Source organism: Nocardioides kribbensis (assembly GCF_015070375.1).
Classification (GTDB): domain Bacteria; phylum Actinomycetota; class Actinomycetes; order Propionibacteriales; family Nocardioidaceae; genus Nocardioides; species Nocardioides kribbensis.
The window spans coordinates 112,720-170,390 of record NZ_JADCLL010000006.1 but is presented as its reverse complement, the minus strand read 5'-3'; the positions used below and the strand labels follow the sequence as shown (position 1 = coordinate 170,390).

Annotated in this window: 51 protein-coding genes (2 of these 51 only partly in view); 36 read left to right on the top strand and 15 right to left on the bottom strand. The window is 73.6% G+C overall.

The window, feature by feature from the left end; translation table 11 throughout:
- Positions 1–666 carry the 5' portion of a YqjF family protein gene (locus tag IR170_RS14010; protein ID WP_319805088.1) on the bottom strand. It extends 114 nt beyond the left edge of the window, so 666 of the gene's 780 nt are visible here — the first part of the coding sequence; the start codon lies at positions 664–666; the stop codon falls past the left edge of the window.
- A gap of 74 nt (positions 667–740) precedes the next feature.
- Here IR170_RS14010 and IR170_RS14005 point away from each other — a divergent pair, with 74 nt between their 5' ends.
- The 9 genes from IR170_RS14005 to IR170_RS13965 all read left to right on the top strand — a co-directional run bounded on the left by IR170_RS14005 (position 741) and on the right by IR170_RS13965 (position 10,276).
- Positions 741–1,049 (top strand): DUF2469 domain-containing protein, encoded by a 309-nt coding sequence (locus IR170_RS14005; protein ID WP_056862375.1) that lies wholly within the window; start codon positions 741–743, stop codon positions 1,047–1,049.
- 100 nt (positions 1,050–1,149) lie between these two features.
- Entirely contained in the window at positions 1,150–1,584 is a 435-nt protein-coding gene (locus IR170_RS14000) for a TadE/TadG family type IV pilus assembly protein (protein WP_193664992.1), read from the top strand.
- Positions 1,584–3,317: a pilus assembly protein TadG-related protein gene (locus IR170_RS13995; protein ID WP_193664990.1), complete on the top strand. Its 1,734-nt coding sequence runs from the start codon at positions 1,584–1,586 to the stop codon at positions 3,315–3,317. The genes IR170_RS14000 and IR170_RS13995 overlap by 1 nt, the downstream gene beginning before the upstream one ends.
- Positions 3,318–3,493: 176 nt before the next feature.
- Positions 3,494–3,946, top strand: coding sequence for a TadE/TadG family type IV pilus assembly protein (locus IR170_RS13990; protein WP_251531378.1), 453 nt, complete (start codon positions 3,494–3,496; stop codon positions 3,944–3,946).
- Between the two features lie 74 nt (positions 3,947–4,020).
- Entirely contained in the window at positions 4,021–5,961 is a 1,941-nt protein-coding gene (locus IR170_RS13985; RefSeq protein ID WP_193664985.1) for a hypothetical protein, read from the top strand.
- Between the two features lie 134 nt (positions 5,962–6,095).
- Positions 6,096–6,464 (top strand): YraN family protein, encoded by a 369-nt coding sequence (locus tag IR170_RS13980; RefSeq protein ID WP_193664983.1) that lies wholly within the window; start codon positions 6,096–6,098, stop codon positions 6,462–6,464.
- The gene (locus IR170_RS13975; protein ID WP_193664982.1) at positions 6,464–8,056 is read left to right on the top strand and encodes a YifB family Mg chelatase-like AAA ATPase; all 1,593 of its coding nucleotides are present in this window, start codon (positions 6,464–6,466) and stop codon (positions 8,054–8,056) included. The genes IR170_RS13980 and IR170_RS13975 overlap by 1 nt, the downstream gene beginning before the upstream one ends.
- Complete coding sequence (dprA, locus tag IR170_RS13970) at positions 8,053–9,216, top strand: DNA-processing protein DprA (protein WP_193664980.1); 1,164 nt, start codon at positions 8,053–8,055, stop codon at positions 9,214–9,216. The genes IR170_RS13975 and dprA overlap by 4 nt, the downstream gene beginning before the upstream one ends.
- 160 nt (positions 9,217–9,376) lie before the next feature.
- Positions 9,377–10,276, top strand: coding sequence for a tyrosine recombinase XerC (locus IR170_RS13965; RefSeq protein WP_193665230.1), 900 nt, complete (start codon positions 9,377–9,379; stop codon positions 10,274–10,276).
- A 107-nt stretch (positions 10,277–10,383) separates the two neighbouring features.
- Here IR170_RS13965 and IR170_RS13960 read toward each other — a convergent pair whose 3' ends face one another.
- Positions 10,384–10,953 (bottom strand): M23 family metallopeptidase, encoded by a 570-nt coding sequence (locus IR170_RS13960; protein WP_319805086.1) that lies wholly within the window; start codon positions 10,951–10,953, stop codon positions 10,384–10,386.
- Between the two features lie 599 nt (positions 10,954–11,552).
- On the opposite strand from IR170_RS13960, the gene rpsB reads away from it, so the two are divergent.
- The 6 genes from rpsB to IR170_RS13930 all read left to right on the top strand — a co-directional run bounded on the left by rpsB (position 11,553) and on the right by IR170_RS13930 (position 16,459).
- Complete coding sequence (gene rpsB / locus IR170_RS13955) at positions 11,553–12,509, top strand: 30S ribosomal protein S2 (RefSeq protein WP_193664978.1); 957 nt, start codon at positions 11,553–11,555, stop codon at positions 12,507–12,509.
- 96 nt (positions 12,510–12,605) lie between these two features.
- Positions 12,606–13,418, top strand: coding sequence for a translation elongation factor Ts (gene tsf / locus IR170_RS13950; protein WP_193664976.1), 813 nt, complete (start codon positions 12,606–12,608; stop codon positions 13,416–13,418).
- Between the two features lie 143 nt (positions 13,419–13,561).
- The gene (gene pyrH, locus IR170_RS13945; RefSeq protein WP_056862385.1) at positions 13,562–14,275 is read left to right on the top strand and encodes a UMP kinase; all 714 of its coding nucleotides are present in this window, start codon (positions 13,562–13,564) and stop codon (positions 14,273–14,275) included.
- A 52-nt stretch (positions 14,276–14,327) separates the two neighbouring features.
- On the top strand, positions 14,328–14,882 hold the full coding sequence (gene frr / locus IR170_RS13940) for a ribosome recycling factor (RefSeq protein WP_200918953.1): 555 nt from the start codon (positions 14,328–14,330) through the stop codon (positions 14,880–14,882).
- A 20-nt stretch (positions 14,883–14,902) separates the two neighbouring features.
- Entirely contained in the window at positions 14,903–15,790 is an 888-nt protein-coding gene (locus tag IR170_RS13935; RefSeq protein ID WP_193664974.1) for a phosphatidate cytidylyltransferase, read from the top strand.
- A 225-nt stretch (positions 15,791–16,015) separates the two neighbouring features.
- A complete protein-coding gene (locus IR170_RS13930) occupies positions 16,016–16,459 on the top strand; it encodes a hypothetical protein (RefSeq protein ID WP_193664972.1) in 444 nt (147 codons plus the stop codon).
- 31 nt (positions 16,460–16,490) lie between these two features.
- Here the strand turns inward: IR170_RS13930 and glpK (IR170_RS13925) are convergent, their stop codons facing one another.
- Both glpK (IR170_RS13925) and IR170_RS20400 read right to left on the bottom strand, forming a co-directional pair.
- Entirely contained in the window at positions 16,491–18,020 is a 1,530-nt protein-coding gene (glpK, locus tag IR170_RS13925; protein ID WP_193664970.1) for a glycerol kinase GlpK, read from the bottom strand.
- Positions 18,017–18,769 carry an IclR family transcriptional regulator gene (locus IR170_RS20400; protein ID WP_056904597.1) on the bottom strand — a complete coding sequence of 251 codons (753 nt, stop codon included), beginning with the start codon at positions 18,767–18,769 and terminating at the stop codon, positions 18,017–18,019. Before IR170_RS20400 ends, glpK (IR170_RS13925) begins: the two co-directional genes overlap by 4 nt.
- A 148-nt stretch (positions 18,770–18,917) precedes the next feature.
- Here IR170_RS20400 and IR170_RS13915 point away from each other — a divergent pair, with 148 nt between their 5' ends.
- The 6 genes from IR170_RS13915 to IR170_RS13890 all read left to right on the top strand — a co-directional run bounded on the left by IR170_RS13915 (position 18,918) and on the right by IR170_RS13890 (position 26,761).
- The gene (locus tag IR170_RS13915; RefSeq protein ID WP_227489291.1) at positions 18,918–19,748 is read left to right on the top strand and encodes an MIP/aquaporin family protein; all 831 of its coding nucleotides are present in this window, start codon (positions 18,918–18,920) and stop codon (positions 19,746–19,748) included.
- 86 nt (positions 19,749–19,834) lie between these two features.
- Entirely contained in the window at positions 19,835–21,352 is a 1,518-nt protein-coding gene (gene glpK, locus IR170_RS13910; protein WP_193664968.1) for a glycerol kinase GlpK, read from the top strand.
- A gap of 134 nt (positions 21,353–21,486) precedes the next feature.
- The gene (locus IR170_RS13905; RefSeq protein ID WP_056904596.1) at positions 21,487–23,205 is read left to right on the top strand and encodes a glycerol-3-phosphate dehydrogenase/oxidase; all 1,719 of its coding nucleotides are present in this window, start codon (positions 21,487–21,489) and stop codon (positions 23,203–23,205) included.
- A gap of 68 nt (positions 23,206–23,273) precedes the next feature.
- Positions 23,274–24,500, top strand: a complete 1,227-nt coding sequence (rlmN, locus tag IR170_RS13900) for a 23S rRNA (adenine(2503)-C(2))-methyltransferase RlmN (protein ID WP_227489290.1) — start codon at positions 23,274–23,276, stop codon at positions 24,498–24,500.
- A gap of 22 nt (positions 24,501–24,522) precedes the next feature.
- On the top strand, positions 24,523–25,368 hold the full coding sequence (locus IR170_RS13895; protein ID WP_193664967.1) for an N-acetyltransferase: 846 nt from the start codon (positions 24,523–24,525) through the stop codon (positions 25,366–25,368).
- Between the two features lie 82 nt (positions 25,369–25,450).
- The gene (locus IR170_RS13890; RefSeq protein WP_319805085.1) at positions 25,451–26,761 is read left to right on the top strand and encodes a glycosyltransferase family 4 protein; all 1,311 of its coding nucleotides are present in this window, start codon (positions 25,451–25,453) and stop codon (positions 26,759–26,761) included.
- Here IR170_RS13890 and IR170_RS13885 read toward each other — a convergent pair.
- The 9 genes from IR170_RS13885 to IR170_RS13845 form a co-directional block, all read right to left on the bottom strand.
- The gene (locus IR170_RS13885) at positions 26,736–27,830 is read right to left on the bottom strand and encodes a Rossmann fold nucleotide-binding protein (RefSeq protein ID WP_193664965.1); all 1,095 of its coding nucleotides are present in this window, start codon (positions 27,828–27,830) and stop codon (positions 26,736–26,738) included. The two genes, IR170_RS13890 and IR170_RS13885, sit on opposite strands and share 26 nt — an antisense overlap.
- Positions 27,827–28,507 carry a 5,6-dimethylbenzimidazole synthase gene (bluB, locus tag IR170_RS13880; RefSeq protein WP_193664962.1) on the bottom strand — a complete coding sequence of 227 codons (681 nt, stop codon included), beginning with the start codon at positions 28,505–28,507 and terminating at the stop codon, positions 27,827–27,829. The genes IR170_RS13885 and bluB overlap by 4 nt, the downstream gene beginning before the upstream one ends.
- A 74-nt stretch (positions 28,508–28,581) precedes the next feature.
- Positions 28,582–29,517, bottom strand: coding sequence for a serine protein kinase RIO (locus tag IR170_RS13875; protein ID WP_193664960.1), 936 nt, complete (start codon positions 29,515–29,517; stop codon positions 28,582–28,584).
- Between the two features lie 179 nt (positions 29,518–29,696).
- Positions 29,697–30,950, bottom strand: a complete 1,254-nt coding sequence (locus IR170_RS13870; RefSeq protein ID WP_193664958.1) for a YeeE/YedE family protein — start codon at positions 30,948–30,950, stop codon at positions 29,697–29,699.
- A gap of 78 nt (positions 30,951–31,028) precedes the next feature.
- Positions 31,029–32,312 carry a hypothetical protein gene (locus IR170_RS13865; protein WP_193664956.1) on the bottom strand — a complete coding sequence of 428 codons (1,284 nt, stop codon included), beginning with the start codon at positions 32,310–32,312 and terminating at the stop codon, positions 31,029–31,031.
- A 20-nt stretch (positions 32,313–32,332) separates the two neighbouring features.
- Positions 32,333–34,348, bottom strand: coding sequence for a hypothetical protein (locus IR170_RS13860; protein WP_193664953.1), 2,016 nt, complete (start codon positions 34,346–34,348; stop codon positions 32,333–32,335).
- A gap of 192 nt (positions 34,349–34,540) precedes the next feature.
- Positions 34,541–35,908, bottom strand: a complete 1,368-nt coding sequence (locus IR170_RS13855) for an MBL fold metallo-hydrolase (protein WP_193664951.1) — start codon at positions 35,906–35,908, stop codon at positions 34,541–34,543.
- Between the two features lie 149 nt (positions 35,909–36,057).
- Positions 36,058–37,338, bottom strand: a complete 1,281-nt coding sequence (locus IR170_RS13850; protein ID WP_319805084.1) for an NAD(P)/FAD-dependent oxidoreductase — start codon at positions 37,336–37,338, stop codon at positions 36,058–36,060.
- Positions 37,339–37,430: 92 nt separating this feature from the next.
- A complete protein-coding gene (locus IR170_RS13845) occupies positions 37,431–37,904 on the bottom strand; it encodes an Lrp/AsnC family transcriptional regulator (RefSeq protein WP_056862398.1) in 474 nt (157 codons plus the stop codon).
- 171 nt (positions 37,905–38,075) lie between these two features.
- On the opposite strand from IR170_RS13845, the gene IR170_RS13840 reads away from it, so the two are divergent.
- From IR170_RS13840 to IR170_RS13820, 5 genes are read left to right on the top strand one after another with little or no spacing between them, the layout of a single operon-like run.
- Positions 38,076–39,266, top strand: coding sequence for a polyamine ABC transporter substrate-binding protein (locus tag IR170_RS13840; RefSeq protein ID WP_193664949.1), 1,191 nt, complete (start codon positions 38,076–38,078; stop codon positions 39,264–39,266).
- Positions 39,250–40,452, top strand: coding sequence for an ABC transporter ATP-binding protein (locus IR170_RS13835; RefSeq protein WP_193664947.1), 1,203 nt, complete (start codon positions 39,250–39,252; stop codon positions 40,450–40,452). The genes IR170_RS13840 and IR170_RS13835 overlap by 17 nt, the downstream gene beginning before the upstream one ends.
- Entirely contained in the window at positions 40,452–41,384 is a 933-nt protein-coding gene (locus tag IR170_RS13830) for an ABC transporter permease (RefSeq protein WP_193664944.1), read from the top strand. Before IR170_RS13835 ends, IR170_RS13830 begins: the two co-directional genes overlap by 1 nt.
- Positions 41,381–42,223 carry an ABC transporter permease gene (locus IR170_RS13825; protein ID WP_319805083.1) on the top strand — a complete coding sequence of 281 codons (843 nt, stop codon included), beginning with the start codon at positions 41,381–41,383 and terminating at the stop codon, positions 42,221–42,223. Before IR170_RS13830 ends, IR170_RS13825 begins: the two co-directional genes overlap by 4 nt.
- On the top strand, positions 42,220–43,668 hold the full coding sequence (locus tag IR170_RS13820; RefSeq protein WP_319805082.1) for an NAD(P)/FAD-dependent oxidoreductase: 1,449 nt from the start codon (positions 42,220–42,222) through the stop codon (positions 43,666–43,668). Before IR170_RS13825 ends, IR170_RS13820 begins: the two co-directional genes overlap by 4 nt.
- A 47-nt stretch (positions 43,669–43,715) precedes the next feature.
- On the opposite strand, the gene IR170_RS13815 is transcribed toward IR170_RS13820, so the two are convergent.
- Positions 43,716–45,101 (bottom strand): aspartate aminotransferase family protein, encoded by a 1,386-nt coding sequence (locus IR170_RS13815; protein ID WP_193664943.1) that lies wholly within the window; start codon positions 45,099–45,101, stop codon positions 43,716–43,718.
- 138 nt (positions 45,102–45,239) lie between these two features.
- Between IR170_RS13815 and IR170_RS13810 the strand changes: the two genes are divergently transcribed.
- From IR170_RS13810 to IR170_RS13765, 10 genes are all read left to right on the top strand, one after another.
- Complete coding sequence (locus IR170_RS13810) at positions 45,240–46,883, top strand: amidohydrolase (protein ID WP_193664941.1); 1,644 nt, start codon at positions 45,240–45,242, stop codon at positions 46,881–46,883.
- A 78-nt stretch (positions 46,884–46,961) separates the two neighbouring features.
- The gene (locus IR170_RS13805; RefSeq protein ID WP_056862403.1) at positions 46,962–48,395 is read left to right on the top strand and encodes a gamma-aminobutyraldehyde dehydrogenase; all 1,434 of its coding nucleotides are present in this window, start codon (positions 46,962–46,964) and stop codon (positions 48,393–48,395) included.
- A gap of 4 nt (positions 48,396–48,399) precedes the next feature.
- The gene (locus tag IR170_RS13800) at positions 48,400–49,626 is read left to right on the top strand and encodes a saccharopine dehydrogenase family protein (RefSeq protein WP_319805081.1); all 1,227 of its coding nucleotides are present in this window, start codon (positions 48,400–48,402) and stop codon (positions 49,624–49,626) included.
- Positions 49,623–51,029, top strand: a complete 1,407-nt coding sequence (gabT, locus tag IR170_RS13795) for a 4-aminobutyrate--2-oxoglutarate transaminase (protein WP_228941789.1) — start codon at positions 49,623–49,625, stop codon at positions 51,027–51,029. Before IR170_RS13800 ends, gabT begins: the two co-directional genes overlap by 4 nt.
- 106 nt (positions 51,030–51,135) lie before the next feature.
- Complete coding sequence (dxr, locus tag IR170_RS13790; RefSeq protein WP_319805080.1) at positions 51,136–52,248, top strand: 1-deoxy-D-xylulose-5-phosphate reductoisomerase; 1,113 nt, start codon at positions 51,136–51,138, stop codon at positions 52,246–52,248.
- Positions 52,245–53,609 (top strand): M50 family metallopeptidase, encoded by a 1,365-nt coding sequence (locus IR170_RS13785; protein ID WP_193664940.1) that lies wholly within the window; start codon positions 52,245–52,247, stop codon positions 53,607–53,609. The genes dxr and IR170_RS13785 overlap by 4 nt, the downstream gene beginning before the upstream one ends.
- Before the next feature lie 31 nt (positions 53,610–53,640).
- Positions 53,641–54,792: a flavodoxin-dependent (E)-4-hydroxy-3-methylbut-2-enyl-diphosphate synthase gene (gene ispG / locus IR170_RS13780; protein ID WP_056862409.1), complete on the top strand. Its 1,152-nt coding sequence runs from the start codon at positions 53,641–53,643 to the stop codon at positions 54,790–54,792.
- Between the two features lie 41 nt (positions 54,793–54,833).
- A complete protein-coding gene (locus tag IR170_RS13775; protein WP_193664937.1) occupies positions 54,834–55,409 on the top strand; it encodes an SHOCT domain-containing protein in 576 nt (191 codons plus the stop codon).
- 95 nt (positions 55,410–55,504) lie between these two features.
- A complete protein-coding gene (locus IR170_RS13770) occupies positions 55,505–56,350 on the top strand; it encodes a GNAT family N-acetyltransferase (RefSeq protein WP_156697692.1) in 846 nt (281 codons plus the stop codon).
- Between the two features lie 42 nt (positions 56,351–56,392).
- The gene (locus tag IR170_RS13765) at positions 56,393–56,776 is read left to right on the top strand and encodes a DoxX family protein (protein WP_251531323.1); all 384 of its coding nucleotides are present in this window, start codon (positions 56,393–56,395) and stop codon (positions 56,774–56,776) included.
- Positions 56,777–56,814: 38 nt separating this feature from the next.
- Here IR170_RS13765 and IR170_RS13760 read toward each other — a convergent pair whose 3' ends face one another.
- Positions 56,815–57,671, bottom strand: the 3' portion of a protein-coding gene (locus IR170_RS13760) for a hypothetical protein (protein ID WP_193664936.1). Its footprint extends 175 nt past the window's final position; only the last 857 of its 1,032 coding nucleotides appear in the window; its start codon lies off the right edge, out of view — the gene reads right to left on this strand; it ends in the stop codon at positions 56,815–56,817.

The following is a 57,671-nucleotide window of genomic DNA, read 5'->3' as shown; positions in this document are numbered from 1 at the left end:
GAGGGCGCTCACCCGGGCGCGGCGCAACGGCCACGGGCCGTGGGTGTTGGGCACCCACAGGGTGCGCCCCAGCACGCTGGTGTGCAGCCCGAAGCGGGCGGTGAGGAAGAGGTCGAGCGGGCTGGGCTCGGCGACCGGCTCGCCCACCTCGATCTCGAGGCGGCTGCGCGCGCGGCCGCGGGCGCGGCGTACGGAGTCGTAGCGGACGCGGGCGCCGGTGACGTCGGCGTCGTGGGGGAGCGCGGCCGGGGCCATCGTCATGCCGGCCCAGCGGTAGGGCACGTTGAAGGTGAGGTTGGCGCCGGCCACCACCGCGAGCCGCTCGGCCTCGAGGGAGCGGAAGACCACGCCGTGACGGCCGCGGTCGTCGGTGGAGTAGAGCCTGACGTTGGTCTCGAGGAAGGTGCCGAACCACGGCGCCGTGCTGCGCCGCCCGAAGCCCGCCTCCACCATCCGGAAGGGGATGAGGCCGACCCAGGCACTGCCGTCGTGCAGGTCGGGGCGCACCCCCGGCGGGAGCAGCGGTGCCACCCGGTCGGGATCGACGCGCCAGTGGACGAAGGCGATGTCGCGCCACCACTGGTTCATGATCGGGCGGCCCGGCAGCGGGGGCCCCTGGGCCTCGACGGGCCGCCCCGGGCCTGGGGGCACTCGGGTGTCGCTCACGTGTCTACGATGCCAGTGCGCACGGCCCGCGACCCCACCCCTCGGGCCCGCCCGCACCGACGACGAGGAGAGCGATGAGCGCCGAGGATCTCGAGAAGTACGAGACCGAGATGGAGCTGACCCTCTACCGCGAGTACCGCGATGTCGTGGGCATCTTCAAGTACGTCGTCGAGACCGACCGGCGCTTCTACCTGTGCAACCAGGTCGACGTGAAGGCGCGCACCGAGGCCGGCGACGTCTTCTTCGAGGTGTCGATGAGCGACGCCTGGGTCTGGGACATGTACCGCCCCGCCCGCTTCGCCAAGAACGTGAAGGTGCTGACGTTCAAGGACGTCAACGTCGAGGAGCTCAGTCCTTCGGACATGGATCTGCCCGAGAAGTAGTCCTTTCGGGCCATCTGCCCGCAGCTGGCCGCGCGCCCCTGAGCGCCTTCCCTAGCCTCGCTCGTGGAGCTCGGGGGCTGCTGTGCGGGGTGAGGGAGACATGGGTCTGCGACAGGGACGCGACCGCGAGCGGGGCGCGGCCGCGGTCGAGTTCGCCCTCGTGGCGCCGCTGCTGCTGCTGCTCGTCTTCGGGATCATCACCTACGGCTACATGCTGAGCTTCCGCCAGGCGATCAGCCAGGGGGCGGCCGAGGGTGCCCGTGCGGCCGCCGTGGGCGCCCAGGCCTTCAACACCACCCAGGAGGCCTCGCGCCGCACGGCCGCCCTGGCCAGCGTGAACGAGGCGCTCCAGAGCTACGGCGTCTCCTGCAGCTCCGGTGCCACCTGCACGGTCACCTTCACCACCTGCGGCAGCGCCCGCTGCGTGCAGGTGCTGGTGTCCTACCCCTACGCCGCTCGGCCGCTGACCCCGAAGCTCCCGCTCGTGCCGCTGCCGCAGACGCTGAGCTACACCGCGACGGCGAGGGTGAGCTGATGCTGCGGGGCACCTGGTGCGTGCACCGTGACGAGCGCGGCCAGCGCGGCCAGCGCGGCGCCGTCGCGGTCTTCCTCGCGGTCACCATCGCCCTGCTGCTCGCCGTGGCCGCGCTCGCCGTCGACCTCGGCACCCAGCGCGTCGTGCGCCGTGACATGCAGGCCATCGCCGACGTCGTCGCGCTCGACATGGCCCGTGAGATCGACGGCCGCTCCCAGGCCCAGCTGGCCGCGCTGGTGACCACCTCGTCCACCTCGCTGCTGAGCCAGAGCGTCGCCCGCAACAGCACCACGCTCGGCGACGACCTCGTCGTGACCGCCGACTGGGGGTCGTGGAACGGCACGACCTGGAACACGACCGCCGAGCCGCCCACCGCCGTCAAGGTCGTCGCCAGCGCGAGCACCGACTTCGCCTTCGCCGCCGGCTCGGGCAGCGCGACGCGCACGGCGTACGCCACCTCGACCACGACCGCCTGCCACGCCCTGGGGTCCTACGCCGCGGCGGTGCGCAGCAACGACTCGGCCCTGCTCGCCCCGCTCAACAGCCTGCTGGGGGTCGACCTCACGCTGGTCGGCTACCAGGGCATCGCCAACACCGAGGTGAGCCTGGCCCAGCTGGCCGCGACCGCCGTGCTCGGCACCGAGACCGAGCTGCTCACCGCGCCGGTGGCCTTCGGCGACCTGGTCAAGGGCACCATCGACGTGCTCAACAAGGAGAAGCCGGCCGGCTACAGCGCGGCCGTCAGCGCCCTCGGCTCCTTCCTGGCCGTCGCCGGCAGCGTGCCGGCGGTGCGGCTGGGCTCGCTGCTCAACATCTCCCCGACCGACAGCGCCGCCCTGGAGACCGGGCTCAACGTGCTCGACCTGATCGCGGGCTCGGTCGGCGTCGCCACCGGCCAGCACGCCGTGGCCGTCCCCAACCTCCAGGCGCAGGTGCCCGGCCTCGGCAGCCAGGTGACCGGCGGGATCTTCGTGCAGCAGGGCAGGCAGACCGCCTGCGGCGCGCCCAACTCGGCCGAGGCACGTGCGGCCACGAGCCAGATCGCCGGCGACCTGGGCCTGACCTTCGTCAACCTCCCGAGCATGAACCTCAACCTCGGCCTGGTGAAGGGCACCCTGCAGACCCCGAAGGCCACCGGGAACGTGCACCTCAAGCTGGGCAACGCCACCTCCCAGCTCGTCGACCCGCCCCAGGTCCACTGCGGCAACGGCACCACGACCGACCCCTCGACCTTCTCGGTGGCCGTGGCCAGCGGGCTCGCGGAGTACAGCCTCACCGTCGACCTCGAGGTCAAGGGCACCCTCAAGCTCGAGCTGCTGCTGACCTCGGTCGACGTGGCGGTCGACGTGGGGGTGAGGCTCACCATGAGCAGCCCCGCCCCGGCCGCGACCAGCACCGTCTCACTGGCGCTGCCTCCCAACGACGTCACGCCGAAGTCGACCGGCGGCACCGTCAACGTGCTCAGCTCGGTGGTGCCCACCATCACCTCCTCCTCCATCACCGCCGCCGGCCTGACCCTCAACGCCAGCCAGATCACCTCCGTCACCACGGCGGTGCTCGACGGGCTCACCAACGGGCCCAACGCCTTCGTCAACAAGACCCTCACCCCGCTGGCCAGCAACCTCGACAGCCAGCTCGTCGGCCCGGTCGCCAGGCTCCTGGGCGTGCGGGTGGGTGGCGCCGACGTGTTCGCCCTCGAGGCGGTGTGCAGCCTCCCCGCACTGCGCGGCTGAGCCGGTCGCCGTCCTCCAGTGGGACGCGGGCCGTGGTGGATCTGTTACCGATCTGAGGATCTCGCGTTGATTTTACCGAGCGAGCGCTCAGCACGGGTCCGGCCCGACCGATGCTCCTTGTCGCTGACGCGTGTCCACCGGGGGACCTGAGCAGCGCTCCCGAGAGGCGACCGGCTGTGGGCACCAGACGAGCGGCACGGCAGCGCTCCGAGCGGGGCGCGACCGTCGTCGAGTTCGCCCTGCTCATGCCCGTGCTCTTCCTGCTGCTCTTCGGGATCATCCAGTACGGCCTCTACTTCTGGGCCATGCAGGGCGGCAGCGACATCGCCCGCAACGCCGCCCGGATGGCGGCCGTCGGCGACCCCGCGACCTGCGCCGCCTACCGCACCGCCGTCGCCGCCGACATCCAGGGCCTCACCGGGTCGGGCTCCACCGCGACCGTGCGGCGCAGCTACGCCACCGCGCTGCCGAGCCAGGTGCAGGTGGGCGACGTGGTGACGGTGACGGTGCAGTTCGACAGCTTCGACCTGCAGCTGCCGATCCTGCCCTTCGTCGACGACGGCGAGGTCAACGCCACCGCCGAGGCGCGCGTCGAGTTCGTGCCGCGCCAGCCCGAGGCCTGCCCGTGACCGGGCGGTGCGCCCGCCCGGCCGCTCCCCGGGCGGCTCGGCGCCGTCGGCGTACGCGGGACGAGGGCGGGGCCATGGCGGTGATGATCGCCGTGATGGCCGTCGTGCTCTTCGGGGTCTCCGCGCTCGCGGTCGACCTCGGCAACGCCTGGTCCCGGGGACGCGCGGTGCAGAAGCAGGCCGACGTGACGGCGACCAGCGCCGGGTGGCGCCTGCCGATGAGGGTGTCGGTGCCGGAGGCCGCGCCCGCGGCGATCGCGGCCGACGCGGCCCGCTACCTCAACGCCAACCGCGCCCCCGGCCAGCCGGTCGCCACCGGGTCGGCCCTGCTCGACGGCCAGCGCGCCAACGGCGAAGTGTCCTTCGAGCACGCCGACGGCACGGCCTGCACCGACGTCTGCGTGCAGATGGAGGTCGTGGCGCCGGCCGCCCACGTCGAGTTCGGCCTCGCCGGCGTGCTCGGCCGGACGGCCGTCGACGTGCAGCGGGTCGCGACGGTCAGGGTGGTCTCGCCGCTGCCGTCGCCCGCCGACATGGTGCCCTTCTGGCTGCCCGACGGGTGCGCCCTCGGCCCGGCCGCCGCCGACACCACCGGCGGCAACTCGCTCGCCGCGACCACGACGACCACGACCGTCGCCCCCAGCCCGACGCCCAGCCCGACGCCCGGCCCGACGCCCAGCCCGACGTCCAGCCCGACCGCCACGGCGAGCGGGTCGGGCGGCCCGGCCGCGACGGCCAGCCCGAGCCCCACGACCACGACGGCGACCGCGGTGGCCTCGCCCGGCGTCCCGGTGGGGTCCCACCGGATCACCAGCCCCCGCACCCTGAGCGTCACGGTCGGGCAGCAGCTCAGCGTCTCCCAGCTCCAGGTCGACTCCATCCCCAGCAACACCGATCGTGCCTCGATCCGGTTCTACTCACCCGACGGCTCCACGTTCGTCGACTACGCCGCCCAGGACGTCGGCAAGACCAACCCGCTGGTCGTGCCGACCTTCACCGTGGGCGGCGAGGTGTCGGCCACCCCCGGCACGTGGCGGGTCTACGCCCTGATCCAGGCGAAGGGCAACGCCCGGCTGGAGATCTCCGCCAACCACCTCGACTACGTGGTGGTCGGCCCGTCGCCCTCGCCGACCCCCAGCCCGACGCCGACGGCGAGCCCGAGCCCGTCCCCGAGCGCCGGGCCCTCGCCCACGCAGACCGCCTCCCCGACGGCGACACCGACGCCGACGCCGGAGCCGGCGCCGTCGCCGACCGGGGTGCCCGTGGGCTGCGTGGGTCAGGACCGCGGCAACTTCGGCCAGCTCGACAGCCCCCGGCGCGACGGCCTCACCGGTCAGCGACGGCTCGCGGCGAACATCGCCGGCGGCCTCGACCACCAATTGGTGCCCTACTCCTTCGCCGTGGGCCAGACCGTCACCAAGGAGTGCGGCAGCGGCTCCTCCTGGATCAGCGGAGCCGTGCCGGACGACCAGCCCCTCGACGGCCGCAACTGCATCCTCGGCGACACCGGCAACGACGGTCCGGCCCTCTACGACGGCTTCGTCAGCGGCACGGGGTCGAGGCCGGGGCGCCTCGACGTGCGCAACGGCGCCACCACTTGCCCGGGTCGCGGCGACCTCGTCGTCGGCAGCGTGCGGCTCAACAACGACGTGCTCTCCTGCTTCCTGCGCAACGGCGCCACGCTCGACTCGCTGACCCGCACGGGGGTGTCGGCCACGATGCTGGCGCCGGAGGTCGTCGACTCGCCCCGGCTCGTGTGGCTCCCGGTGGTCTACGCCACCGACCGGGCCCAGAAGCGCTTCCAGCCGATCCTGGACTTCGTGCCCGGCTTCCTCACCGACGAGACCCAGAGCAGCGCCGCCTCGGCCTCCAACGGCCTGGCGATCAACGGCAACTCGGTCAAGGCGCTCCAGGTCTTCGTCTTCGACAAGACGGCCCTCCCGGTCGACGCGCAGGCGCCGACGGTGGCCTACGACGCCGACCTCGGGCCCAGCATCGTGCGCCTCGTCGGCTGAGCCGACGCGACGTAAGCCCCGGGCAGGACCACGAGTCGTCCACAGACGCACGCGACCGGAGCGTCCTCCACACCCTCCTGCGGTGGGACCCCACGCACCGGCGATCCGGAGGAGCCTCCTCGTCAGGAGGTCCCATGACGACGACGGCAGGATCACGACAGGCCCTGGGTGCCTACGGCGAGGCGCTCGCCGAGCGTCACCTCGTGGCGCAGGGGATGACGGTGCTCGCACGCAACTGGCGCTGCCCGGCAGGAGAGATCGACCTCGTCCTGCGCGACGGCGACGTCCTGGTGGTCTGCGAGGTCAAGACCCGCAGCAGCCTGGGCCGCGGCACGCCGCACGAGGCGGTCACCGACGCCAAGCTCGACCGGTTGCTGCGCCTCGGCGAGGCGTGGCGGGTGGAGCAGGGGTTGGGGCGCGTCGAGCTCCGCATCGACCTGGTGGCGGTGCTGCGGCCCCGCCAGGGCGCCTCGACCATCGACCACGTGCGGGGGCTGGTGTGATGAGCACGGCGACCGCGCGGTCGGTGTCCCTGCACGGCGCCCTGGGGCACCTCATCGACGTCCAGACCGACGTGTCACCCGGCCAGGTGGGGCTCACGCTCGTCGGCCGCCCCGACGCCTCGCTCAACGAGTCGCGCGACCGCTGCCGCATGGCCGTCATCAACGGCGGCTTCGAGTGGCCCTCCACCAAGCGCATCACGATCCTGCTGTCCCCGGCCGACCTGCTCAAGCGCGGCACCCACTTCGACCTGGCCATCGCCGTGTCGGTGCTCGCCGCCGACGGCACGGTGCCGAAGGCCGCGCTCGACGGGGTCGTGCTCATCGGCGAGCTCACCCTCGACGGCAACCTGCGCGGCGTGCACGGGGTCCTCCCGATGGTGCTGGCGGCCGCGGCACGGGGCGTGCGCCGGGTCTTCGTGCCCGAGCCGCAGGCGCACGAGGCCGCGATGGTGCCCGACATGGAGGTCCTCGGGGTGCGGTCGCTGGGTCAGGTGGTCGCCGAGCTCCGCGGCGACGAGGTGCCCTGGGCGCCGCCGGTGGCCTCGGCGAGCGGGAGCCGTCTCCTCGCCTGGCGCGGCGACGAGCGCCGCGAGGAGGGCGACTTCGCCGACCTGCTGGGTCTCGAGGACACCCGCTTCGCCGTCGAGGTCGCCGCCGCGGGTGGCCACCACCTGATGCTGGAGGGGCCCAAGGGCGCCGGCAAGACCAGCATCGCCGAGCGGATACCGACCATCCTCCCCGACCTCACCGGCTCGGAGTCCCTGGAGCTCACCGCGATCCACTCCCTGGCCGGGGTGCTGGAGCCGGGCGCGGGCATGGTGGTCCGCCCTCCGTTCAGCGCCCCCCACCACGACGCCAGCAAGGCCAGCCTCATCGGTGGCGGCAGCGGCGCGGTCCGGCCCGGCGAGCTGAGCCGGACCCACCTCGGGGTCCTGTTCCTCGACGAGTTCCCGCTCTTCCACAGCGACGTCATCGACGCGCTGCGCCAGCCGCTCGAGAGCGGCGACGTCACCGTGGCGCGCCGCGAGGAGTCGGTCACGCTGCCGGCCCGGGCCATGGTGGTGCTCGCCTGCAACCCCTGTCCCTGCGGCGAGTACGCCCCGCGGTCGGGCGCGATGAGCTGCGGGTGCACCGAGCGCAAGCGTCGCGACTACCGCGCCCGCATCACCGGTCCCATCGCCGACCGCATCGACGTCGTGCGCTACGTCGAGCCCCTGGCCCCGCACGACCAGCGCGACGTCTTCAGCCGCGCCGAGCCCTCCGAGGTGGTGCGGCGCCGGGTGTCCCTGGCCCGCCGCCGTCAGGCCGACCGCTACGCCGGGTGCAGCTGGCGGCTCAACGCCCACACCCCGGGCCCGCAGCTGCGCGACCGGTGGCGGCTGGACGCCGACGCCCAGCGGATGGTCGACGAGCAGGTCTACGCCGGCCAGCTGACCGGCCGCGGTGCCGTGAGGGTCAACCGCCTCGCCTGGACCGTCCTCGACCTCCTGCCCGACGAGCGGGCCAGACCGGGGCTCGACGAGGTCGAGGTGGCGCTGCGGCTGCGCCGGGGCGAGCCGCTGCTGTCCTCGACGCTGCGGCGCGCCGGATGAGCCGGCGACCCACCGGGTCGGCGCCACGGGTCGGGCTCAACGACCGGCTGGCCCGCGTCGCGCTGAGCAGGCTCGCCGAGCCGGGCGACCTGCGGATGAACACCCTGGTCACCGATCTCGGACCCGTCGCCGTCCACGAGCACCTCACCTCCCAGCACGACCTGCACGGCCTGCTCGACGACGTCGGGCAGCGGCTGGAGGCCCTCGATCCCGAGCGTGAGCTCGTGCAGGCCGAGGAGCGGGGGATCCGGTTCGTCGTGCCGGGCGACCCCGAGTGGCCCGCGGGCCTCGACGACCTGCGCTCGGCCGACCCGCTCCACGACCGCGGCGGCGTGCCGATCGGCTTGTGGGTGCGCGGGCCCCTGCGTCTCGACGAGCTCGCCGGGGGAGTGGCGGTGGTCGGCTCGCGCTCGTCGACGACCTACGGCGAGAGCGTCGCGCGTGACATCGCCGCCCGGGTGTCGCTCACCGGGCTCACCGCGGTCTCGGGGGCGGCCTTCGGCATCGACCAGGCGGCCCACCGCGGGGCGCTCGCCTCGGGTGCGCCGACCGCGGCGGTCCTCGCGTGCGGCGCCGACCGGAGCTACCCCGCCGCCCACTCGACCCTGCTGGACCACATCGCCACGGTGGGTGCGGTGGTCTCGGAGACGGCACCGGGACTGCCGCCCACCCGCATCCGCTTCCTCAGCCGCAACCGGCTCATCGCCGCGCTGACCTGCGGCACCGTCGTCGTCGAGGCGGCCGCCCGCAGCGGCGCTCTCAACACCGCCAACTGGGCCGGTCGGCTCCACCGGGTCGTGATGGGGGTGCCGGGGCCCGTGACCAGCGCGCCGTCGCAGGGCGTCCACCAGCTCCTGCGCTCCGGTGCCGCGGCGCTGGTGACGGGCGGGGCCGACGTCCTCGAGCTGGTGGGAGCCAGCGGTGAGCACCTGGTCGAGGAGCCCCGCGGCCCGGTGCGCAGCCGCGACCGCCTCAGCCGGCGCGACCAGCAGGTCCTCGACGGTGTGCCGGTCGCGCGCGCCGCGCCCGCCGACTCCGTGGCCCGGGCCGCGGGGCTCGGGCTCCTCGAGGTGCAGTCGGCCCTGAGCCGCCTGCACCGTGCGGGGCTCGTGGAGCACGGTGAGGAGGGCTGGCGGCTCGCCGCACTGGCTCACGACTGAGCAGGCCGGCCCGGCCTAGCATCGCCTGATGAGCACCCCGGCGCCGGACGACAGGGCAGCCGCCGTCGCCGCGTCCTCGGGCACGGGTGGGCCGGCGGACGACGGGCGGTCGGCCGAGCCCACCGAGCCCACCGAGCCCACCGACACGCTGCCGCCGGAGATGACGCGCGTCCTGGCCGACTACGAGCGGCACCTCGCCGTCGAGCGCGACCTGAGCCCCCACAGCGTCCGTGCCTACCTCGCCGACGTCGCCGGCCTCCTCGAGCACGCCCGTCGCCTCGGCCACACCGACGTCGGCACCCTCGACCTCCGCACGCTGCGCAGCTGGCTGGCCAAGCAGCAGACGATGGGACTCTCCCGCACGACCCTCGCCCGCCGGGCGACCGCTGCGCGCGTGCTCACCGCCTGGCTCGCCCGCACCGGGCGGGCCCCCCAGGACGTCGGCGCCAGCCTCGCCAGCCCTCGGGCCCACCGGACCCTGCCCCCGGTGCTGCGCGCCGACGAGGCGGCCGACCTGATCCGGGCCGCGAGCGAGCTGGCCGACGACGGCAGCCCCGTGGGCCTGCGCGACGTCGCGATGCTCGAGCTGCTCTACGCCACGGGCGTCCGGGTCGGCGAGCTGGTCGGCCTCGACGTCGACGACGTCGACCGCGAGCGCAACGTCGTGCGGGTGCTCGGCAAGGGCCGCAAGGAGCGCACGGTCCCCTTCGGCCGGCCCGCCGCCCGCGCGGTCGACTTCTGGGTCCGGCACGGGCGACCGGCTCTCGTGCGGGCCGGGTCGGGCCCTGCGCTGTTCGTCGGTGTCAGGGGTGGTCGCATCGACCAGCGCGCCGTGCGGACCCTCGTGCACCGACGCATCGCGGACGTGCCCGGAGCCCCCGACATCGGACCCCACGGCCTGCGTCACACCGCGGCGACCCACCTGCTCGAGGGTGGCGCCGACCTGCGCTCGGTGCAGGAGCTGCTGGGCCACGCCTCCCTGGCCACGACGCAGCTCTACACGCACGTCACGACCGACCGGCTGCGCCGGGCCTACCAGCAGGCCCACCCCCGCGCCTAGGCCCACCGGGTGGCGCCTGCGCCGTGAGCCACCCGGGCCGTGAGCACCGCTGCCCGCGCCGCGGCACGGGTCGTCGAGCCGTCCGGGGCGACCGCACCGGTCGTGCGTCAGCCCCTCGGCTCCTCGGCCCCCCGGTCCACCAGCCCCAGCCACGGAGCCCACGGGACCCAGGCCACCCACGCGCCCCGGGGGAGCGGGGGCGCCCACGGCACCGGCGACGTCGCCGCCGGCCCGGCCGCGGGCGGCCCGACCGCTCCCGCCGCCCCGCCCGACCCCAGGGGGAGGAGGCGCACGGGCCCGGCCCCCACCAGGCGCAGGGGGTCGAGGTAGGTGTCGGGATCCGCGATCCACCCCCAGTGCAGGCAGGAGCGGGGCGCGCAGTGCGAGCCGCCGACCTGCAGGGCCCCGATCTCCTCGCCGCCGGAGACGGTGGAGCCCACTGCGGCGGTCCCGGCCACCGGCTCGTAGGTGGTGCGGGTGACGCCGTGGTCGACCACGACCACGCCGCGGCCCGCGATGGTGCCGGAGAAGGAGACCGTGCCCGGCAGCGCCGCCCTCACCGCCTGGCCCGGCCGGCCGAGCAGGTCGACCCCTCGGTGGCCCGGCGCCCACGGTGAGGCCGGCGCGTCGAAGCGCGCCGTCACCTCCGGAGGCGGGAGCAGGGGCCAGGTGCCCACCGGGTCCTCCCCGGCGCTGGCCGGCGCGACGACGCCGAGCAGCGACGCCAGCGTGAGTCCCGCGCCCGCCAGGAGCCGCCTCCGTGCCCGAGCGGACCTCGGCGGGCCGGCCGAGCCGGTCCCGGCGGTCCGGGGCGTCACGGCACGGACGGGGAGGGTCGGCGGGTGACGGCGCATGACCCCAGGCTCGAGGACCGTCGGGTGGACCGGGGAGGAGCGGGCGCACGGTGTGGAGGGGGCGCGGCGTCGCGCCGCCTGGGGGCGACTCGTGGGTCGTCGGATTGGGCTGCTGCGGCGGCCAGCGCGTAGGCTGGAGAGTGCGATCAGTGCGGCATGTCCGCAGTGGTCGACTTCGCACGTCGGCAGACCGCGTCGACCACCCTCACCGGGGTGGTCGGTCTCCCGTGGGCGACGACCCTCGGTCCTGTGGCTCCCACCGCGCAGGTCGGGTCGCGTGCCGGCGTCAGGGCTCCCAGCACCCGCTGGGGGCGAACAACCGAGAACACGACCGGCCTCGAGCGCCGGTGCGTCCTCCCCGCCCCCGGGCGGAGGGCAAGGACGCACGCACGGGCTCGCGGCCACACAGGAGAAACAACACCATGGCAGTCGTCACCATGCGCCAGCTCCTCGAGAGCGGCGTCCACTTCGGGCACCAGACCCGTCGCTGGAACCCCAAGATGAAGCGCTTCATCATGACCGAGCGCAACGGCATCTACATCATCGACCTGCAGCAGTCGCTGGCCTACATCGACCGCTCCTACGCCTTCATCAAGGAGACCGTCTCGAAGGGCGGCACCGTGATGTTCGTGGGCACCAAGAAGCAGGCCCAGGAGGCGATCGCCGAGCAGGCGACCCGCGTCGGGATGCCCTACGTCAACCAGCGGTGGCTGGGCGGCATGCTCACCAACTTCCAGACGGTGCACCAGCGGATCAACCGTCTCAAGGAGCTCGACGAGCTCGACTTCGACAACGTCGCGGGCTCCGGTCGCACCAAGAAGGAGCTCCTGCAGATGAAGCGGGAGCGCGACAAGCTCGAGAAGACCCTGGGCGGCATCCGCGAGATGGGTCGCACCCCGTCGGCCGTGTGGATCGTCGACACCAAGAAGGAGCACCTCGCCGTCGAGGAGGCCCGCAAGCTCCGGATCCCGATCATCGGCATCCTGGACACCAACTGCGACCCCGACGAGGTCGACTTCCCGATCCCGGGCAACGACGACGCCATCCGCGCCGTCGGTCTGCTGACCCGCGTGGTCGCCGACGCCGTGGCCGAGGGCCTCATCGCCCGCTCCGGCGCCAAGACCGGGGCCGAGAGCGCCACCGCCGAGGAGCCGCTGGCCGAGTGGGAGCGCGAGCTCCTGGCCGGCGACGCCGAGAAGGCCGCCGAGACCGCCACCGCCTCCGACGCCACCTCGGAGGCCCCGGCCTCCGAGGCGACCGGTGCCTCCTCCGAGGGCGCCGAGTCCGCCGAGGTCGCCGCGTCGGCCGAGCCGGCCGCCGAGGCCCCCGCCGAGACCGAGACCGCCGAGGCCCCCGCGGCCGACGAGGCCAAGGCCTGATCCTGCTCCAGCCGTGACCACCGTCCGCGAGCGACGCTCGCGGACGGTGGCACGCCCGGACACCTCCCACTCACACAGAACCGAGGGACGAAGCACATGGCGAACATCTCCGCCGCGGACGTCAAGAAGCTCCGCGAGACCAGCGGCGCCGGCATGATGGACTGCAAGAAGGCGCTGACCGAGGCCGAGGGCGACTTCGACAAGGCCGTCGAGATCCTGCGCATCAAGGGTGGCAAGAAGATGGCCGAGCGCGCCGCCGAGCGCGAGGCCACCGCCGGCCTGGTCGCCACCTCCGGTGGTGCCCTCGTCGAGCTGCGCTGCGAGACCGACTTCGTCGCCAAGGGCGACGCCTTCGTCTCCGCCGCCCAGCGCATCGCCGACGCCGCCGACCAGGCCAAGGCCGTCGACGCCGAGGCGCTCAAGGCCGTCCCGCTCGACGGCAAGACCGTCGGCGAGGTCGTGGACGACCTGGCCGTCTCCATCGGCGAGAAGATCGAGCTGGGTCGTGTGGCCTACTTCGAGGGCCCCGTCGTGGTCTACATGCACAAGCGTGCCGCCGACCTCCCGCCGGCCGTGGGCGTCCTCGTCGAGTACGACGGCGACGAGACCGCCGCCAAGGGTGCGGCCATGCAGGTCGCCGCCATGCGCCCGCAGTACCTCACCCGCGACGAGGTCCCCGCCGACGTCGTCGCCAAGGAGCGCGAGATCGCCGAGGCGACCTCGCGCGAGGAGGGCAAGCCGGAGCAGGCCATCGCCAAGATCACCGAGGGTCGCCTCAACGGCTTCTTCAAGGACGTGGTGCTGCTCGAGCAGCCCTCGGTCACCGAGAACAAGAAGTCGGTCAAGACCGTCCTGGACGAGGCCGGCACCACGCTGAAGCGCTTCGCCCGCTTCGAGGTCGGGGCCTGATCGCCACGACCCGTTCCGGCGTCATCCACTAGGTTGGCGCCACACGCTCGACGAGGAGGCCGGCCGACGATGACTCAGACCCTGATCATCGTCGCCGGCCTCCTCGCTGTGCACCCCCCGACCCGCTCTCGAAGGGACCGTCCGTGACCGGATACAAGCGTGTGCTCCTCAAGCTCTCCGGAGAGGTGTTCGGCGGCGGCAACGTCGGCATCGACCCCGACGTGGTGCAGGGCATCGCCAAGGAGATCGCCGCCGTGGCCGAGGCGGGCGTGCAGATCGCCGTCGTCACCGGCGGCGGCAACTTCTTCCGCGGCGCCGAGCTCCAGCAGCGGGGCATGGACCGCGTACGGGCCGACTACATGGGCATGCTCGGGATCGTCATGAACTGCCTGGCGCTGCAGGACTTCCTGGAGAAGATGGGCGTCGAGACCCGGGTGCAGACCGCCATCACGATGGGTCAGGTCGCCGAGCCCTACGTGCCGCGCCGCGCGATCCGCCACATGGAGAAGGGCCGCGTCGTCATCTTCGGCGCCGGCATGGGCATGCCCTTCTTCTCCACCGACACCGTGGCCGTGCAGCGCGCGCTGGAGAGCCGCTGCGACGTGGTGCTGGTGGCCAAGAGCGGGGTCGACGGCGTCTACTCCGCCGACCCCCACCTCGACCCCACCGCGACCAAGTACGACGAGCTGACCTACGACGAGGCCATCTCCCAGGGCCTGCGGATCATGGACCAGACGGCGTTCGCCCTGTGCGGGGAGAACAAGCTGCCCATGATCGTCTTCGGCATGGAGCCCGAGGGCAACATCCTGCGCGTCGTGCAGGGTGAGAAGATCGGCACGCGGGTGAGCGCGGGCTGAGCGCCCGCCCCGCCCGCAGCAGTCCGCGACGACACAAGGAGCCCCTTCGGTGATCAACGACATCCTCAACGAGGCCGACAGCAAGATGAGCAAGTCGGTGGAGTCGACGCGCGAGGAGTTCGCCGCGATCCGCGCCGGCCGGGCCCACCCCAGCATGTTCAACAAGATCGTGGTCGACTACTACGGCTCGCCGACCCCGCTGCAGCAGCTGGCGAGCTTCACCGCCCCCGAGGCGCGGGTCATCCTGATCCAGCCCTACGACATGGGTGCGATGAACAACGTCGAGCGCGCGATCCGCGACTCCGACCTGGGCGTCAACCCCTCCAACGACGGCAAGGTGCTGCGCTGCGTGTTCCCCGAGCTCACCGAGGAGCGGCGCAAGGAGTACATCAAGGTCGCGCGCGGCAAGGCCGAGGACGGCCGGGTCGCGGTGCGCAACCTGCGTCGCACCGCGAAGCAGAACCTCGAGAAGCTCGAGAAGGACGGCGAGGTCGGCAAGGACGACGTCACCGGGGCCGAGAAGCGCCTCGACGGCACCACCAAGAAGCACACCGACGCGATCGACGAGATGCTCAAGAACAAGGAAGCGGAGCTGCTGGAGGTCTGAGACCTCCCACCACCGACTCGATGACAGACACCTCCCCGGACACCACCCCCGGCGCGACCCCACCGGTCAAGGACCACGGTCGCGCCGGGCGTGACCTGCCTGCCGCGTTCGCCTCGGCCTTCGTCCTGCTCGCGGCGATCGCTGCGTCGCTGCTGTTCTACAAGGCGGCCTTCATGGTCATCGTGGTCGCCGCCGTCGTGGTGGCGATCTGGGAGCTGCACCGCGGCTTCGGCGCCAAGGGCATCGACCTGCCCGAGCAGCCGCTCATGGTGGGTGGCGCCGCGATGGTGGCCGTCGCCTACTTCTTCGGCGCCTCCGCGCTGGTCACCGCCACTGCGGTCGCCGCACTGGTGATCATGCTGTGGCTGCTGCGCCGGGGCATCGACGGCTACGTCATGAACGCCACGGCGTCGGTCTTCACCCTGGTCTACGTGCCGTTCCTCGGCTCGTTCGTCGCGCTGCTGCTGGCCGAGGGCGGCTCGAGCGGCGCCGGCCTCGACAACGACGGCGTGCTGGCGGTCATCGTCTTCATCCTGGTCACCATCGCCTCCGACACCGGTGGCTACGTCGGCGGCGTGCTCTTCGGGCGCCACCCGATGGCGCCGGTCATCTCCCCGAAGAAGTCCTGGGAGGGCTTCGCGGGGTCGGCGGTCGCCACCGTCGCCGGCGGCACGGCCCTCGTGGTGTGGCTGCTCGACGGCGACTGGTGGGTCGGCGTGGCCCTCGGCCTGATCACCGTCGTGATGGCCACCCTCGGTGACCTGTGCGAGTCGGTCATCAAGCGCGACCTCGGCATCAAGGACATGAGCCAGGTCATCCCGGGCCACGGCGGCCTCATGGACCGTCTCGACTCCCTGCTCGCCACGGCCGCGCCGATCTGGCTGCTGCTGCACTACGCCGTCTTCTGAGCCGCCTCCTGCTGCGCTCGTCCACCTCGTGGGCGCCGCGCGCCCGGTGCTCGGGCCGGGTCGGCTGACGCCACGAGCGGCGTGGTCCGGCTCGCCCGCGCCAGGGACGACCGGGACCGCCCGGCCGCCGATCTCCGTCGAGGTGGGAGCGCTCGACGGGCCGTGCCGGTGCCCGCGGGCGCGGTGAGCGGCCGTCGCGGGCCGACAGGTGAGATATTGCCTCCCATGGACACGACCCCCGACCGGCCGGTCACCACGACGCCGGACCCGTCGCACGAGCCCGCGACCGCGGAGGTCGACCCGTCCGAGGCGGCCGGGAGCGGCCGGACCGACGAGACCGGCCGGGCCGACGGCGCCGACGGGGGCCCGAGCTGGTGGCACCGCGACCATCCGACCTTCACCGCGCTGTCCGGCTTCTTCGCCGGGCTGCTCTTCCTCATCCTGGTGCCGGGCGTCTACGGCGCGGTGCTCAACGCGGTGGTCGCCTACGACACCGCGGAGCGGCTCTTCCCCTACGTGCTCGTGGCGCTGCTGGTGCCCGCGGTGCTGCTCGTCGTGCCGCGCACCCGGCGGTTCGGCCGCTACATGGCGCTCGGCATGGTCTCGACGGCCGTCGTCGTGCTGGGCGTCGGCGGCCTCGTGCTCTGGATCCTGGTGGCCCGCGGCTGACCGGGCTGGCCGGGCTGACCGTGCGGTCGGCTCAGCCGGGTGGTGCGGCGTCGGGGTCCTCGTCGACCACCCAGTGCAGGGTGCGCTGCACCGCGCGGTCCCAGGCCGCCCGCTCCCGGCGGCGCACGACGGGGCTCATCGACGGCTCCCACAGCGCCGCGCGGCGCCACGTGCCGCGCAGGACATCGAGGTCGGGCCAGAAGCCGACGGCCAGGCCGGCGGCGTAGGCCGCCCCGAGCGAGACCGACTCGGCCACCAGCGGCCGCTCGACCGGCACGTCGAGCACGTCGGCGACCGTCTGCATCAGCAGGTGGTTGGCGGTCATGCCGCCGTCGACCCGCAGCCGTGACAGGGTCAGCGAGGTGTCGAGGTCGACGGCCTCCACCACTTCGCAGGTCTGCCAGGCGGTGGCCTCGAGCACGGCCCGCGCGAGGTGACCGCGGGTGACGTAGGACGTGAGGCCCACGACGACGCCGCGCGCGTCGGCCTGCCAGCGGGGGGCGAAGAGGCCGGCGAAGGCCGGCACGATGTAGCACCCGCCGTTGTCCTCCACGCGACGTGCGAGGGTCTCGATCTCGGGGGCCGAGGAGATCATCTCCAGCGAGTCGCGGAACCACTGCACGAGCGCCCCGGCCACGGCGATCGACCCCTCGGTGGCGTAGACGGGCTGCTCGCCCTCGAGGGCGTAGGCGACCGTCGAGAGCAGGCCGTGCGTGGAGGGCGTGACGCTGGCGCCGGTGTTCATCAGCAGGAAGGCGCCGGTGCCGTAGGTGCACTTGGCCTCGCCCTCGTCGAAGCAGGTCTGCCCGAAGAGCGCGGCCTGCTGGTCGCCGAAGGCGCCGCCGATGACGACACCCGGCAGCCCGACCGTGCAGGTGCCGTAGACCTGGGCGTTGGGGCGGATCTCGGGCAGCATCGCCGCCGGCACGTCGAGGGCGTCGAGCAGGCGCTGGTCCCACTGCAGGGTGTGGATGTCCATCAGCATGGTGCGGCTGGCGTTGGTGACGTCGGTGACGTGGACGCCGCCGTCAGGGCCGCCGGTGAGGTTCCAGATCAGCCAGGACTCCATCGTGCCGAAGGCGACCTCGCCGAGCCGGGCCCGGCGCTGCAGGCCCGGCACGTGGTCGAGCAGCCACCGCAGCCGGGGCGCGGCGAAGTAGCCGGCCGGTGTCAGCCCGCAGACCTCCTCGAAGAGCGGCGCGGCGGCGCTGCGGCCGAGCTCGGCGACCAGGTCGGCGGTGCGGGTGTCCTGCCAGGTGATGGCGGGTGCGACCGGTCGCCCGGTGGCGCGGTCCCAGACCACCGTGGTCTCGCGCTGGTTGGCGATGCCCACCGCGGCCACGTCGGAGGGCTGGAGCCCCGCGAGCGCCAGGGCCTCGGGCAGCACCCGCAGCGTGTTGGCCCAAATCTCGGCCGCGTCGTGCTCGGCCCAGCCGGGCCGGGGGTAGTGCTGGTGGTGCTCGTGCTGCGCCACCGAGACCATCCGCCCCGCGTGGTCGAAGAGCAGGCACCGCGTGGAGGTGGTGCCCTGGTCGATCGAGGCGACGTACGACGCGCTCACAGCCGCTCCTGCAGGGTCGAGGAGACGGCGTGGGCGGCGGCGACGACCTGCGTGACCAGGTCGTCGCGGGGCTCGCCGGACGGCCCGAGGACGCGGTCGCGCGGTCCGCTGACGCCCAGCGCGCCCACCCCCACCCCGAGCCTGTGCCCCAGGTGGCGGCGCAGGGGAGCCGCGAGGGTGGCGACACCGGGGCGCAGCGTGCTGTCGACGCAGGCCCATCCCTGGCGGCGGGCCAGCTGCACCGCACGGGCGAGCGAGACCCGGGGGGTCGGGTCGCCCGCCTCGCGGGCCGCCGAGGCGCTCACCGCGGGGGAGAAGGCGAGCAGCACGAGGCCGAGGGCGCTGGTGGCCAGCGGCTGCAGCTCGCCGACGCGCAGGCGCTGGGGCGAGCCGTCGGGGCGGAAGACGTGGTGCACGAGCTCGACGGTGCGCCCGGTCAGCACGCCCAGCTCGACCTCCATGCCGGTGCGCGCCGCGAGCCCGTCGGCCCAGTTGACGGCGCGCGAGCGCAGCAGGTGGGGATCGAGACCCTCGCCCAGGGTGGCCAGGCCCGAGCCCAGGGCGTAGCGGCCGGTGTCGGGCTCCTGGGTCACGAAGCCGACCTCGCACAGGGTGCGCACGATCCCGTGCACGGTGGGCTTGGGCAGGTCGAGCAGGCGGGAGAGCTCTCCGAGCGCCACCGGCTCGTGCACCGCGCCGAGCACGTGGAGCACGGCCGCGGCCCGCTCGATGGACTGGATGGTGGCCACCGGCCGATCCTAGACGTTCGACATCGACGAACGCACGTTCGGTCATGTCGAACGACGGGCCTCGCCTGTGACGCGCGTCTCGTGTTGGCTGTGACCGGCGCCACCCCCGAGTCCCGGAGGAGCACGGCGCGTCCGGGAGGAGAGACAGTTGCGGTCCACGAAGAACCCCCTGGTCGGCGAGCTCTGTGCGGAGTTCGCCGGCACGATGATCCTGATCCTGTTCGGCACGGGCGTGGTCGCCCAGGTGTCGACCAGCGCCGACGGCAGCCTCGGCGACCACGACTCGATCGCCTGGGCCTGGGGCCTCGGCGTCACGCTCGGCGTCTACGTCGCCGCCCGCCTGTCGGGCGCCCACCTCAACCCGGCGGTCACCATCGCGCTCGCGGCCTTCAAGGGCTTCTCCTGGCGCAAGGTGCTGCCCTACTCCCTCGCCCAGCTCCTCGGCGCCTTCGTCGCGGCACTCATCGTGCGCGCCACCTACGCCGACCTCATCGCGACCGTCGACCCCGACCACACCATCAAGACCCAGGGCATCTTCTCCACGCTGCCCGGCAACGGTGGCGCGGGCGTCAGCATCCCCACGGCCTTCCTCGACCAGGTCGTCGGCACCGCGATCCTCGTCTTCGTGATCTTCGCCCTCACCACGGCGTGGAACAACCCGCCCCTGGCCAACCTCGGCCCGGTCGTGGTCGGCCTGCTCGTGGTGGCCATCGGCATGGCCTTCGGCGCCAACGCCGGCTACGCCATCAACCCCGCCCGCGACCTCGGGCCGCGCCTGGCCTCGCTCATGACCGGCTACGGCGGGGCGCTCAACGACCAGAACGGCGACCTGTACTTCTGGTTGCCGATCATCGCCCCGATCATCGGCGGCCTCATCGGCGGCGCGCTCTTCAAGCTGCTCATCGAGAACCACCTCACCGAGGACCCCGCCGACGGCGCCCAGGACGAGGCGGTCAGCGAGCCCCGGCCCAACCAGTGACCGGACCCGTCACCGCCCCCGGCACCAGCCCCAGCGCCAGTCCCACCACCAGCACCAGCAGCACCCACCCACACCAGGAGGCACGCATGGCCGAGTACGTCGGAGCCGTCGACCAGGGCACCACCAGCACCCGCTTCATGATCTTCGACCACGGCGGCAACGAGGTGGCCCGCCACCAGCTCGAGCACGAGCAGATCCTGCCGCAGGCCGGCTGGGTGGAGCACGACCCGGTGGAGATCTGGGAGCGCACCCGCTCGGTCATCGAGACCGGGCTCGGCAAGGCCAAGCTCACCGCCGAGGACCTCTGCGCGCTCGGCATCACCAACCAGCGCGAGACCACCGTGGTGTGGAATCGCAAGACCGGGCGGCCCTACTACAACGCCATCGTGTGGCAGGACACCCGCACCGACCGGATCGCCAGCAAGCTCGAGCGCGACGGCCACGGCGACCTGATCCGGGAGCGGGCGGGCCTGCCGCCCGCGACGTACTTCTCCGGTGGCAAGATCCAGTGGATCCTGGAGAACGTCGACGGGGTCCGCGAGGCCGCGGAGGCCGGCGACGCGATCTTCGGCAACACCGACTCCTGGCTGATCTGGAACCTCACCGGCGGCACCGACGGCGGCGTGCACGTCACCGAGCCGACCAACGCCAGCCGCACCATGCTGATGGACCTCGAGACCCTGCAGTGGGACGACGAGCTGCTGGCCCTCTTCGACATCCCGCGACAGATGCTGCCCGAGATCCGCTCCTCCTCCGAGCCGGGCGGCTACGGCACCACCCGGGCCAACGGCCCGCTGCGCGGCGAGGTGCCCCTCACCGGCATCCTCGGCGACCAGCAGGCCGCCACGGTCGGCCAGGTCTGCTTCGCCCCCGGCGAGGCCAAGAACACCTACGGCACCGGCAACTTCATGCTGCTCAACACCGGCACCGAGCTGGTGAGGTCGAAGTCGGGCCTGCTCACCACGGTCTGCTACAAGTTCGGCGACCAGGACACCGTCTACGCCCTCGAGGGCTCCATCGCGGTGACCGGCTCGGCGGTGCAGTGGCTGCGCGACCAGCTCGGGATCATCTCCGGCGCCGCGCAGAGCGAGTCGCTGGCCCGCCAGGTCGACGACAACGGCGGGGTCTACTTCGTGCCGGCCTTCTCGGGCCTCTTCGCGCCCTACTGGCGCTCCGACGCCCGCGGCGCCATCGTCGGGCTCTCGCGCTTCAACACCAACGCCCACCTGGCCCGCGCCACGCTGGAGTCGATCTGCTACCAGTCGCGTGACGTCGCCGAGGCCATGGAGAAGGACTCCGGCGTGACCCTGGAGGTGCTCAAGGTCGACGGCGGCGTGACCGCCAACGAGCTGTGCATGCAGATCCAGGCCGACGTGCTCGGCGTCGAGGTCAGCCGACCCGTCGTGGCCGAGACCACGGCGCTCGGCGCGGCCTACGCCGCCGGTCTGGCCGTCGGGTTCTGGAACAACACCGACGAGCTGCGCGAGAACTGGAACGAGGCGAGGAGATGGTCGCCACAGTGGGATGAGGAGCGTCGCCAGGCGGGTTACACCCAGTGGAAGAAGGCGGTCGAGCGCACGCTGGACTGGGTCGACGTGGAGTGACGCCGACCCCGGCCCGGCCGGTCGCCGCCTGACCGGCCGGCCCGGCCCCGCTCCACCACCGGCACCACGCAGGCCAGGCACCACCGGCACCACCCGTCGTACCGCACCCGCCCCACCGTCGAGAGGACACCCTGATGAGGTCCGTCGCCCTGTCACCCGAGCTGCGCGAGCAGTCCCTGGAGGCCATGGCCTCCGAGGAGCTGGACATCCTGGTCATCGGCGGTGGGGTGGTCGGCGCGGGCAGCGCGCTCGACGCCGCCACCCGCGGGCTGAAGGTCGGGCTGGTCGAGGCCCGCGACTTCGCCTCCGGCACCTCGAGCCGCTCCAGCAAGCTGGTCCACGGCGGCCTGCGCTACCTCGAGATGCTCGACTTCCGTCTCGTCGCCGAGGCGCTCAAGGAGCGCGGCCTGCTGCTGCAGGAGCTCGCCCCGCACCTCGTGCACCCCGTGGCCTTCCTCTACCCGCTCCAGCACCGCGGCTGGGAGCGGCTCTACGCCGGCTCCGGCGTCGCGCTCTACGACGCCATGAGCCGCATCTCCGGGCGGGCGGGCGTGCCGCTGCACCAGCACCTCACCCGACGCGGCGCCCGCAAGCTGGTGCCGTCGCTGCGCAAGGACGCCCTGGTCGGCGCGCTGAAGTACTACGACGCCCAGGTCGACGACGCCCGCCACACCATGTTCATCGCCCGCACCGCGGCGGCCTACGGCGCCCACGTGGCCTCCCGCGCCCGCGTCGTGGAGCTGCTGCGCGAGGGGGAGCGGGTCACCGGCGCCGTGGTGCGCGACCTCGAGAACGACCGCACCGTCACGATCCGCGCCAAGCAGGTCGTCAACGCCACCGGTGTGTGGACCGACGAGACCCAGTCGTTGGGCGGCCAGCGCGGCCAGTTCCACGTGCGCGCCAGCAAGGGCATCCACCTCGTCGTGCCCAAGGACCGCATCCGCTCCGAGGTCGGGATGATCCTGCGCACCGAGAAGTCGGTGCTCTTCGTCATCCCGTGGGGCCGGCACTGGATCATCGGCACCACCGACACCGACTGGGCCCTCGACAAGGCCCACCCCGCGGCCAGCGAGGCCGACATCGACTACCTGCTCGAGCACGTCAACGCCGTGCTGGAGACCCCGCTGACCCGCTCCGACGTCGAGGGCGTCTACGCCGGGCTGCGCCCGCTGCTGGAGGGGGAGTCGGAGGCGACCTCCAAGCTCTCCCGCGAGCACGCCGTCGGCCACCCGGCCCCCGGCCTGGTCGTGGTCGCGGGCGGCAAGTACACGACGTACCGGATCATGGCCCAGGACGCCGTCGACGAGGCCGTCTTCGGGCTGTCCTCGCAGTTCGACCGCGTGGTGGGGAAGTCGGTCACCGACAAGATCCCGCTGCTGGGCGCGGAGGGCTACCACGCGCTGCTCAACTCCCGCCACGTGCTGGCCCAGCGCTCGGGTCTGCACGAGGTCTGGATCGAGCACCTGCTCAAGCGCTACGGCTCGCTGGTCCACGAGCTGCTCGACCTGGTCGCGGCCGACCCGGGCCTCGGCGAGCCGCTGGCCGCGGCGCCCGACTACCTGCGCGTGGAGGCGGTCTACGCCGCCAGCCACGAGGGCGCCCGCCACCTCGACGACGTGCTCACCCGCCGCATCCGGCTCTCGATCGAGACCTTCGACCGCGGCGTCGGGGCGGCCGAGGAGGTCGCCGACCTCGTCGGCGGCGTGCTCGGGTGGAGCGAGGAGCAGCGCTCCCTGGAGATCGAGCACTACCGCAAGCGGGTCGAGGCCGAGCGCGAGAGCCAGCAGATGCCCGACGACGCCACCGCCGACGCCGCCCGCCTCGGCGCGCCCGACGTGGTGCCGCTGAGCTGACCTGCCGGCCCGGCCGCCGTCCGCGGACTCGCCGCGGGCGGGGCCGGGGTGGGAGAATCGGTGCCCTGATGTCCCAGAACCCTGACCCGACCCCCGCCACCGCACCGTCCGCCGGCACCGCCGAGGCCACGGAGGCCCCCGGTGCCTCCGCCGGCGCCGTCGCGGCCGGCGCTCCCGAGGGTGCCCTCACCCTGCCGCTGGTCTTCGAGGAGCCGCGGGGGCGCAAGAAGCCGCCGCGCCACCTCGCCGACCTGACCTCCGCGGAGCGCAAGACGCTGCTGGAGGACAACGGGCTGCCCGGCTTCCGGGCCAAGCAGCTCTCGACGCACTACTTCGCCCGCCTGGCCGACGACCCCGAGCAGATGACCGACCTGCCGGCCGCCCAGCGCGCCGAGCTCGTCTCCACGCTGCTGCCGAGCCTCATGACGCCGCTGCGCACGATGGAGGCCGACAAGGGCACCACGCGCAAGACGCTGTGGAAGCTCTTCGACGGCGCCCTGGTCGAGTCGGTGCTCATGCGCTACCCCGACCGCGCCACGGTGTGCGTCTCGAGCCAGGCCGGCTGCGGCATGGCCTGCCCCTTCTGCGCGACCGGGCAGGGCGGCCTGCAGCGCAACATGAGCACCGCCGAGATCGTCGAGCAGGTCGTCGCGGGAGCGCGCTCGATGGCCCGCGGCGAGGTGCCCGGCGGCCCCGGCCGCGTCTCCAACGTGGTCTTCATGGGCATGGGCGAGCCGCTGGCCAACTACAAGGCCGTCATCGGCGCCGTGCGGCGCCTCACCGACCCCGCGCCCGACGGCCTCGGCATGTCGGCGCGCGGCGTGACGGTCTCCACCGTCGGCCTGGTGCCCCGCATCCGCCAGCTCACCACCGAGGGCATCCCGGTGACCCTCGCGCTGAGCCTGCACGCCCCCGACGACGAGCTGCGCAACGAGCTGGTGCCGATCAACACCCGCTACTCGGTCGCCGAGACCGTCGAGGCGGCCTGGGACTACGCCCGCCAGACCAAGCGCCGTGTCTCCATCGAGTACGCCATGATGCGCGGCATCAACGACCAGGCCTGGCGCGCCGACCTGCTCGGCGACGTGCTCGGCTCCTACGGCGACTGGGGCTGGGTGCACGTCAACCTCATCCCGCTCAACCCCACGCCGGGATCGAAGTGGACCGCCTCCGACCCCGCCGACGAGCGGGAGTTCGTGCGTCGCCTCGAGGCCAAGGGCATCCCGACCACGGTGCGCGACACCCGCGGCCGCGAGATCGACGGCGCCTGCGGTCAGCTGGCCGCCGCCGAGTGACCTCCCGAGGGCCGGGAGCAGCATGACGCTGACGCACGAGGACGTGGCCGCGGCCGCGGCGGCGTGGGTGTGGGTGCCCGACAACGCCCGGCGCATCCGGGGCGAGGGATGGCAGCTCGTGCGCTTCCCCGACTGGTTCGAGCACCCCCTGGAGCTGGTGTCGTTGGACCCGGACCGGGACGTCGCGGCGCTCGTCGACGACGCGCTCGTCGCGGCGCGGGCCGAGGCGGTGCCCGGTGTCGTCGAGCAGGTGGTCTGCTGGGCCAGGCTCGGCGCGGCCGACGCCGTGGCCGACGTGCTGCTCGCACGCGGCGGTGTGCTCGACGAGACCCTCGACGTCATGGCCCTCGACCTCGCCGGTCCGCCCCCCGACCTGGGTCGGCCCCCGTCGGCGGAGGTCGAGCTCCGCTGGACCGTCGACGTCGCCACCGCCCGGGACTCCTTCGCCGTCGGCGCCGAGGTCTTCGGCGGCAGCACCCCCTCGCTGCCCGAGGTCGAGGCCTACGTCGCGCGCGCGGGCGACGACCTGGCCGCCGGTGCCGGCGGCGCCGTCGTCGCCTACCTCGGCGACCGACCGGTCGCCAGCGCCGGCCTCACCGTCGTCGACGGCGTGGCCCGCCTCTGGGGCGGCGCCGTCGTCGCCTCCGAGCGCGGCCGTGGGCTCTACCGCACCCTCCTCGCCGAGCGACTCGTCTACGCGCTGGCCCACGACGCCCGCATGGCCCTGGTCAAGGGACGCGTCGAGACCTCCGGCCCGATCCTGCGGCGCGTCGGCTTCGTGCCCCACGGCCAGGAGCGCTCCTACGCCGTGCCCCTGACGGCACCGGGGTCGTCGGGCGCCGCGGGTGTGCCGGGAGCGCCCGCGTAGGAGACCGACGGGCACGCACGGTTCACGTGCCGGTCACCCCGTCGGCCCGGGCCGTTGCCCGGCGCTCCCTAGCGTCCGAGGCGTGACGAGGCTCCTGCAGCTGCGACCCGCCCCGACGTCCCGGACCGCCCAGGGTGGTCGCGACCACGCGGCCGTCCCCCTGCGACCGGGATCCCAGCTGCCCGGGTCCCTGCGACCCGGGTCCCTGCCACCCGGTGGTGCCGCCGACCGCCCGCTGCGGGTGCTCGTGGTGGCGGAGTCGTTCCTGCCGCAGGTCAACGGCGTCACCAACTCCGTGCGGCGGGTGCTGGAGCACCTCGCGGCGGAGGGCCACGAGGCCGAGCTGGTCGCCCCGACCGGCCCGTCGTCGTACGCCGGCTTCCCGGTGACGCTGGCGCGGGGCGCGACCCTGCCGTTCTACCGCGACTTCCGGATCGGCCTCGAGACCCGGCGCCGGCTGCGTGCGGTGATGCTGCGCTTCCGACCCGACGTCGTCCACGTCGCCTCGCCCGCGACCCTGGGCCACCAGGCCGTGCGGGCCGCCGACGAGCTGGGCGTGCCGACGGTGGCGATCTACCAGACCGACCTGGTCGGCTTCGCCGAGCGCTACGGCATCGCCGGCGGCACGCGCGCGATGGCCCGCCTCACCCGCCGCATCCACACCCGGGCCGACCGGACCCTGGCGCCGTCGCGGGCCAGCCTGGCGCAGCTCGAGGCCCTCGCCGTGCCCCGCACCGCCCTGTGGCCGCGCGGTGTCGACCTCGACGCCTTCCACCCGCGGTGGCGCTCGGCCGACCTGCGGCGGGAGCTCAGCCCCGACGGTCGGCTCGTGGTCGGCTACGTCGGCCGGCTGGCCCCGGAGAAGGAGCTGCACCTGCTCGCCCGCCTGGCCGACGACCCGCGCTACGCCCTCGTGGTCGTCGGCGGGGGGCCCGAGGAGGGCCGCCTGCGCGAGCTCCTGCCCGGCGCGCACTTCCTCGGCGTGCTGCACGGCGAGGACCTCAGCCGTCTCTACGCCTCGCTCGACGTCTTCGTGCACACCGGGCGTCACGAGACCTACTGCCAGTCGGCGCAGGAGGCCCTCGCCGCCGGCGTGCCCGTGGTCGCGCCCCGCTCGGGGGGACCCGTCGACGTGGTCACCGACGTGGTCTCGGGGTTCCTCTACGTGCCGGGCGACGCCGACGACCTGGCCGCCTACGTCGAGCGCCTCACCGACGCCGCCCTGCGCCAGCAGATGGCCCGCGCCGCGCGCGAGAGCGTCGCCGGCCGGTCGTGGCGCGCCGTCAACGAGTCGCTGCTGACCCACTACCGCGAGGTGGTGGCCCACCGGTCCGGGGCCGCGACGGCGGCTGCCCGGCAGGTCGGGCTCAGCGGCGACCGGATGGCCGGCTGAGCACCACCGCGGCCGCCTCCTCGACGCTGTCGACGAGCGCCACCGGCATCGTGCGGCCCCGGGCGAGCGACTCCAGCAGCGGCCACGCGGGCAGCTCCTCGGTCCAGTGGTGCCGGCCCACCAGCACCATCGGGGCCACCGACGACTCGTCGGCGTAGTAGTTCTCGCAGGCGTCCTGGAAGACCTCCTGCACCGTGCCCGCGGCGCCGGGCAGGAAGACGATGCCCCCGTCGCAGACCGCCAGCAGCACCGCCTCGCGGGTGGCGTTGCGCACGTACTTCGCGATCGCGGTGGCCAGCACGTTGGGCGGCTCGTGGCCGTAGTGCCAGGTCGGGATGCCGAGGGTCTCCACCGGGTCGGGTCCGGCCGCGACCTCGAGGGCGACCTCGGCCCACGCCTGCACCGAGGGCCGGTACGACGCGACGCCGGCCAGCCGCGCGAGCGCCGCGTCGAGCTCGGCCTCCGGGCGCCCCGACAGCCGCGCGCCGAGGTTGGCCGCCTCCATCGCGCCCGGCCCGCCCCCGGTGGCCACGGTCAGGCCGCCCGCACCGAGCAGCCGGCCCAGCCGCGCGGCGTCGGCGTACCCGGCCTGGCCGCGCTGGAGCGCGTGGCCGCCCATGACCCCGACGAGGCGCCGGCCGGCGACCCAGGCGGTGAGGGCCTCGTCGATCGCGTGGTCGTGCAGGGCCTTGGCCAGCGAGTCGTCGGGCCCGCCGCGCTGCTGCGACCAGGCGTAGGCGCGGGCGTCGAGGCTGTCGGCGTAGCGCGGGGCGTCGTAGAGGTCGGCGGCGGTGTAGAGCCCGGCGCGGTAGACGTCGAGCGGCACGTCGGCCAGCGCGGGGAGGACCAGGGCGCCCGCCGCGCCGAGACGCTCGGCGTCGCCGGGGGCGAAGGTGCACCCCAGGAAGAGCGCGCCGGCGACGCGGCAGCCCAGCACGGCCTCCCCGCGCTCGCTCAGGTCGACGCCGCGCACCCGCCAGCCCGACAGCGAGGTGGTGCCGGCGGCCAGGCGCGCGTCGAGCTCGTCGAGGCTGCCGAGGTCGACGACCCGCCCGCGGTGGCGCCTCACGCGGTGCCCGACCCTGCGGTGCCCGGCCCGGGGGTGCCCGGACCCGCGGCGTCCGGTCGTGGGGTCCAGCGCTCGTCGTGGAGCACCGAGGCGAGGGGCGAGCGGTGGCGCCAGCCGTGGCGCTCGAGGTCGGGCACGTCGGGGAGGTCCTCGACCTGCCCCACGCAGAGCCAGGCCACCGGCCTGACGTGGGCGGGGAAGCCGACCAGCTCGCCCAGGAACTCCTCGCGGTAGAAGCTCACCCAGCCGACGCCGAGCCCCTCCGCGGTGGCGGCCAGCCAGAGGTTCTCGATGGCCAGGCACACCGAGTAGAGCCCGGTGTCGGCGATGGTGTGGCGGCCCAGCACCGAGGGCCCCGCGCGGCGCGGGTCGTAGCCGACGACGACGCCCAGCCCCGACTCCACGACGCCCTCGACCGTGATCGCGGCGAACGTCTCGGCCCGCTCGCCCTCGAGCGTGGCCGCGAACCGCGCCCGCTCGGCGAGGACGTGGTCGCGGAAGGTCGCCAGCGTGGCCGGCTTCCGGACGAGCACGAAGTCCCACGGCTGCGACATCCCCACGCTGGGGGCGCAGTGCGCCGCCGAGAGCACCCGCTCCAGCACCTCGGGATCCACCGGCTCGCCGGTGAACTCGCGTCGGGTGTCGCGGCGGCGCCGGACGGCGTCGTAGAGCAGCAAGGCCGGGCTCCTCGGTGCGGTGAGGGGGCGGAGGTGGGACGGAGGGGGAGGGGCCCGGCCACGCTACTGCCGGCTCAGAAGGCGTGGGCCACGAGGTCGCCGAAGAGGTCCTGGGCGTCGACGTCGAGACCGCGGGCGCGGAACCACGTGCACATGTTCGTGCAGTCGCGCAGCAGGAAGTCGAAGCCCTGGGCGTTGCCGACGAGGTCGACCACCTGCGGCAGGTCGATCACCACGAGACGCTCGCCGGCGGCCAGGACGTTGTAGGGCGACAGGTCGCCGTGCACCAGGCCGTCCTGGACCATGGTGGCCATCGCCTCGCGCAGCTGCTCGAAGTAGGCCGCCAGCAGGCCGGGCGCGGGACGGGTGGCGGCCAGCCGGGGCGCGGTCTGCGGCCCGTCGGGCCCGTCGACGGTGATCCACTCCATGAGCAGCTCGGTGCCGTCGACCTGCACGGGGTAGGGCACCGGCAGGCCGAGGCGCCAGCAGCGCACGAGGGCGCTCCACTCCGAGACCGCCCACTCGGCGGCGGCGACCTGGCGGCCCCAGGTGCTCTTGCGCTTGAGGGCCCGCTGGTCGCGCGAGCGCCTGGTGCTGCGGCCCTCGGTGTAGGTCGCCGCGCGGTGGAAGGTGCGGTGCTCGCTGCCGCGGTAGCGCTTCGCGGCCATCACCACCCCGTCGTCGGGGTAGGCGGGGTCGGTGCGGTCGAGCAGGAAGACGTCGGCCTCCTTGCCGGTCTTGACGATGCCCAGGTCGGTGTCGACCGCGCCCTGGGAGGTCACGACCCAGGGCGGGCGGGGCTCGGGGCCCCGCGAGAGCGGCTCGACGCTCGACCAGGTCGACCAGCGCCGGCCGGGGTCGTCGGGGTCGGGCTCGTCGTAGGCGCGGAAGGCGAACGTGAACGCCGGGTCGGGGGCCGGGTCGGGGGCGGGGCCGGCCGGCCCGGGGCGGGGTGTGTCGAGAGGGGCGTCAGCAGAGGCGGGGGAGGAGGCGTCGGGCTGGTGGGGCATGGGTGGTGGGTGCTCCGTCGTGAGGAGGGACGTGGTCTGCGGGCAGGCCGGTGACGGTCATCGACATGTCACGCTCCTCTCGACGGTGGGCGGCGCTCGACGCGCGACGCCCGGGTCCGACCATGGTGGTGGTCGGACCCGGGCGTCGGCAACGGGTTATCCCCGGGCTGGCAGCGGGGCTAGCAGACGGAGTCGGTGGGGCGGGGGTTCGTCAGCCCGAAGAGCGGGCGCAGGGCGAGCCCGGCGACGGTGCCGACCACGGCCATGACCCCCCACAGCCAGCCGTGCAGGCTGAAGGAGGCGATCCCGCCGAAGTAGGCGCCGATGTTGCAGCCGAAGGCGATCCGGGCGCCGTAGCCCATGATGACGCCGCCGAGCACGGCCCCGAGGGCCAGCTTGGCGGGGATGCGCCGGTGCAGCACCCACGACCCGGCCGCGGCCGAGGCGATGAGCGCCCCGACGATGATGCCGAGGTCCATCACCGAGGTCTTCTCGGCCAGCACGCCGGCCTGGTACTTCGCGAGGTTGGCCGGGTCGCTCCAGAAGGGCCAGCCGAGCACGTCGACACCGAGGGCGTCGAGGACCTTCGAGCCCCACAGGCCGAAGGCGAAGGTGATGCCCCAGGCGCCGCCGGAGACCAGCAGGGTGAGGGCGTTGAGCCCGGCCAGCAGCAGGGCCCCGACCCACAGCGGCCAGGAGCCGCGCACGGCCCGTGCGGCCCCCCGCGCCACCGGCGGCGGCTCGACCGGGGGCACGCTGCGGCCCCGTCCGAGGACGAAGGTGAGCCCGACGATCGCGGCCATCACCGCCAGGGAGATGGCCCAGGCGCCGAGGTAGCCCGCGCCGGTGTCGGCCAGGGAGACCGGCTCGAAGCTGGGCAGCCCGGTCCAGAAGGAGAAGGTGCGGGCGGCCAGCACCGAGCCGACGACGAAGCCGAGCAGCGTGAGCACGATGGCGCTCTGGCCTGATCCGATCGCGAAGAGGGTGCCGGAGGCGCAGGAGCCGCCCAGCTGCATGCCGACGCCGAAGAGGAAGGAGCCGACGAAGAGCCCGAAGCCGATGGGGGCCAGCGTGGGCGTGGGCGCCGCGTCACCGAAGGAGACCCCGGTGGCGAGGATCGGGGCGAAGAGCGTGCAGGCCACCGCGAGCATCAGCATGTGGGCACGCAGGGCCTTGCCCTGCCGGACCGCGACCAGCTGGCGCCAGGCCGAGGTGAAGCCGAAGCGGGAGTGGAAGAGCACGAAGCCGAGGGACAGCCCCAGGCCGAAGAGCACGGCGGGGGTCTGCCCGGAGCGGGCGAAGATGACGGCGCCGAGCACCCCGGCGGCCACGAGACCGCCGAGCACGATGCCGGCCTGGGGTGCGGGGGCGTCCTGGGCGGGAGGTCCCGGCGGTGCGGAGCGGCCCACCTGGGGGCGTTGGAGGATCGACATGGTGGTGTCCAATCTAGGTCCCGGGGCCCGGCGGAGCGCCGGGGCCGGGTCGTGGCGGGGTCTGGGGGGGTGGAGGGCTCAGCGCGCGATCGGCGGCTCGAGCGGGAGCCCGACCGGGGTGACGGTGCCGCCGGGGAACCACGCGACCTGCGTCTCGTGGCCCTCGTGACCGCGCTGGCTGGGCATGTACGCCGCGCGGGAGGCGGCGTAGAGCGCCAGGGGGAGCGGATCCTGGGCGTGCTGGCTGCGCCACGCGGCGAAGCCGCTGGAGGTCGGCGACTGGCCCGGCAGGTAGGTCGCCAGCGTCGCGCTGAAGTCGCGCGCCTCCGGGGTCCGGATGTCGAAGTCCAGCGGCACCATGGCGCCGGCGGTGGAGTCGACCACGCCCGGCGAGAGCAGCCAGGGGGCCAGCCACGTGCCGTCGGAGCGGATCGGCTGCTGGCGCAGCGGGGTGGCGGTGACCTCGGCCAGTGAGCGGGCCGCGTCGGCCCACCCGCTCACGACGAGCAGCGCGTTGCGCTCGCCGGGTGCGGCCGCGGGGTCGACCACCTCGACGCCGAGGTCCTCGGCGCGGGCGGTCACGGCCGCGAGGGCCTGCCGGCTGCGGGCCGACGGGTCGTGCTCGACGGCCAGCTCCTCGACGCCGCGGGCGGCCAGGGTGTCGACCACGGCGAGCAGCGCCGTCTCGTCGGGCTGCTTGAGCCCGGCGGCCGGGCACACCGAGGGGAGGGCCCCCGTGATGACCTCGGCCGTGGCGGCCGCGACGCACTCGGGGCCGTCGTCGCCGGTCCACAGCGAGGTGTCCGGGGTGTCGGCGCCCGTCTCGACCGCGAAGGGCACGCGGTGCCAGCGGCCGTGGGTCACCAGCACGGTGCCGCTGCCCTCGGGCAGGTCGACGGTGGCCCACAGGCCGTCGGTGCCGGGTCGCGGCACCGCCTTGACCAGGGAGTCCTCGCTGGTGCCGACCCAGGCGGGCTTGGTGGCGTGACCGGCCGCGCCGGGGCGTCCCTCGGAGCGACGCTCCACGTGGAGCGCGTCGATGCGCACGAGGTTGGGGCCCGGACGGGCGGGCGCGACGGTCACGGTGAACTGCACGTCGTCGTGCCGGATCCGCTGGATCGTGGGGACGCCGGGCTCCCGCTCGCCGCCGAGGACCTGCTGGCCGTCGGTGCGGGCGGTCCAGTCCGTCACGAGGGCGCTGCCCTCGCGCGGGTCGGAGCCCGACGGTCCGGCCCCGGCGCTGACGGCGCCGGCGACCACGAGGGCCGCCACGGCTCCGGCCGCGCCGAGGGTCAGGACCGCCCGGAGGCGGGACCGGTCGGACCGGTCCCGCCCCGGGGTGGTGTCGTCGTACGACGTCATCGTCGAGTCCTCGTCGCGTCTCAGCGGATGTCGTCGTCGGCGGTGACGAAGAGCATCGAGTGCGGCTTGGCCGGGCCCCACACGCCGTGGGGCCACTCCTCGCGGTCGAAGTCGAGGCACGGCTCGCCGGTGTTCTCGTCGGCGAACTCCTCGTCGATCGCCATGGTGGCGTCCTCGGCGATGTCGACCATGCAGACGCGGTGGTCGCCGTCGAGGCCCGTGCGGGCCACGAAGTAGTTCGAGTAGGCGATCCGCTTCACGTCGGTGGTCTCGTGGTAGTAGCCGTCCTCACCGAGCTCGAGGTTGTCCAGGGTGCCCCAGTGGGGGCCGCCGGGCGCCTCGAGGATGTCGACCACAGCAGGGCAGTCGCTCTCGGCGCCTCCCTCGACGGTCTCCTCGATGGTGTCGATGCTGCACTCGGGGTCGCCCCCGGAGGCCACCAGCTGCTGGATGTCGAGCTTGAGGATGAAGGGCTTGCTGCCCTGGTCGGTGCCGCTGGCCGAGCGCCCCGCGACGGCGTTGTAGAGGTACTTGTCGTCGAGGCTGGTCTGGATCCAGGCGCTGTTGACGCCGCCGCCGTAGGGGTTCTGGTCGGGGGCGATCTGCTTGTTGGCGGTGGAGAGGTCGAAGACCTCGCGCCACTCCGGCCTCGCCGCGGTGATGTCGGGGCTGTAGAAGATCGCACCGCCCTGCATGGTGGAGGCGAAGGCGCCCTTGTGGCCCGGCTGGTTGGTCACCGTGGTCTCCATGACCGCGCGGTTCTCCTCGTGGTGGGCGACCTTGCCCACCCGGGGCCCGTCGGGCAGGAAGGAGACCGCCTTGAGCTTCGGCTCGTCGGGGTCGGAGATGTCCCAGGTGCGCACGGTGGGCCGGCGCAGGTACGACGAGGGCGCGGCCACCGGGTTGAGGATGATGTTGCGGGGCTCGTTGTAGTCGCTGGTGATCAGCGTGTCGAGGTCCTCGCGCACCTGGATGCCGTGCGGGTTGGCGCAGGTGGCGGCGGGCAGCTGCGGGATGTTGTCGCAGCGCTCCTTCGTCTCCGCGGTGAGCGGGGTCGCCGGCGCCTCGTAGACGGTCTCGCCGTTCTCGTCCAGCCGGACCAGCTCGCCGGGGGAGCCGGCGAAGCCGTTGCCGATGCGCGTCGTGCCGTCGCTGTAGGTGCAGGGGCCGGGCACGTCGGGGCCGCCCATGTAGGTGCCGTAGGCGCCGCCGTCCTTGGTCACCCAGTAGGCGTCGGGCACGGAGCCGCACAGGGTGTCGGTGGGCAGGTTGACGTGCTTGAGCTCGAGGGCGGGGAGCCGGGAGGTGTCGATGACGTAGGTGACGTCGGTGAAGAGCCCGCCGGCGAAGATGTTGTTGCCCTTGTGCCAGATGTACTGCATGTGGTGGGGCTCGTTCTCGACCAGCGGGCCGACCGTGGCGGTGTTGACCACCTTGCCGTAGCTGGAGGAGCCCTTGGTGGCGTCGACGACCGCGAAGAAGTCGGGGCCGATGAGGTCCTGCGTGCCGAGGAGGTCGGAGTTGACCACCTCGGGGAGCGAGGTCAGCTCCTTGCCGGTGCGGTCGAGGATGTTGTTGTCGCCGGCCCACACCACGAGGTACTCGCGGCGCAGTCCGTCGTCGGGCACCGTGCCGCCCGAGTCCCCGCCGCCCAGCCCGAGGTCCGGGATGACGTCGCCGAGGCCGAGGTCCTGCAGGACCGTGGTCGGGATGAGGTCGGACTCGAGGTTGTTGGTCAGCCAGTAGGCCCGGTCGTCGGCGCCGATGATCTTCGAGGTCTGGCTGATGATCTCGGAGTTGAACAGCGACTGGATGAGGCCGTTGAGCGTCGCGATCGCCGGGGTGGCGATGTCGACGGGCTGGCCGGGGTCGCTGCCCGGCTCGTTGGTCTCGTTGGCCGAGGCGGGGGCCTGGGCGACGAGACCGGAGGACGCCAGGCCGAGGGCGGCCAGGCTCGCGCCGGCGGCGAGTCGCCACCGGCTGTGGGTCCGCTGGGTGCGGGGGCGCGTCGAGCGCGCGGAGTGGGATGTTGACACGGGGTGGAGCACCTCCCGAGAGGGGCGGCCGGGGGGCCGCCTCTGAACGATGTCGTTGCGGTGTTGCTGGGTCCCGCTGGGGGATCTGGTCGGGTCACCTCCGAGGTCGTGGTGGGGCGGGGGTGCCGTCGCGGGGAGCCCGGACGGCTGGTCGTGGGGTGGGCGGTCCGTGGTGGCCGCCGGGTCGGGGGCCTAGGCGGCGAGACCGGCGACGGTGGGGATGGCGAGCTCCTCGACCCGCTCCCAGCCGTCGTCCACGTGCACCACCGAGCGGCCGGTGCGGTGCAGCAGGCTGGCGGCGATGCCGGCGCGGTAGCCCGAGCGGCAGTGCACCCACAGCTCGCCGGCGGGCAGCCGGTGCGCGGCCCGCTCGACGTCCTGCACCGGCAGGTGCAAGGCCCCGGGCAGGTGTCCCGACTGCCACTCGTCACGCTGACGCACGTCGACGACGACGCGGCGCACCCCGGCGGGGGCGGTGCGGTAGCCCGCCCAGTCGGTGCGGCGGTAGCGGGCCCCCATGGCCTCGCTGCCGTCGAGCACGTGGGTGCCGACCCCCTCGATGCCGATGGCCGCGAGGTCGCTCACGGCCTCACCGAGACGGGTGGGGTCGTCGGTCAGCAGGACGATGTCGTCGCCCCACGGCACCAGCCAGCCGACGTACGTCGCGAGCTGCGGGCCCTGCTCGACGCTCACCGACCCGGTCAGGTGCCCTTCGGCGAAGCGGTCGCGTCCTCGCAGGTCGACGACCCAGGCCCCGGCGAGCACCGCGTCGGAGACCTGGGCCGCGGTCACCGGCCGCGCCGCCCGACCGGCGCTGCGCCCGGCACCGGCCCGGTTGAGCGGAGCCATGTGGGCGTAGTGGCGCGGGACCGGGCCGAAGCCCGCGACGAGGTCGGACACGAACGCCTCCTCGGCCTTGGTCAGCACGGGGTTCGTCGTCAGCTGGGAGGCGAGGGTGACGTCGCCGTCGCCGGCCTCGGCGGGCCGGCCGGCGCAGAAGGACCCGAAGCCGTGGGTGGGGTGGAGCAGGGTGGCGGGGTCGAGCGCGGCGAGGCGTCGGGCGCTGCGCCACTGGGCGCGGGCGAGGTCGGTGGCCAGGCGCGGGTCGACCAGGTCGGTGCGACCGACGGTGCCGTGCAGGAGGCTGCCGCCGCTGAACACGGCGCCGGCGGTGGGGCTGCCGGACGCCCCGGTGGCCCCGGTGACCAGGAAGGACTGGTGGTGGCGGGTGTGGCCGGGCGTGGCGAGCACCTCGAGGCTCATCCGGCCGACGGCGACGCGGTCGCCGTCGCGCACGCCGACCCGCTCGAAGTCCACCGCCTCGTCGGCCGAGAGCAGGTAGTCGGCGCCGTGGCGTCGGGCGAGCCCGAGGGCGCCGGAGACGTAGTCGTTGTGCACGTGGGTGTCGGCGACGACGCGGATGTCCACGCCGGCCTGCTCGGCGGCCCGCTCGACCGGGCGCAGGTCGCGCGGCGGGTCGACGACCAGCGCCGAGGCGCCGTCGTGCACCAGGTGGCACCGGTTGCCCAGGGCGGGCAGGGGGATGGTGATGACGTGCACGGGGTCCTCCAGGTGCTTACGTCGAGTAAAGCACTAGAGATATATCAGTACAGACGTGCGCGGGTCGACCGAGCCGACGGCAGGAGTTGCCTGTCACCCCCGCCAGGGGTGCGGCTGTGCGGGGGACCGGCCGCGCGAGGCGGCCCGGCTCAGCCCAGGAAGGGGGCCGTGGCGCGCGCCAGCAGCGAGGGGCGGCGGGTGAGTCGCTCCTCGGCGTCGGCCCAGGTCGTCGCGGTCAGGCCGGCGTTGATGCCGAGCCAGCGCAGCGGCTCCGGCTCCCACGCGGGGGAGCGGTGGCCGACCCACGGCAGCGCGGTGAGGTCGGTGTCGTGGCCCAGCACCAGGTCGCGCAGGGTGCGTCCGGCGAGGTTGGTGGTGCTCAGGCCGTCACCGACGTAGCCCCCGGCCCAGGCCAGGCCGCTGCGGCGGTCGAGGCCGACCGAGGCGCACCAGTCGCGGGGGATGCCGAGCGCCCCGCCCCAGGCGTGGGTGAAGCGGGTGCCGCGCACCGCCGGGAAGAGGTCGAGGAGGGCGGCGTGGAGTCCGGCGAAGACCCGGTCGTCGCGGTCGAAGGACGGGTGGGTGCGCGAGCCGAGGTGGTAGGGCGCGCCGCGGCCGCCGAAGACGATCCGGTCGTCAGCGGTGCGCTGGCCGTAGACCACGAGGTGGCGGTGGTCGCTGAAGGTCTCGCGGCGCGCCAGTCCGATCTCCTCCCAGACCTCGGGGGGCAGGGGCTCGCTGGCGATCATGAGCGAGTAGACCGGGGCCAGCGTGCGCGCGTGACCCGGCAGGCGGGCGGTGTAGCCCTCGGTGGCGCGCACGACGACGTCGGCCCGCACCGTGCCGTGGGTGGTCTCGACCAGGCCGGGCCCGATCGACGTGGCCCGCGTGCGCTCGTGGATCAGCACCCCGCGGCGCTCGACCGCCTCGGCCAGGCCGCGCACCAGGCGTGCCGGGTGGAGTGCTGCGCAGTCGGGGGTGTAGGTCGCGGCGAGGGTCCCGCGGCCCCGCAGCACGGCGTCGGCCTCGGCGGGGCCGAGCAGGCGCAGGTCGTCCTCGTCACGCCCCCAGGCGCGGGCGGCGTCGACCTCGGCGCGGGCCCGGGCGAGCTGGGGCCGGCTGCGCGCGAGCACGATGGTGCCGCCCTTGGCCAGCTGGGCGTCGACGCCCTCCTCGGCGCAGGCCCGGGCGACCTCGTCGACGCTCGCGCGCATCGCGGCGTGCTGGGCCAGGGCGGCCCGCCGTGAGGACGCCGCCGCGAGCGTGGGCAGCGAGGCCGGGAAGAGCGCCGAGCACCAGCCGCCGTTGCGTCCCGAGGCGCCGAAGCCGGCGGTCTCGGCCTCGAGCACCACGATCCGCAGCGTGGGGTCGGCGCGGGCGAGGTAGAGCGCGGTCCACAGGCCCGTGAGCCCGGCGCCGACGACGGCCACGTCGGCCTCGCGGTCCCCGGGCAGCGCGGGCCGTGGGGCCCACGACCCGCCCGCGGTGGCGTGCCACAGCGAGAGCGAGCGCGGGTCCGCGCTCAGCGCACACCCCAGGAGTAGGTCTGCTTGCGCAGCTCGAGGTACATGAAGGTCTCCGTGGCCACGACGCCGGGGATGGTGCGGATGCGCGTCGAGAGCAGCTCCAACAGGTGCTCGTCGGACTCGCAGACGGCCTCCACCAGCAGGTCGTAGGACCCGGCCGTGATGACGACGTAGTCGACCTCCGGCATCTCGGCCAGGGTGTCGGCCAGCGGCTCGAGCGGGCCCGTGGCCTTGATGCCGACCATCGCCTGGCGCGCGAAGCCCAGCTGCAGCGGGTCGGTGACCGCGACGACCTGGATGACGCCGCTCTCGGTGAGTCGCTGGACCCGCTGGCGCACGGCGGCCTCCGAGAGGCCGACGACCTTGCCGATCGCGGCGTAGGAGCGCCGGCCGTCCTGCTGCAGCTGCTCGATGATGGCCTTGGAGACGTCGTCGAGGTGGGTCGTGGGACGTCCGGGCTTGCGACTCATGCCCGCAAGGTACCGCCTCGCGGGGTGCTCTCGGACGCATGGCGGGGGGTTTGACGAACGATTTCGTTGCGGGAAGGTTTCGTCTCGACCGGATCGCTTGTCGACCCGGGGTGATCGTGGCACGATCCGAGCACTTGCTCTCGTGCCAGCCCGTGCCCCGGAAGGAGTGTCGTGAGCGTCCCGTCCCACCGACCCACCGGCCTCAGTCGCCGCTCCCTCCTGCGCGGCGGCGGCGCGCTCGCCCTCGGCGGAGCCAGCCTCGCCGCGCTCAAGCTGCCCGTCTTCGAGGTCGCCGGCGCCGCCCAGGATCCCGCCAGCTGCCGCGCCGCCGACCGCTCCGGGAGCGACCGCTCGCTCGTCATCTCCAACTGGCCGCAGTACATCGACCCCCGCAACAACAAGAACGGCACGTTCATGGGGTTCACCGAGCGCACCGGGATCACGGTCGACTACACCGACGACGTCAACGACAACGCCGAGTTCTACGCCAAGGTCCGCAACCAGCTCGGCACGTGCGAGCCCATCGACCGCGACCTGATCATGCTGACCGACTGGATGGCGGCGCGCATGATCGGTCTGGGCTGGATCCAGCCCCTCGACCCCGACCGCGTGCCGAACCTGCACGCCAACCTCATCGAGCCCCTGCGCGGCGTGCAGTGGGACCCCGAGCTGCGGTACCACGCGCCGTGGCAGACCGGCCTGACCGGCATCGCCTACGACTCGAGCAGGACCGACGCCGTCGGCAGCTTCGAGGAGCTCCTCACCCGTCCCGACCTCAAGGGCCGCATCAGCCTGCTCTCGGAGATGCGCGACACGATGGCCTTCATGCTCAAGGTCACCGGGGCCGACCCGGGCGACTTCGACGACGACGAGTGGGCCGACGCCATCGACCGGCTGCGCCAGGTCGTGGCCGACGGCCACGTGCGCTCCTTCACCGGCAACGAGTACGTCCAGGACCTCGCCGCGGGCAACGTCGTGGCCTGCGAGGCCTGGTCGGGCGACGTCATCCAGCTGCAGTTCGACAACCCCGACATCAAGTTCGTGACGCCGGAGGAGGGGCTGGCGCTGTGGAGCGACAACATGATCGTGCCCAACCTCGCCACCCACACCGCCAACGCCGAGGCGTGGATCGACTACTACTACGAGCCGGCCGTGGCGGCGAAGCTCGCCTCCTGGGTCAACTACATCTGCCCCGTCGAGGGCGCCCGCGAGGAGATGGAGAAGATCGATCCCAGCCTCGTCGACAACAAGCTGATCTTCCCCGACGACGAGGCCCTCGCCGCGACCTTCGACTTCATGCCGCTCGACGACCAGCAGACCGCGCAGTACGAAGGGGAGTGGGCCGATGTCACAGGTGGCTGAGGGAGCAGGACCGGCGAGCGCTCCGGGCGTCGTACCCGGCGCCGACCCGGGCGGTGCGCGCGGCGCGGCGTACGACGGGCTGCGGCTGCGCAGCGTGACCAAGCGCTTCGCGACCTTCACCGCCGTCGACGACCTCGACCTCGACGTGCCGGCCGGGTCGTTCTTCGCGCTGCTGGGCCCCTCGGGCTGCGGCAAGACCACCACCCTGCGCATGGTCGCGGGCCTGGAGACGCCCACCTCGGGCAGCATCACCCTCGGCGAGCAGGACATCACCTGGGCCAAGCCCTACCGGCGTCCGGTCAACACCGTCTTCCAGAGCTACGCCCTCTTCCCCCACCTCGACATCTTCGAGAACGTCGCCTTCGGCCTGCGTCGGCGCAAGCGCAAGGACGTCAAGGAGAAGGTCGCCGAGATGCTCGACCTGGTCGAGCTGGGCAGCCAGGCCCGCAAGAAGCCGGCCCAGCTCTCCGGCGGCCAGCAGCAGCGCGTGGCCCTGGCCCGGGCGCTGATCAACGAGCCGGAGGTGCTCCTGCTCGACGAGCCGCTGGGCGCGCTCGACCTCAAGCTGCGCCGCGGCATGCAGATCGAGCTCAAGCGGATCCAGACCGAGGTCGGTCTCACCTTCGTCCACGTCACCCACGACCAGGAGGAGGCCATGACGATGGCCGACACGGTCGCGGTGATGAACGCCGGCGTCATCGAGCAGATGGGTGCGCCGGCCGAGCTCTACGAGAACCCCCGCAGCACCTTCGTCGCCAACTTCCTCGGCCAGTCCAACCTCGTCGCCGGCACCGTCCTCTCGCGCTCGGCCGACCTCACCACGGTCGACATGCACGGCATCCAGGTCTCGGTGCCGACCGCGCGCACCCACACCGACGGCGACGCCGGCTGGGTCGGCATCCGCCCCGAGAAGGTGCTGATCGGGGACGAGGGCGCCGAGCTCGACGCCCCGGGCAACACGATCCCCGGCGGCGTCGTCACCGACGTCAGCTTCGTCGGGGTGAGCACGCAGTACCTCGTGCGGATGCCCTGGGGCCAGGAGCTCCAGGTCTTCGCCCAGAACACCGGCCGCCAGCGCCTCTTCACCACGGGCGAGCGGGTGGAGCTGTCGTGGCGCCCCGAGTACGCCTTCCTCCTCGACGCCGCACAGGACGCCTCGGCCGGGGCGCAGCGGGACGGCGCGTGATGGCGCCCCCGACCACCCCGACCCTGGCGCCGCCCGACGCGCCGCCACCGTCGACCGACCTCGCCGACGCCGAGCCGGACACCGGCCGCAAGCGGGGCCTCACGGGCTACCTGCTGCTCCTGCCGGCCGCCGTCTGGCTGGCCCTGTTCTTCGTCGTGCCGTTCTACTCGCTGGCCGCCACCAGCCTCTACGACCCCAGCGGGTCGGACTTCCGCGGCTACGAGATGACCTACGCCTTCGGCAACTACGTCGACGCCGTCCAGGAGTACTGGACGCCGCTGCTGCGCGCCCTGGCGTACGGCGCCGCCGCCACGCTGATCTGCCTGGTGCTGGGCTACGTGCTCGCCTACGCGATCGCCTTCAGGGCCGGGCGGTGGAAGAACCTCATGCTGGTGCTGGTCATCGCGCCGTTCTTCACCAGCTTCCTGCTGCGCACCCTGTCGTGGAAGCTGATCCTCGCCGACGACGGCTACGTCGTCGACACGCTGCAGTTCCTCCACCTGCTCGGCGATGACGGCCGGCTGCTGGCCACGCCGGTCGCGGTGGTGGCGGGGCTGGCCTACAACTTCCTGCCCTTCATGGTGCTGCCGCTCTACGCCAGCATCGACAAGATCGACCCCCGGCTGATCGAGGCCTCCTCCGACCTCTACGCGCACCCGGCGGTCGGCTTCCTCAAGGTCACCTGGCCGCTGTCGCTGCCCGGCGTCGTGTCGGGCACGCTGCTCACCTTCATCCCGGCCGCGGGCGACTACATCAACGCCCAGCTGCTGGGCAGCCCCAACCAGCGCGTCATCGGCAGCGTCATCCAGAGCCAGTTCACCGACGCGGGCGACTACCCCTCGGCGGCCGCGCTGTCGATGGTGCTCATGGTGCTGATCGTGGCGCTGGTGCTGGTCTACGTGCGCCGCGCCGGCACGGAGGAGCTGCTGTGAGCGCCGCGCGCCCGGCCGCGCGGGGGACCCGTCCGCCCGCGGGCCGGTGGCTGCGCGAGCACCTCGTGCTGGTGCTCGGCCTGCTGGTGCTGCTCTACACCTTCGTGCCGATCGCGGTCGTGGTGCTGATGAGCTTCAACGAGGGCACCCGCAACGTCTACGCCTTCCAGTCCTTCACCCTCGACAACTGGGCGAACGTCTGCGAGGACCAGTCGATGTGCGACGCGCTGTGGGTGTCGATCCGGATCGGGGTGCTCGCCACCCTCGGCGCCACCCTGCTCGGGACGCTCGCGGCCTTCGCGCTGGTGCGCCACGACTTCCGCGGCCGCTCGGCCTCGAACCTGCTCATCTTCCTGCCGATGGCGGCGCCCGAGATCGTGCTCGGCTCCTCGCTGCTGGCGCTCTTCGTGGCCGCCGGCTTCTCCGGCCAGCTGGGCTTCTGGACCATCCTCATCGCCCACGTCATGTTCTGCCTGTCCTTCGTGGTCGTCACCGTGCGCTCGCGCCTGGCCGGCATGGACGACTCGCTGGAGCAGGCGGCCATGGACCTCTACGCCACCCCGGCCCAGACCTTCTGGCGCGTCACCCTGCCGCTGGTCTTCCCCGGCATCCTCGGGGCGGCGCTGCTGAGCTTCTCGCTGTCCTTCGACGACTTCATCGTCACCAACCTCAACGCCGGCACCGAGCTGACCTTCCCCATGTACGTGTGGGGCGCGAGCCAGCGCGGCGTGCCGATGCAGGTCAACGTCATCGGCACCGTGATGTTCGTGCTGTCCATCGCCGTCGTGCTGGTCGGCGAGCTCGGCAGCCGCCGCCGCTCGCGGGCGCTGTCGCGGTGAGCGCCCCCTCCGTGTCGGGCCGCAGCCGCGTCCCGCGCGCGGGCGCCGCGGCCTCCCTGGCGTACGCCGAGCCGCGCACCTACTGGCTCGACGACCCGGCGCGCCCGAGCCCGACGGCCTCGCTGACCGGCGAGCGCCAGGCCGACCTGGTCGTGGTGGGCGGCGGCTACACCGGGCTGTGGACCGCCCTGCTGGCCCGCCACCGCGACCCCTCCCGCTCGGTGCTCCTGCTCGAGGCCGGCACCTGCGGCGACCAGGCCAGCGGGCGCAACGGTGGCTTTGCCGCGGCCAGCCTCACCCACGGCTTCGGCAACGGCCTGGAGCGCTGGCCCGAGGAGCTGGCGCAGCTCGACCGGCTCGGCGCGGCCAACCTCGAGGAGATGGGCGCGACCATCGCGGAGCTCGGCATCGACTGCGACTGGCGCCGCAGCGGGGAGCTGACCGTGGCCACCGCGCCGCACCAGGTCGACGAGCTGCGGGAGGTGGCCGCCGAGGTCGCGGCCCACGGCGGGGACGCACGCTGGCTCGACGCGGCGCAGACCCGGGCGCTGGTCGACTCGCCGACCTACCTCGGGGCGCTGCACGACCCCACCTCGACCGCCCTCGTCGAGCCCGCGCGGCTGGCCTGGGGTCTGCGGCGGGCCTGCCTGGACGCCGGGGTCGAGGTCTGCGAGCAGAGCCGCGTCACCGGTCTCGCGCGCGACGGCGCCGGGGTGCGCCTGACGGTGCGCGGCGCCGACGGGCCCGGCGCGGTGCGTGCGGGACGGGTGGCCCTGGCCACCAACGCCTTCCCGCCCCTGCTGCGGCGGCTGCGGCTGATGAGCGTGCCGGTCTACGACCACGTGCTGATGACCGAGCCGCTCTCGCCCGCCCAGAAGGCCGCGATCGGCTGGGAGGGCCGGCAGGGGATCGGCGACGGGGCCAACCTCTTCCACTACTACCGCCTCACCCGCGACGACCGGATCCTGTGGGGCGGCTACGACGCCGTCTACCACTGGGGCAGCCGCATCGACGCCGCCCTGGAGCAGCGCGAGCGCACCCACGGCCTCCTGGCCGAGCACTTCTTCGCGACCTTCCCGCAGCTGGAGGGGCTGCGCTTCACCCACCGCTGGGGCGGGGTGATCGACACCTGCACCCGCTTCGCGGCCTTCTACGGCACGGCCGTGTCGGGTCGCGTCGGCTACGCGCTGGGCTACACCGGTCTCGGTGTCGGCGCCAGCCGCTTCGGGGCCCAGGTCGTGCTCGACCTGCTGGAGGGGGCCGACACCGAGCGCACCCGGCTGCGCATGGTGCGCGAGCAGCCGCTGCCCTTCCCGCCCGAGCCGGCCCGCTCGGTGGGCATCAACCTCACCCGCTGGTCACTCGCGCGCGCCGACGCGCGCGGCGGGCGGCGCAACCTGTGGCTGCGCGGCCTCGACCGCGCGGGTCTCGGCTTCGACTCCTGAGGCCCGCCGCCCCGTCGCCACTCGGAGGCGAGCGGCGGGCCGTCGCCTCAGATCTGGGCCCAGGCCTTGTCGAGCACGGTGCGCAGGATCTGCTCCATCTCGTCGAAGTGCTCCTGGGTCGCGACGAGCGGGGGCGCGAGCTGGATGACGGGGTCGCCGCGGTCGTCGGCGCGGCAGTAGAGACCCTCGGCGTAGAGCGACTTGGAGACGAAGCCGTAGAGCAGGCGCTCGCTCTCGTCGTCGTCGAAGGACTCCTTGGTGGCCTGGTCCTTGACCAGCTCGATGCCGTAGAAGTAGCCGTCGCCGCGCACGTCGCCGACGATGGGCAGGTCCTTGAGCCGCTCCAGCGTGGCGCGGAAGCCGGGCTCGTTGGCGCGCACGTGCTCGAGCACCCCCTCCTCCTCGAAGGCGTCGAGGTTGGCCAGCGCGACCGCGCAGGAGACCGGGTGGCCGCCGAAGGTGTAGCCGTGGGCGAACCACTCGCTGCCGTGCAGGAAGGGCTCCATCAGCCGGTCGGAGGCGATCATCGCGCCGAGCGGGGAGTAGCCCGACGTCAGGCCCTTGGCGCAGGTGATGATGTCGGGCTGGTAGCCGTAGCGCTCGGCCCCGAACATGTGGCCGAGGCGGCCGAAGGCGCAGATGACCTCGTCGGAGACCAGGAGCACGTCGTACCGGTCGCAGATCTCGCGCACGCGCTGGAAGTAGCCGGGCGGCGGCGGGAAGCAGCCGCCGGCGTTCTGCACCGGCTCGAGGAAGACCGCGGCCACCGTGTCGGGGCCCTCGTTCTCGATCGCGACCGCGATCTGGTCCGCGGCCCAGAGGCCGTAGGCCTCGAGGTCGTCGCCGCCGGGACCCAGCGCGTGGGCGGGGGCGCGGTAGGCGTTGGTGTTGGGCACGCGGAAGGTCGAGGGCACCAGCGGCTCGAACTGCTGCTTGAGCAGCGGCAGGCCCGTGATCGACAGCGCCCCCTGCGTGGTGCCGTGGTAGGCGATCGAGCGGCTGATGACCTTGTGCTTCATCGGGCGGCCGGTGAGCTTGAAGTAGTTCTTGGCCAGCTTCCAGGCGCTCTCGACCGCCTCGCCGCCGCCGGTGGTGAAGAAGACCCGGTTGAGGTCGCCGGGCGCGTAGGACGCCACCCGCTCGGCCAGCCGGATCGCGGTCGGGTGGGCGTAGGACCACAGCGGGTGGAAGGCCAGCTCGCCGGCCTGCGTGGCCGCGGCCTCGGCCAGGTCGCGGCGGCCGTGACCGAGCTGGCTGACGAAGAGACCGGCCAGGCCGTCGAGGTAGCGCTTGCCGTGGGCGTCGTAGAGGTGCACGCCCTCCCCGCGCACGATCACCGGCACGTCGGCGGCCTCGTAGGACCCGTGGCGCGTGAAGTGCATCCAGAGGTGGTCCTTGGCGGCCTTCTGGAGGTGGTCGTAGTCAGGGAGCATGCGCTCATCGTGCGCGCTCCGAGGGGAGGTGTGCAAGCGGAATCGACGGTGTGAGCGGGTTTCCGTGACGGAATCCGTCGAATCCCGCCCGTCGGGCGTCAGGGCGCGACCGGCCCGGGGCTCTGGTTCACTGCAGCCATGACCTCGACGGTGTTCACCGGTGGGAGCCTCTTCGACGGCCACGAGCACGTGGGCGCCGTCGACGCGGTGGTGGTGCGCGACGGCGTCGTGACCGACGTACGCCGCGCCGGGCAGGGCCGCCCGCGCCCGGAGTCCGGCCAGCAGGTGGTGGACCTCGCCGGCGGGATGCTGGCCCCGGGGTTCGTCGACGCCCACGTGCACGCGGTGCAGGGCGGTCTCGAGCGGGTGCGCTGCGACCTCTCCGACGTCGGCACGCGCGAGGGCTACGTCGCGGCGGTCGCCGCCTACGCCGCGGCCCACCCCGAGCGCGCGTGGGTGCTCGGCGGGGGCTGGGCGATGGCCGCCTTCCCCGGCGGCACCCCGACCGCCGCCGACCTCGACGCGGTCCTGCCCGACCGGCCGGTGCTGCTGCCCAACCGCGACCACCACGGCGCCTGGGTCAACACCCGCGCCCTCGAGCTGGCCGGCATCACCGCGGAGACGCCCGACCCGCCCCACGGCCGCATCGAGCGCGACGCCGACGGCCGGCCCACCGGCACCCTCCACGAGGCGGCCATGGCGCTGGTCGCCGACCTCGCCCCGGCGACCACCGAGGCGGAGTACGACGCGGCGCTCCTCGCAGGGCAGTCCTACCTGCACTCGGTGGGCGTCACCGGGTGGCAGGACGCGATCGTCGGGGCCTACGCCGGCATGGACGACCCGGGGCCGGCGTACCTGAGGGCGGCGCAGCGCGGGGTGCTCACCGCCCACGTCGTGGGCGCGCTGTGGTGGGAGCGCGACCGCGGCCTCGAGCAGGTCGCCGACCTGGTCGCCCGCCGCGCCGCCTACAGCCACGGCCGCTTCCGCGCGACGAGCGTCAAGGTCATGCAGGACGGCGTGGCGGAGAACGGCTCGGCCTCCCTCACCGCGCCCTACCTCGACCGGTGCGGCCACCCCACCGACAACGCGGGGCACTCCTTCCTCGACCCCGCCGCCCTCACCGCGGCGGTCGCGGCCCTCGCGGCCGAGGGCTTCCAGGTGCACGTGCACGGCATCGGCGACCGCGGGGTGCGCGAAGCGCTCGACGCCTTCGAGGCCCTCGACGACGACCTGCGTCGCGCCGGGCGGCACCACGTGGCGCACCTGCAGCTCGTGCACCCCGACGACGTGCCGCGCTTCGGCGCCCTGGGCGTCGCCGCCAACCTGCAGACGCTGTGGGCCTGCCTCGACGAGCAGATGGTCGAGCTGACGCTGCCGTTCCTCGGCCTGGAGCGGGCCGGGTGGCAGTACCCCTTCGGCTCCCTGCACCGCACGGGTGCGCGGCTCGTGGCCGGCAGCGACTGGCCGGTCTCGACGCCGCACCCGCTCGAGGCGGTGCACGTCGCGGTCAACCGCTGGGCGCGCGACGAGGCGGGCCGCGGCGGCACCGAGGCCTTCCTGCCCGAGCAGGCGCTCGACCTCGCGACCTCGCTGGCGGCCTACACCTCGGGCAGCGCGTGGGTGAACCGCCGCGACGACGTCGGCGCCGGCACGGTGGCGCCCGGGGCGGTGGCCGACCTGGTCGTGCTCGACCGCGACCCGTTCCTCGGGCCCGTCGAGGAGGTCGGGGCGACCCAGGTCAGCTCGACCTGGGTCGACGGAGCGTGCGTCTTCGCGGTCTGAGGTCACGGTCACGACCGATTTCGCATCGGATCGGGCGGAGGTCTACAGATTCCGTTGTCTTCTGACTAGGCTCCGGTCATGGCCGACCAGACCTTCCAGAACGTTGTCAACGGCGAGCTCGTCGCCGCCGCCTCCGGCGCCACCTACGACGTGGAGGACCCCACGACGGGGGAGGTCTACGCCGCCGCGCCGCTCTCGGACGCCGAGGACGTCGACCGCGCCTACGCCGCCGCCGACCGGGCCTTCGAGACCTGGGGCGAGACCACCCCGCAGGAGCGGATGACCGCGCTGCTGGGCATCGCCGACGCCCTCGACCGGCGCAGCGAGGAGTTCGTGCGCGTGGAGTCGCGCGACACCGGCAAGCCGCTGGGCCTGACCGCCACCGAGGAGCTCCCGGTCGGCGTCGACCACTTCCGCTTCTTCGCCGGGGCGGCGCGGCTGCTGGAGGGCAAGTCGGCGGGGGAGTACATGGCCGACCACACCTCGTGGATCCGCCGTGAGCCGATCGGCGTCATCGGCCAGGTGACGCCGTGGAACTACCCGCTGATGATGATGATCTGGAAGATCGCCCCGGCGCTGGCCGCCGGCAACACCATCGTGCTCAAGCCCAGCGACACCACCCCGGCGACCTCGGTGCTGCTCGCCGAGCTGGCCCAGGAGTTCCTGCCGCCCGGGGTCCTCAACGTCGTGTGCGGCGACCGTGACACCGGCCGCCGGCTGGTCGAGCACCCGACACCGCAGATGGTCTCGATCACGGGATCGGTGCGCGCCGGCATGGAGGTCGCGGGGGCCGCGGCCGCCGACCTGAAGAAGGTGCACCTCGAGCTCGGCGGCAAGGCCCCGGTCGTGGTCTTCGACGACGCCGACGTGGAGCGCGCCGCCGCGGCCATCGCCGAGGCCGGCTACTTCAACGCCGGTCAGGACTGCACCGCCGCCACCCGCGTGCTGGTCGCCCCCGGGGTGCACGACGAGTTCGTCGCCGCGCTCACCGAGGCCGCCCGCGGCACCCGCACCGGACTCCCCGACGACGAGGACGTGCTCTACGGCGCGCTCAACAACGCCGACCAGCTGGCCCGCGTCAGCGGCATGGTCGACCGGCTGCCCGACCACGCCACGCTCCAGACCGGCGGTGCCCGCCAGGGCGAGCGGGGCTACTTCTACGAGCCGACCGTGGTCTCGGGGCTGCGCCAGGACGACGAGCAGGTGCAGACCGAGATCTTCGGCCCGGTCATCACGGTGCAGCGCTTCTCCGACGAGGCCGAGGCCCTGCGCTGGGCCAACGGCACGAAGTACGGGCTGTCGTCCTCGGTGTGGACCGCCGACCACGCCCGGGCCCTGCGCATGTCCAAGCGCCTCGACTTCGGCGTGGTGTGGATCAACACCCACATCCCCTTCGTCTCCGAGATGCCCCACGGCGGCTTCAAGCACTCCGGCTACGGCAAGGACCTCTCGGCCTACAGCCTCGAGGACTACACCCGGGTCAAGCACGTCATGAGCTACCACGGTGAGTGACCCGGTGAGCAGCCCCATGCGCATCCTCCTGGTCGGTGCCGGCGGCGTCGGCTCGGCCTTCGCGGCCATCGCCGCGCGCCGCGACTTCTTCGAGGCCCTGGTCGTCGCCGACTACGACGAGGCCAAGGCACAGAGCGCCGCCGCGATCGACGAGCGGTACGCCGCCGCGCGCGTCGACGCCTCCGACGCGGGCTCGGTGAGCGCGCTGTGCCGCGAGCACCGGATCACCCACGTGATGAACGCGGTCGACCCGGTCTTCGACATGCCGGTCTTCGAGGGCGCCTTCGCCGCAGGGGCCGACTACCTCGACATGGCGATGTCGCTCTCGCGACCGCACCCGGAGGCGCCGTACGAGCAGTGCGGCGTGAAGCTCGGCGACGAGCAGTTCGCGGTCGCGGGGGAGTGGGAGGCCGCCGGACGGCTGGCCCTGGTCGGCATCGGCGTCGAGCCGGGCCTGTCCGACGTCTTCGCCCGCTACGCCGCCGACCACCTCTTCAGCGAGATCGACGAGCTCGGCACGCGCGACGGCGCCAACCTCGTGGTCACCGACGACGACGGCAACGAGGTCTTCGCGCCGTCGTTCTCGATGTGGACCACGATCGAGGAGTGCCTCAACCCGCCCGTCGTCTGGCAGGACGGGCAGTGGTCGACCACCGCGCCCTTCAGCGAGCCCGAGGTCTTCGACTTCCCCGAGGGCATCGGGCCGGTCGAGTGCGTCAACGTCGAGCACGAGGAGGTGCTCCTCATGCCGCGCTGGATCGACTGCCGGCGCGCGACCTTCAAGTACGGCCTGGGCGAGGAGTTCATCTCCATCCTCAAGGCCCTGCACACCCTGGGCCTCGACCGCACCGAGAAGGTGCGCGTCAAGGGCGTCGAGGTCAGCCCGCGCGACGTCGTCGCCGCGGTGCTGCCCGACCCGGCCACCGTGGGCCCGCGGATGCGCGGCAAGACCTGCGCGGGGCTCTGGGTCACCGGCCTCGGCAAGGACGGCGCGCCCCGGTCGACCTACCTCTACCACGTGGTCGACAACGCCTGGACGATGCAGGAGTACGGCCACCAGTGCGTGGTGTGGCAGACCGCGGTCAACCCCGTGGTCGCCCTCGAGCTGCTCGCCACCGGCGTGTGGCGCGGGGCCGGCGTGTTGGGCCCCGAGGCCTTCGACGCCGTACCCTTCCTCGACCTGCTCACGGCCTACGGCAGCCCGTGGGGAATGAAGGAGATGGACTCGTGACCGACACCCAGCAGCACGCCCCGACCACCCCGACCGGCCCCGCCACCAACGTGGGCCTGCCGCAGGAGCGGCGCCTGGTCACCGCGATCCCCGGCCCGGCCTCGCTCGAGCGCCTCGAGCGCAAGAAGGCCTACGTCGCCGACGGCGTGGGCACGACCCTGCCCGTCTTCGTGGTCGCCGCGGGCGGCGGCGTCCTCGTCGACGTCGACGGCAACTCCCTCATCGACCTCGGCTCGGGCATCGCGGTCACCACGGTCGGCAACGCCGCCCCCGCGGTGGTCCGCAACGTCACCGAGCAGGTCCAGGCCTTCACCCACACCTGCTTCATGGTCACGCCCTACGACGGCTACGTCGACGTCGCGCAGGCCCTCGCCGAGCTCACCCCCGGCTCGCACGCCAAGAAGTCGGCCCTCTTCAACTCCGGCGCCGAGGCCGTCGAGAACGCCGTGAAGATCGCCCGCGTCGCCACCGGCAAGGACGCCGTGGCCGTCTTCGACCACGCCTACCACGGCCGCACCAACCTCACGATGGCCATGACGGCCAAGAACATGCCCTACAAGCACGGCTTCGGGCCCTTCGCCGGCGAGGTCTACCGCGCCCCGATGTCCTACCCCTTCCGCGACGGGCTCTCGGGCCCCGAGGCGGCCGCGCGCGCCATCGACGTCATCGAGAAGCAGGTGGGTGCCACCAACCTGGCCTGCGTCGTCATCGAGCCGGTGCAGGGCGAGGGCGGCTTCGTCGTGCCGGCCCCGGGCTTCCTGCCGGCGCTCTCGCAGTGGTGCACCGACAACGACGTCGTGTTGATCGCCGACGAGATCCAGTCCGGCTTCTGCCGCACCGGCGACTGGTTCGCCAGCGACCACGAGGGCGTCGTGCCCGACCTGGTCACCACGGCCAAGGGCATCGCCGGCGGGCTGCCGCTGGCCGCCGTCACCGGCCGCGCCGAGCTGATGGACTCCGTGCACGGCGGCGGCCTCGGCGGCACCTACGGCGGCAACCCGCTGGCCTGCGCCGCCGCGCTGGGCGCCATCGAGGAGATGCGCGAGCACGACCTCGTGGGTCGCGCCCGCGACCTCGGCGCGCTGATGACCGAGCGCCTCACCGCGCTGGCCGCCGAGCACCCCGTCGTCGCCGACGTCCGCGGTCGCGGCGCCATGATGGCCATCGAGCTGTGCGAGCCCGGCACGACCACCCCCGACGCCGCCCGCACCGCCGCCGTCGCGGCCCACTGCCACCGCAACGGCGTCGTGGTGCTCACCTGCGGCACCTGGGGCAACGTCTTCCGCTTCCTGCCGCCGCTGTCGATCCCCGACGCGCTGCTGCACGAGGCCTTCGACGTCGTCGCCGAGGCCTTCGCCGCCACCGCCCCCGACGCCGAGCCCGTCACCCCGGTCGCACCCTGACGGTGAGCCCGGCCGGGCCGCCCGTCGGACCGGTCGCGCGGCCGCTCGCGGGGCCGGTCGCGGGGCCCCGCGGCCGGCCCGGGCGCGACGGGGGAGACTGGCGCGTGTGAGTGAGCGTCGCGACATCGTCATCCTCGGCTCCACCGGCTCGATCGGCACCCAGGCCCTCGACCTCGTGCGGGCCCACCCCGACCGGTTCCGCGTGGTCGGGCTGAGCGCCGGGGGCGGCCAGCCCGAGCTGTTCGCGCAGCAGGTGGCTGAGCTGCGCCCGGCGTACAGCGGGCTGGGGGAGGAGGCCTCGGTCGAGGCCGCCGGCCTCGGCGCCGACGTCGTGCTCAACGGCATCACCGGAGCGGTGGGCCTGCGGCCCACCCTGGCCGCGCTGGAGTCGGGCTCGACGCTGGCCCTGGCCAACAAGGAGTCGCTGATCATGGCCGGCCCGCTGGTGCTGGCCGCGGCGGCTCCCGGCCAGGTGGTGCCGGTCGACTCCGAGCACTCCGCCGTCGCGCAGTGCCTGCGCGGCGGGGCGCGCGAGGAGGTGCGCCGGCTCGTGCTCACCGCCAGCGGCGGGCCCTTCCGCGGGCGCAGCCGCGAGCAGCTCGCCGAGGTCACCCCGGCCGAGGCGCTCGACCACCCCACCTGGTCGATGGGGCCGGTCATCACGATCAACTCCGCGACCCTGGTCAACAAGGGCCTCGAGGTGATCGAGGCCCACCTGCTCTTCGGCGTGCCCTACGACGACATCGAGGTCGTGGTGCACCCGACCAGCGTCGTGCACTCGATGGTGGAGTTCACCGACGGCTCCACGCTGGTGCAGGCCAGCCCGCCCACGATGATGATCCCGATCGCGCTCGGCCTGGCCTGGCCCGACCGGGTGCCCGGCGCCGCGGCCCCCGTCGACTGGTCGACGGCGCAGACGTGGCGCTTCGACCCGCTCGACGACGAGGCCTTCCCCGCCGTCGCCCTGGCCCGCGAGGCCGGTCGGCGCGGGGGCACGGCCCCCGCGGTCTACAACGCCGCCAACGAGGAGTGCGTCGCGGCCTTCCGCGACGGCCGGCTGGGCTTCACCGGGATCGTCGACGTGGTCGCTGCGGTGCTGCGCGGTCACGACGTACCCTCGGACGAGCAGCTCACCCTCGACGGCGTGCTCGCTGCCGACTCCTGGGCCCGTGAGACGGCCCGCGCCACGATCCGCTCCACGAGCCGAGGAAGCCGATGACCACCGCCCTGCTCTACCTCCTCGGCGTGCTCGTCTTCGTCGTCGCGATCCTGGTCTCGATCGGTCTGCACGAGCTCGGCCACATGATCCCGGCCAAGCGCTTCGGCGGGAAGGTGACGCAGTACTTCATCGGCTTCGGCCCCACCGTGTGGAGCAAGCAGGTCGGCGAGACCGAGTACGGCGTCAAGGCCATCCCGCTCGGCGGCTACGTCAAGATCGTCGGCATGCTGCCGCCCGGCGCCGCGCAGCTGGCCGACGAGACCACCGTCGACGCCGACGGCAACACCGTGACCCGCGTGCGCAAGTCCAACACCGGCATGTTCACCCAGCTCATCTCCGACGCCCGCGCGGCGGAGTGGGAGCTGGTGCGCCCCGAGGACAGTGACCGTCTCTTCTACAAGATGGCCTCGTGGAAGAAGATCGTGGTGATGGCCGGCGGCCCCACGGTCAACATCCTCATCGCCTTCTTCCTGTTCTGGATCGTCTTCGGCACCTACGGCACCCGCACCATCGAGCCCGAGGCCGGTGCGCCGGTCGTCGACACGGTCTCGCAGTGCGTCATCCCCTACTCCGACGAGGGTCGTGAGTGCGCGGCCGACGACCCGGCCAGCCCGGCCAGCGACGCCGGCCTGCGACCCGGCGACACCATCACCTCCTTCAACGGCACGGCCGTCACCGGCTGGGACCAGCTGCGCGCGCTGATCCGCGACAACGCCGACGGCGAGGCCGTCATCGGCTACGAGCGCGACGGCCGCGAGCTCACCGGCACGACCAGCACCACGGTGGAGACCCGGCCGACCTCGGAGACCGACGAGACCCTGCGCCAGGTCGGCTTCCTGGGCGTGACGCCCACCGTCGAGCTGGTCGTCACCCGGGGCGGCCCGCTCTACACCCTCGAGCAGATGGGGGTCATGGCCAAGGACACCGTGCAGGCCCTGGTCACCCTCCCGGTCAAGGTCTACGAGGTCGGCCAGGCCATCGTCGGCGTCGAGGAGCGCGCGGCCGACAGCCCGGTCAGCATCGTCGGCGGCGGCCGGATCGCGGGCGAGGTCAGCTCGGCCGAGCAGATCCCCGGCGGCGACAAGGTCGCCTTCTTGCTCTCGCTGATCGCCGGCTTCAACTTCTTCATCGGCGTCTTCAACTTCGTGCCGCTGCTGCCCCTCGACGGCGGCCACATCGCCAGTGCCACCTGGGAGTGGATCCGTCGCGGCGCCGCCCGCCTGCGCGGTCGGCCCGACCCCGGCTACGTCGACGCGGCCAAGCTCCTCCCGGTCGCCTACGTCGTCGCCTCCGCGCTGCTGGTCATGGGTGTCGTGCTCATCGTCGGCGACCTCGTCGCCCCCGTCGCCACGCCGTTCTGAGGCCCTGCGGGGTGCGCAGTAGCCTGGGGGCATGACCGAGATCAACCTGGGGATGCCGTCGGCCCCGCCGCCCGTGCTCGCCCCGCGCCGCCCCACCCGCCAGATCAAGGTCGGCTCGGTGGGGGTCGGCAGCGACTCGCCCGTCTCGGTGCAGTCGATGACCACGACGCTGACGTCCGACATCAACTCCACGCTGCAGCAGATCGCCGAGCTCACCGCGACCGGCTGCGACATCGTGCGGGTGGCCTGCCCGAGCCAGGACGACGCCGAGGCCCTGCCCGCGATCGCGCAGAAGTCGCAGATCCCGGTCATCGCCGACATCCACTTCCAGCCCAAGTACGTCTTCGCCGCGATCGACGCCGGCTGCGCCGCGGTGCGCGTCAACCCGGGCAACATCCGCAAGTTCGACGACCAGGTCAAGGAGATCGCCCGGGCCGCCAAGGACCGCGGCACGAGCATCCGCATCGGCGTCAACGCGGGCTCCCTCGACAAGCGCATCATGGACAAGTACGGCAAGGCCACGCCCGAGGCCCTCGTGGAGTCGGCGGTGTGGGAGGCCAGCCTCTTCGAGGAGCACGACTTCCACGACTTCAAGATCTCGGTGAAGCACAACGACCCCGTCGTGATGGTCCGCGCCTACGAGCTGCTCGCCGAGGCCGGTGACTGGCCGCTGCACCTCGGGGTCACCGAGGCCGGCCCGGCCTTCCAGGGCACCATCAAGTCGGCCACCGCCTTCGGGGCCCTGCTGAGCCAGGGCATCGGCGACACGATCCGCGTCTCGCTCTCGGCCCCGCCGGTCGAGGAGGTCAAGGTCGGCATCCAGATCCTGCAGTCGCTCAACCTGCGCCCGCGCAAGCTCGAGATCGTCTCGTGCCCCAGCTGTGGCCGCGCCCAGGTCGACGTCTACAAGCTCGCCGAGGAGGTCACCGCCGGTCTCGAGGGCATGGAGGTGCCGCTGCGCGTCGCCGTCATGGGCTGTGTCGTCAACGGTCCGGGCGAGGCGCGCGAGGCCGACCTCGGCGTCGCCTCCGGCAACGGCAAGGGCCAGATCTTCGTCAAGGGCGAGGTCATCAAGACCGTGCCGGAGTCGCAGATCGTGGAGACCCTCATCGAGGAGGCCATGCGCATCGCCGAGGGCATGGAGGCCGTCGACGGCGCCGCCGCCGAGGTCAGCGTCGGCTGAGTCCCGCCCACAGGGCGTGCGAGCGCCCTAGAGTGTCGGCCATGACGAGGGTCTGGCGGCTCGGGGCCGCGCTCGGGTCGGTGTCGTTGCTGCTGGGTGCGCTCCCGCGCCCCGCGGTCGCCGCCGATGGGTCGGGTCGGTTGCCGGACAAGTGCGCCCGGATGAACGCCGAGGGCCAGCTCCCCACCTGCACCCGCTCCGACGGAGGGTGGGTGGCCACCTACCCCGACAGCCCGTTCACCGAGTCCGGGGGAGCCAGCGGTGCCGCGGGCCTGGTGGCCGCGCTCGTGGTGCTCGGCCTGGTCGCCGGCCTCGTCGCCGCGCTGTGGCGGGTCTCGGTGGCGCGTCGCATGGCGCGCGAGTCCGGCATGAGCGAGCGCGACGCCTCGCTGATGGCGCTGGGCAGCGACGACGGGCTCGAGGCGACCTACCTCGCGGCCAGCCTGCGCGGCAGCGCTCCGGCCGGCCCGGCCGGTCCGGCTGCCGCCGTCCCCCCGGCGTCGGACCCGCCCTCCGTCGCCGCCCGCCTGCGGACCCTCCTCGACCTGCGCGAGCAGGGCCTCATCACCGACGAGGAGTACGACGCGCGTCGCCGTGTCGTCCTCGACGACCTCTGAGTGGTCCGCGCGCCGCCGTCGCGTCGCGCGTCCCGGTCCCGCCCGCCCCTCGTCGGGGTGACACCCCGGAGGGCCGGTGGTCGTAGGCTCCAGGCGTGCTGACCACCCGCCACGGCGTGCGCCCCCTGGGGGCGGCCGACCTCCACGAGTTCCTCGCGCTCGTCGAGCTCGACCCCGTGGTCAACGTCTTCGCCGACTACCGGGCGCGCACGACCAACCTGGAGCCCCGCTGGCTGGGCGGGGAGGTGTGGGGCCGCTTCGTCGACGGCCGCCTCGTCGCCGCGTGCCACGTCGGCGCCAACCTGGTGCCGATCGGCGCCACCGCCGACGACGCCCGCGCCTTCGCGGAGCGCGCGCTGACCCGCGGGCGCAGCGTGTCGACCATCGTGGGCCCCCACGAGGCCGTCGAGGTGCTGTGGGGTCACCTCGCCTCGTCGTGGGGCCGGCCCCGCGAGACCCGGTGGCGCCAGCCCCACCTCGAGCTCGCCCGCACCCCCGACGTCGCCCCCGACCCGGGCGTACGGCGCACGACGCGCGCCGACATGGGCGAGCTCTACCCCGCGTGCGTGGCGATGTACACCGAGGAGGTGGGCGTCTCCCCCGAGCAGGGCGGCGGTGCGGAGCTCTACCGCGCCCGGGTCACGCAGCTGGTGAGCCGGGGCTGGTCCTTCGCCCGCTTCGACGACGGCCGGCTCGTCTTCAAGGCCGAGGTCGCCTGCGCCTCGCCCCACGCCGCGCAGGTGCAGGGCGTCTGGGTGCCCGCCGACCGTCGCGGCGAGGGGCTGGCCGTCGCGGGCATGGCGGCGGTCGCCGAGCTGGTGCGCGCCGAGATCGCACCGACGGTGTCGCTCTACGTCAACGAGTGGAACGAGCCCGCCCGGAGGACCTACGCCGCGGTCGGCTTCGAGGAGACCGCGCGCTTCTCGACCGTCATGTTCTGAGCCGGCCCGCTCCCCGCCTCCGCGGCCCACTAGCCTCGGGCCGTGCCCGCACCCACCGCCGCTCCGCTGCCCCTCGCCGCCAAGCTCCTCGCCGGGGCCTTCGTCACCAGCGGTGTGGTGCACCTCGTGCGACCGCAGACCTTCGAGCCGCTGATGCCCGCGTGGGTGCCGGCCCACCGCGAGGTCATCTGGGGCAGTGGCGTCGCCGAGCTGGCGTGCGCCGCGGGCATGGCGGTGCCGGCGACGCGCCGCGCCGCCGGCTGGGCCAGCGCCGCGCTCCTGGTCGGGGTCTTCCCGGGCAACGTGAAGATGGCCGCCGACGCGCGCCGCAGCCGCAGCGCGGTGCTGCGCGCCGGCACCCTGGCCCGGCTGCCGCTGCAGGCCGAGCTGGTGCGGGTGGCGCTCAAGGTCGCCCGCGGCGCCTGAGCCGCGCGGCCCGACCGGACCCGCCGGGTCGACGTACGTCAGGACCCTGCGGTCACGGCTCTCAGGTCCCCGGCCCGCTCGCACCCGCCGTCGGTGACGGTGGCGTCGGTGTCGCAGCGCACGAGTGCCGCTCGGCGCCCCCCGTGGCTGTCGAGCAGCAGCCCGGTCGTGTCCTCCCACTGCACGAGCCCGAACCAGCCGGCCACGGTGTAGTGCTGCAGCAGGGTGCCGTCGGTGCCGCGCGCCCACACGTCCTGCGGGCCGCGGCCGTCGGCCAGCAGACCGACCGTGGCGAGGCGCTCACCGCCCGGGGCGAAGGCCGTCACCCGCTCCTCGCACGATCGCCACAGCGTCCGCGAGGGGTCCTGCAGCCGCACGACGCGGCTGCACCCGCCCCGGTAGGGGTCGCCGGTGTGGACCGCGAGCCGGTCGTCGGCGAGCGAGGCGGCGTAGCCCGGCTGCCGGCCGACGAGCTCGACCCGGTCCGCGGCCAGGTCCCAGAGCATCGTGGCGCGGGGAGGGAAGGTGGAGACGACGACCCGGGTGGCGTCGGCGTCGAGGACGTTCGCGAAGCCCTCGAACCCTCGGCGTTGCGCGATCGACCCGGTGGCGACGTCGAGGACCCGCACCCGTGACCTCTGCGCGGCGAACCGGTAGCGGGTGAGGACGACGACGGAGCCGTCGGAGGCCAGCCGCGCGTCGTCGGTGCCGAGGTCGTCGACGAGGGTGTGGCGCCCCGACCCGTCGAGCAGCAGCACCGGTCGGCGCCCGTCGAGCCCGGTGGCGACGACGTACCCGTCGCCGGAGGCGCCGAGCAGGGAGGGGGAGCGGCCGGGCACGCGGACGGTGCGCTCACCGTCGGTGATCGTGCGTCCCGCGAGCACGGGCACCGCCG

Coding starts and splice junctions, on each gene's coding strand:
- IR170_RS14005 (WP_056862375.1), top strand. CDS start 741: ATGAGCGCCGAGGATCTCGAGAAGTACGAGACCGAGATGGAGCTGACC.
- IR170_RS14000 (WP_193664992.1), top strand. CDS start 1,150: ATGGGTCTGCGACAGGGACGCGACCGCGAGCGGGGCGCGGCCGCGGTC.
- IR170_RS13995 (WP_193664990.1), top strand. CDS start 1,584: ATGCTGCGGGGCACCTGGTGCGTGCACCGTGACGAGCGCGGCCAGCGC.
- IR170_RS13985 (WP_193664985.1), top strand. CDS start 4,021: ATGGCGGTGATGATCGCCGTGATGGCCGTCGTGCTCTTCGGGGTCTCC.
- IR170_RS13980 (WP_193664983.1), top strand. CDS start 6,096: ATGACGACGACGGCAGGATCACGACAGGCCCTGGGTGCCTACGGCGAG.
- IR170_RS13975 (WP_193664982.1), top strand. CDS start 6,464: ATGAGCACGGCGACCGCGCGGTCGGTGTCCCTGCACGGCGCCCTGGGG.
- dprA (WP_193664980.1), top strand. CDS start 8,053: ATGAGCCGGCGACCCACCGGGTCGGCGCCACGGGTCGGGCTCAACGAC.
- IR170_RS13965 (WP_193665230.1), top strand. CDS start 9,377: ATGACGCGCGTCCTGGCCGACTACGAGCGGCACCTCGCCGTCGAGCGC.
- rpsB (WP_193664978.1), top strand. CDS start 11,553: ATGGCAGTCGTCACCATGCGCCAGCTCCTCGAGAGCGGCGTCCACTTC.
- tsf (WP_193664976.1), top strand. CDS start 12,606: ATGGCGAACATCTCCGCCGCGGACGTCAAGAAGCTCCGCGAGACCAGC.
- IR170_RS13935 (WP_193664974.1), top strand. CDS start 14,903: ATGACAGACACCTCCCCGGACACCACCCCCGGCGCGACCCCACCGGTC.
- IR170_RS13930 (WP_193664972.1), top strand. CDS start 16,016: ATGGACACGACCCCCGACCGGCCGGTCACCACGACGCCGGACCCGTCG.
- glpK (WP_193664968.1), top strand. CDS start 19,835: ATGGCCGAGTACGTCGGAGCCGTCGACCAGGGCACCACCAGCACCCGC.
- IR170_RS13905 (WP_056904596.1), top strand. CDS start 21,487: ATGAGGTCCGTCGCCCTGTCACCCGAGCTGCGCGAGCAGTCCCTGGAG.
- rlmN (WP_227489290.1), top strand. CDS start 23,274: ATGTCCCAGAACCCTGACCCGACCCCCGCCACCGCACCGTCCGCCGGC.
- IR170_RS13895 (WP_193664967.1), top strand. CDS start 24,523: ATGACGCTGACGCACGAGGACGTGGCCGCGGCCGCGGCGGCGTGGGTG.
- IR170_RS13875 (WP_193664960.1), bottom strand. CDS start 29,517: ATGCCCCACCAGCCCGACGCCTCCTCCCCCGCCTCTGCTGACGCCCCT.
- IR170_RS13870 (WP_193664958.1), bottom strand. CDS start 30,950: ATGTCGATCCTCCAACGCCCCCAGGTGGGCCGCTCCGCACCGCCGGGA.
- IR170_RS13865 (WP_193664956.1), bottom strand. CDS start 32,312: ATGACGTCGTACGACGACACCACCCCGGGGCGGGACCGGTCCGACCGG.
- IR170_RS13845 (WP_056862398.1), bottom strand. CDS start 37,904: ATGAGTCGCAAGCCCGGACGTCCCACGACCCACCTCGACGACGTCTCC.
- IR170_RS13835 (WP_193664947.1), top strand. CDS start 39,250: ATGTCACAGGTGGCTGAGGGAGCAGGACCGGCGAGCGCTCCGGGCGTC.
- IR170_RS13830 (WP_193664944.1), top strand. CDS start 40,452: ATGGCGCCCCCGACCACCCCGACCCTGGCGCCGCCCGACGCGCCGCCA.
- IR170_RS13815 (WP_193664943.1), bottom strand. CDS start 45,101: ATGCTCCCTGACTACGACCACCTCCAGAAGGCCGCCAAGGACCACCTC.
- IR170_RS13810 (WP_193664941.1), top strand. CDS start 45,240: ATGACCTCGACGGTGTTCACCGGTGGGAGCCTCTTCGACGGCCACGAG.
- IR170_RS13805 (WP_056862403.1), top strand. CDS start 46,962: ATGGCCGACCAGACCTTCCAGAACGTTGTCAACGGCGAGCTCGTCGCC.
- IR170_RS13785 (WP_193664940.1), top strand. CDS start 52,245: ATGACCACCGCCCTGCTCTACCTCCTCGGCGTGCTCGTCTTCGTCGTC.
- ispG (WP_056862409.1), top strand. CDS start 53,641: ATGACCGAGATCAACCTGGGGATGCCGTCGGCCCCGCCGCCCGTGCTC.
- IR170_RS13775 (WP_193664937.1), top strand. CDS start 54,834: ATGACGAGGGTCTGGCGGCTCGGGGCCGCGCTCGGGTCGGTGTCGTTG.